The sequence below is a fragment of the Mycolicibacterium sp. ND9-15 genome, from assembly GCF_035918395.1.
Taxonomy (GTDB): Bacteria; Actinomycetota; Actinomycetes; order Mycobacteriales; family Mycobacteriaceae; genus Mycobacterium.
In genome coordinates this window covers 1,575,176-1,630,780 of the sequence record NZ_CP142362.1, presented here as the reverse complement: position 1 = coordinate 1,630,780, position 55,605 = coordinate 1,575,176, and the positions used below count along the sequence as shown (strand labels likewise).

52 protein-coding genes, 10 pseudogenes, 3 riboswitches and 1 other annotated feature (2 of these 66 only partly in view) are annotated in these 55,605 nt (G+C 65.0%); of the genes and pseudogenes, 29 read left to right on the top strand and 33 right to left on the bottom strand.

Annotation, left to right across the window (positions count from 1 at the left end; translation table 11 throughout):
- Positions 1-300, top strand: the 3' end of a protein-coding gene (locus QGN32_RS08000) for a DUF7159 family protein (protein WP_326548054.1). It extends 1,368 nt beyond the left edge of the window; the window shows 300 of its 1,668 coding nt (coding positions 1,369-1,668); its start codon lies beyond the left edge, outside the window; it ends in the stop codon at positions 298-300.
- A gap of 13 nt (positions 301-313) precedes the next feature.
- Here QGN32_RS08000 and QGN32_RS07995 read toward each other — a convergent pair whose 3' ends face one another.
- On the bottom strand, positions 314-1,762 hold the full coding sequence (locus QGN32_RS07995; RefSeq protein WP_326548053.1) for a wax ester/triacylglycerol synthase family O-acyltransferase: 1,449 nt from the start codon (positions 1,760-1,762) through the stop codon (positions 314-316).
- A 184-nt stretch (positions 1,763-1,946) separates the two neighbouring features.
- Between QGN32_RS07995 and QGN32_RS07990 the strand changes: the two genes are divergently transcribed.
- The gene (locus QGN32_RS07990) at positions 1,947-3,350 is read left to right on the top strand and encodes an alpha/beta hydrolase domain-containing protein (protein WP_326548052.1); all 1,404 of its coding nucleotides are present in this window, start codon (positions 1,947-1,949) and stop codon (positions 3,348-3,350) included.
- A 601-nt stretch (positions 3,351-3,951) separates the two neighbouring features.
- Here the strand turns inward: QGN32_RS07990 and QGN32_RS07985 are convergent.
- A pseudogene (locus QGN32_RS07985) lies at positions 3,952-4,042 on the bottom strand (hypothetical protein); the annotation flags it as partial.
- 263 nt (positions 4,043-4,305) lie between these two features.
- Between QGN32_RS07985 and QGN32_RS07980 the strand changes: the two are divergent.
- From QGN32_RS07980 to QGN32_RS07965, 4 genes are all read left to right on the top strand, one after another.
- On the top strand, positions 4,306-5,052 hold the full coding sequence (locus QGN32_RS07980; protein WP_326548051.1) for a Mut7-C RNAse domain-containing protein: 747 nt from the start codon (positions 4,306-4,308) through the stop codon (positions 5,050-5,052).
- A gap of 189 nt (positions 5,053-5,241) precedes the next feature.
- Positions 5,242-6,246 (top strand): PQQ-dependent sugar dehydrogenase, encoded by a 1,005-nt coding sequence (locus QGN32_RS07975; protein WP_326548050.1) that lies wholly within the window; start codon positions 5,242-5,244, stop codon positions 6,244-6,246.
- A complete protein-coding gene (locus QGN32_RS07970) occupies positions 6,243-7,256 on the top strand; it encodes a patatin-like phospholipase family protein (protein ID WP_326548049.1) in 1,014 nt (337 codons plus the stop codon). Before QGN32_RS07975 ends, QGN32_RS07970 begins: the two co-directional genes overlap by 4 nt.
- 608 nt (positions 7,257-7,864) lie before the next feature.
- Entirely contained in the window at positions 7,865-8,302 is a 438-nt protein-coding gene (locus QGN32_RS07965; protein WP_326548048.1) for a VldE C-terminal domain-containing protein, read from the top strand.
- A 252-nt stretch (positions 8,303-8,554) separates the two neighbouring features.
- Here QGN32_RS07965 and QGN32_RS07960 read toward each other — a convergent pair whose 3' ends face one another.
- A complete protein-coding gene (locus tag QGN32_RS07960) occupies positions 8,555-9,835 on the bottom strand; it encodes an HNH endonuclease signature motif containing protein (RefSeq protein WP_326548047.1) in 1,281 nt (426 codons plus the stop codon).
- 90 nt (positions 9,836-9,925) lie between these two features.
- Positions 9,926-11,488, bottom strand: coding sequence for a phytoene desaturase family protein (locus QGN32_RS07955; protein WP_326548046.1), 1,563 nt, complete (start codon positions 11,486-11,488; stop codon positions 9,926-9,928).
- 72 nt (positions 11,489-11,560) lie between these two features.
- On the opposite strand from QGN32_RS07955, the gene QGN32_RS07950 reads away from it, so the two are divergent.
- Positions 11,561-12,157 carry a TetR/AcrR family transcriptional regulator gene (locus QGN32_RS07950; RefSeq protein ID WP_326548045.1) on the top strand — a complete coding sequence of 199 codons (597 nt, stop codon included), beginning with the start codon at positions 11,561-11,563 and terminating at the stop codon, positions 12,155-12,157.
- Between the two features lie 65 nt (positions 12,158-12,222).
- Here the strand turns inward: QGN32_RS07950 and QGN32_RS07945 are convergent.
- Together QGN32_RS07945 and QGN32_RS07940 are read right to left on the bottom strand one after the other, a co-directional pair.
- A protein-coding gene (locus QGN32_RS07945) for an IS3 family transposase (RefSeq protein WP_326547813.1) occupies positions 12,223-13,361 on the bottom strand; the annotation gives its coding sequence in 2 pieces (ribosomal slippage) (positions 12,223-13,091 and positions 13,091-13,361; 1,140 coding nt in all).
- A 321-nt stretch (positions 13,362-13,682) separates the two neighbouring features.
- Complete coding sequence (locus QGN32_RS07940; protein WP_326548044.1) at positions 13,683-13,838, bottom strand: helix-turn-helix domain-containing protein; 156 nt, start codon at positions 13,836-13,838, stop codon at positions 13,683-13,685.
- A 716-nt stretch (positions 13,839-14,554) separates the two neighbouring features.
- Between QGN32_RS07940 and QGN32_RS07935 the strand changes: the two are divergent.
- Positions 14,555-16,762 (top strand): annotated as a pseudogene (locus QGN32_RS07935) (DEAD/DEAH box helicase); the annotation flags it as partial.
- A 53-nt stretch (positions 16,763-16,815) separates the two neighbouring features.
- Here the strand turns inward: QGN32_RS07935 and QGN32_RS07930 are convergent.
- Positions 16,816-18,010 (bottom strand): annotated as a pseudogene (locus tag QGN32_RS07930) (integrase core domain-containing protein).
- Positions 18,011-18,067: 57 nt separating this feature from the next.
- Between QGN32_RS07930 and QGN32_RS07925 the strand changes: the two are divergent.
- Positions 18,068-18,997, top strand: a pseudogene (locus QGN32_RS07925) (DUF3427 domain-containing protein); the annotation flags it as partial.
- A 4-nt stretch (positions 18,998-19,001) separates the two neighbouring features.
- On the opposite strand, the gene QGN32_RS07920 reads toward QGN32_RS07925, so the two are convergent.
- Both QGN32_RS07920 and QGN32_RS07915 read right to left on the bottom strand, forming a co-directional pair.
- The gene (locus QGN32_RS07920) at positions 19,002-19,502 is read right to left on the bottom strand and encodes a GNAT family N-acetyltransferase (RefSeq protein WP_326548043.1); all 501 of its coding nucleotides are present in this window, start codon (positions 19,500-19,502) and stop codon (positions 19,002-19,004) included.
- 17 nt (positions 19,503-19,519) lie between these two features.
- Positions 19,520-19,807, bottom strand: a complete 288-nt coding sequence (locus QGN32_RS07915) for a type II toxin-antitoxin system TacA family antitoxin (RefSeq protein WP_326548042.1) — start codon at positions 19,805-19,807, stop codon at positions 19,520-19,522.
- Between the two features lie 136 nt (positions 19,808-19,943).
- Here QGN32_RS07915 and QGN32_RS24270 point away from each other — a divergent pair, with 136 nt between their 5' ends.
- Together QGN32_RS24270 and QGN32_RS24265 are read left to right on the top strand one after the other, a co-directional pair.
- On the top strand, positions 19,944-20,339 hold the full coding sequence (locus QGN32_RS24270; protein WP_442791796.1) for a transposase: 396 nt from the start codon (positions 19,944-19,946) through the stop codon (positions 20,337-20,339).
- A 219-nt stretch (positions 20,340-20,558) separates the two neighbouring features.
- Positions 20,559-20,840: a transposase gene (locus tag QGN32_RS24265; protein WP_442791795.1), complete on the top strand. Its 282-nt coding sequence runs from the start codon at positions 20,559-20,561 to the stop codon at positions 20,838-20,840.
- Between the two features lie 163 nt (positions 20,841-21,003).
- Here the strand turns inward: QGN32_RS24265 and QGN32_RS07905 are convergent.
- The 9 genes and pseudogenes from QGN32_RS07905 to QGN32_RS07865 all read right to left on the bottom strand — a co-directional run.
- Positions 21,004-21,252 (bottom strand): annotated as a pseudogene (locus QGN32_RS07905) (integrase core domain-containing protein); the annotation flags it as partial.
- A 43-nt stretch (positions 21,253-21,295) separates the two neighbouring features.
- A complete protein-coding gene (locus tag QGN32_RS07900) occupies positions 21,296-21,598 on the bottom strand; it encodes a hypothetical protein (RefSeq protein ID WP_326548041.1) in 303 nt (100 codons plus the stop codon).
- A complete protein-coding gene (locus tag QGN32_RS07895) occupies positions 21,595-22,008 on the bottom strand; it encodes a hypothetical protein (RefSeq protein ID WP_326549250.1) in 414 nt (137 codons plus the stop codon). The genes QGN32_RS07900 and QGN32_RS07895 overlap by 4 nt, the downstream gene beginning before the upstream one ends.
- A 58-nt stretch (positions 22,009-22,066) precedes the next feature.
- Positions 22,067-22,138: pseudogene (locus QGN32_RS07890) on the bottom strand (hypothetical protein); the annotation flags it as partial.
- Positions 22,135-23,154: a tyrosine-type recombinase/integrase gene (locus QGN32_RS07885; protein WP_326548040.1), complete on the bottom strand. Its 1,020-nt coding sequence runs from the start codon at positions 23,152-23,154 to the stop codon at positions 22,135-22,137. The pseudogene QGN32_RS07890 and the gene QGN32_RS07885, both read right to left, overlap by 4 nt.
- 309 nt (positions 23,155-23,463) lie before the next feature.
- On the bottom strand, positions 23,464-24,336 hold the full coding sequence (locus QGN32_RS07880; RefSeq protein ID WP_326548039.1) for a tyrosine-type recombinase/integrase: 873 nt from the start codon (positions 24,334-24,336) through the stop codon (positions 23,464-23,466).
- A complete protein-coding gene (locus tag QGN32_RS07875; protein WP_326548038.1) occupies positions 24,333-24,527 on the bottom strand; it encodes a site-specific integrase in 195 nt (64 codons plus the stop codon). The genes QGN32_RS07880 and QGN32_RS07875 overlap by 4 nt, the downstream gene beginning before the upstream one ends.
- 109 nt (positions 24,528-24,636) lie before the next feature.
- A pseudogene (locus QGN32_RS07870) lies at positions 24,637-25,637 on the bottom strand (IS3 family transposase); the annotation flags it as partial.
- Positions 25,207-25,338, bottom strand: a sequence feature (AL1L pseudoknot). It overlaps the preceding pseudogene by 132 nt.
- A 136-nt stretch (positions 25,638-25,773) precedes the next feature.
- Positions 25,774-26,604: an ARPP-1 family domain-containing protein gene (locus tag QGN32_RS07865; protein ID WP_326548037.1), complete on the bottom strand. Its 831-nt coding sequence runs from the start codon at positions 26,602-26,604 to the stop codon at positions 25,774-25,776.
- 149 nt (positions 26,605-26,753) lie between these two features.
- Here QGN32_RS07865 and QGN32_RS07860 point away from each other — a divergent pair, with 149 nt between their 5' ends.
- Positions 26,754-27,407: an NUDIX hydrolase gene (locus tag QGN32_RS07860; RefSeq protein WP_326548036.1), complete on the top strand. Its 654-nt coding sequence runs from the start codon at positions 26,754-26,756 to the stop codon at positions 27,405-27,407.
- 217 nt (positions 27,408-27,624) lie between these two features.
- Positions 27,625-28,155, top strand: a complete 531-nt coding sequence (locus QGN32_RS07855; protein WP_326548035.1) for a hypothetical protein — start codon at positions 27,625-27,627, stop codon at positions 28,153-28,155.
- Positions 28,156-28,470: 315 nt separating this feature from the next.
- Here the strand turns inward: QGN32_RS07855 and QGN32_RS07850 are convergent, their stop codons facing one another.
- Positions 28,471-30,228, bottom strand: coding sequence for a serine/threonine-protein kinase (locus QGN32_RS07850; RefSeq protein WP_326548034.1), 1,758 nt, complete (start codon positions 30,226-30,228; stop codon positions 28,471-28,473).
- A gap of 226 nt (positions 30,229-30,454) precedes the next feature.
- Here QGN32_RS07850 and QGN32_RS07845 point away from each other — a divergent pair, with 226 nt between their 5' ends.
- Entirely contained in the window at positions 30,455-31,111 is a 657-nt protein-coding gene (locus QGN32_RS07845; RefSeq protein ID WP_442791829.1) for a mycothiol-dependent nitroreductase Rv2466c family protein, read from the top strand.
- Between the two features lie 53 nt (positions 31,112-31,164).
- On the opposite strand, the gene QGN32_RS07840 is transcribed toward QGN32_RS07845, so the two are convergent.
- Positions 31,165-31,920: an esterase gene (locus tag QGN32_RS07840; RefSeq protein ID WP_326548033.1), complete on the bottom strand. Its 756-nt coding sequence runs from the start codon at positions 31,918-31,920 to the stop codon at positions 31,165-31,167.
- A gap of 116 nt (positions 31,921-32,036) precedes the next feature.
- Between QGN32_RS07840 and QGN32_RS07835 the strand changes: the two genes are divergently transcribed.
- A complete protein-coding gene (locus QGN32_RS07835; RefSeq protein ID WP_326548032.1) occupies positions 32,037-33,188 on the top strand; it encodes a serine hydrolase domain-containing protein in 1,152 nt (383 codons plus the stop codon).
- Positions 33,189-33,230: 42 nt separating this feature from the next.
- Here the strand turns inward: QGN32_RS07835 and QGN32_RS07830 are convergent, their stop codons facing one another.
- Positions 33,231-33,644 carry a type II toxin-antitoxin system VapC family toxin gene (locus tag QGN32_RS07830; protein WP_326548031.1) on the bottom strand — a complete coding sequence of 138 codons (414 nt, stop codon included), beginning with the start codon at positions 33,642-33,644 and terminating at the stop codon, positions 33,231-33,233.
- Complete coding sequence (locus QGN32_RS07825) at positions 33,637-33,891, bottom strand: type II toxin-antitoxin system Phd/YefM family antitoxin (protein ID WP_326548030.1); 255 nt, start codon at positions 33,889-33,891, stop codon at positions 33,637-33,639. Before QGN32_RS07825 ends, QGN32_RS07830 begins: the two co-directional genes overlap by 8 nt.
- A gap of 128 nt (positions 33,892-34,019) precedes the next feature.
- Between QGN32_RS07825 and QGN32_RS07820 the strand changes: the two genes are divergently transcribed.
- The 4 genes from QGN32_RS07820 to QGN32_RS07805 are packed head-to-tail and all read left to right on the top strand — an operon-like array spanning position 34,020 to position 40,619.
- Entirely contained in the window at positions 34,020-35,453 is a 1,434-nt protein-coding gene (locus tag QGN32_RS07820; protein ID WP_326548029.1) for a DUF3375 domain-containing protein, read from the top strand.
- 28 nt (positions 35,454-35,481) lie between these two features.
- Positions 35,482-36,060 carry a DUF4194 domain-containing protein gene (locus QGN32_RS07815; protein WP_326548028.1) on the top strand — a complete coding sequence of 193 codons (579 nt, stop codon included), beginning with the start codon at positions 35,482-35,484 and terminating at the stop codon, positions 36,058-36,060.
- 6 nt (positions 36,061-36,066) lie between these two features.
- Positions 36,067-39,450 (top strand): ATP-binding protein, encoded by a 3,384-nt coding sequence (locus tag QGN32_RS07810; RefSeq protein ID WP_326548027.1) that lies wholly within the window; start codon positions 36,067-36,069, stop codon positions 39,448-39,450.
- The gene (locus QGN32_RS07805; protein ID WP_326548026.1) at positions 39,447-40,619 is read left to right on the top strand and encodes a Wadjet anti-phage system protein JetD domain-containing protein; all 1,173 of its coding nucleotides are present in this window, start codon (positions 39,447-39,449) and stop codon (positions 40,617-40,619) included. Before QGN32_RS07810 ends, QGN32_RS07805 begins: the two co-directional genes overlap by 4 nt.
- Before the next feature lie 140 nt (positions 40,620-40,759).
- On the opposite strand, the gene QGN32_RS07800 is transcribed toward QGN32_RS07805, so the two are convergent.
- Positions 40,760-41,332, bottom strand: a complete 573-nt coding sequence (locus QGN32_RS07800) for a Uma2 family endonuclease (RefSeq protein WP_326548025.1) — start codon at positions 41,330-41,332, stop codon at positions 40,760-40,762.
- A gap of 271 nt (positions 41,333-41,603) precedes the next feature.
- A riboswitch (SAM riboswitch) is annotated at positions 41,604-41,715 on the top strand.
- Between QGN32_RS07800 and QGN32_RS07795 the strand changes: the two genes are divergently transcribed.
- The 4 genes from QGN32_RS07795 (at position 41,672) to QGN32_RS07780 (ending at position 43,464) form a co-directional block, all read left to right on the top strand.
- Positions 41,672-41,863 (top strand): hypothetical protein, encoded by a 192-nt coding sequence (locus QGN32_RS07795; RefSeq protein WP_326548024.1) that lies wholly within the window; start codon positions 41,672-41,674, stop codon positions 41,861-41,863. Its footprint overlaps the riboswitch before it by 44 nt.
- A gap of 174 nt (positions 41,864-42,037) precedes the next feature.
- On the top strand, positions 42,038-42,724 hold the full coding sequence (locus tag QGN32_RS07790) for a hypothetical protein (RefSeq protein ID WP_326548023.1): 687 nt from the start codon (positions 42,038-42,040) through the stop codon (positions 42,722-42,724).
- Positions 42,725-42,799: 75 nt separating this feature from the next.
- On the top strand, positions 42,800-43,057 hold the full coding sequence (locus QGN32_RS07785) for a type II toxin-antitoxin system Phd/YefM family antitoxin (protein WP_326548022.1): 258 nt from the start codon (positions 42,800-42,802) through the stop codon (positions 43,055-43,057).
- Complete coding sequence (locus QGN32_RS07780) at positions 43,054-43,464, top strand: type II toxin-antitoxin system VapC family toxin (RefSeq protein WP_326548021.1); 411 nt, start codon at positions 43,054-43,056, stop codon at positions 43,462-43,464. Before QGN32_RS07785 ends, QGN32_RS07780 begins: the two co-directional genes overlap by 4 nt.
- Positions 43,465-43,583: 119 nt before the next feature.
- On the opposite strand, the pseudogene QGN32_RS07775 reads toward QGN32_RS07780, so the two are convergent.
- Positions 43,584-43,991 (bottom strand): annotated as a pseudogene (locus tag QGN32_RS07775) (plasmid pRiA4b ORF-3 family protein); the annotation flags it as partial.
- Between the two features lie 92 nt (positions 43,992-44,083).
- Positions 44,084-44,196, top strand: a riboswitch (SAM riboswitch).
- Positions 44,197-44,229: 33 nt separating this feature from the next.
- On the opposite strand from QGN32_RS07775, the gene QGN32_RS07770 reads away from it, so the two are divergent.
- The gene (locus QGN32_RS07770) at positions 44,230-44,856 is read left to right on the top strand and encodes a hypothetical protein (RefSeq protein WP_326548020.1); all 627 of its coding nucleotides are present in this window, start codon (positions 44,230-44,232) and stop codon (positions 44,854-44,856) included.
- A 20-nt stretch (positions 44,857-44,876) separates the two neighbouring features.
- Here the strand turns inward: QGN32_RS07770 and QGN32_RS24260 are convergent.
- Positions 44,877-45,060: pseudogene (locus tag QGN32_RS24260) on the bottom strand (peptide chain release factor 3); the annotation flags it as partial.
- A 139-nt stretch (positions 45,061-45,199) separates the two neighbouring features.
- Positions 45,200-45,311: riboswitch (SAM riboswitch) on the top strand.
- Between QGN32_RS24260 and QGN32_RS07765 the strand changes: the two are divergent.
- Positions 45,268-45,930 carry a hypothetical protein gene (locus QGN32_RS07765; protein ID WP_326548019.1) on the top strand — a complete coding sequence of 221 codons (663 nt, stop codon included), beginning with the start codon at positions 45,268-45,270 and terminating at the stop codon, positions 45,928-45,930. It overlaps the preceding riboswitch by 44 nt.
- A gap of 408 nt (positions 45,931-46,338) precedes the next feature.
- Positions 46,339-46,770, top strand: a complete 432-nt coding sequence (locus QGN32_RS07760; protein WP_326548018.1) for a hypothetical protein — start codon at positions 46,339-46,341, stop codon at positions 46,768-46,770.
- 141 nt (positions 46,771-46,911) lie between these two features.
- On the opposite strand, the pseudogene QGN32_RS07755 reads toward QGN32_RS07760, so the two are convergent.
- The 5 genes and pseudogenes from QGN32_RS07755 to QGN32_RS07740 form a co-directional block, all read right to left on the bottom strand.
- Positions 46,912-47,312 (bottom strand): annotated as a pseudogene (locus tag QGN32_RS07755) (PIN domain-containing protein).
- Positions 47,303-47,524, bottom strand: coding sequence for a type II toxin-antitoxin system VapB family antitoxin (vapB, locus tag QGN32_RS24255; protein ID WP_442791794.1), 222 nt, complete (start codon positions 47,522-47,524; stop codon positions 47,303-47,305). The pseudogene QGN32_RS07755 and the gene vapB overlap by 10 nt, the downstream one beginning before the upstream one ends.
- Before the next feature lie 190 nt (positions 47,525-47,714).
- A complete protein-coding gene (locus QGN32_RS07750; RefSeq protein ID WP_326548017.1) occupies positions 47,715-49,334 on the bottom strand; it encodes a peptide chain release factor 3 in 1,620 nt (539 codons plus the stop codon).
- A 147-nt stretch (positions 49,335-49,481) separates the two neighbouring features.
- The gene (locus QGN32_RS07745) at positions 49,482-50,561 is read right to left on the bottom strand and encodes an HNH endonuclease (RefSeq protein WP_326548016.1); all 1,080 of its coding nucleotides are present in this window, start codon (positions 50,559-50,561) and stop codon (positions 49,482-49,484) included.
- Positions 50,562-50,604: 43 nt separating this feature from the next.
- On the bottom strand, positions 50,605-51,177 hold the full coding sequence (locus QGN32_RS07740) for a Uma2 family endonuclease (RefSeq protein ID WP_326548015.1): 573 nt from the start codon (positions 51,175-51,177) through the stop codon (positions 50,605-50,607).
- Between the two features lie 176 nt (positions 51,178-51,353).
- Here QGN32_RS07740 and QGN32_RS07735 point away from each other — a divergent pair, with 176 nt between their 5' ends.
- Positions 51,354-51,602 (top strand): hypothetical protein, encoded by a 249-nt coding sequence (locus QGN32_RS07735; RefSeq protein WP_326548014.1) that lies wholly within the window; start codon positions 51,354-51,356, stop codon positions 51,600-51,602.
- 54 nt (positions 51,603-51,656) lie between these two features.
- On the opposite strand, the gene QGN32_RS07730 is transcribed toward QGN32_RS07735, so the two are convergent.
- The 3 genes from QGN32_RS07730 to QGN32_RS07720 all read right to left on the bottom strand — a co-directional run bounded on the left by QGN32_RS07730 (position 51,657) and on the right by QGN32_RS07720 (position 55,088).
- Entirely contained in the window at positions 51,657-52,952 is a 1,296-nt protein-coding gene (locus QGN32_RS07730; protein WP_326548013.1) for an alpha/beta hydrolase fold domain-containing protein, read from the bottom strand.
- Between the two features lie 147 nt (positions 52,953-53,099).
- Entirely contained in the window at positions 53,100-53,516 is a 417-nt protein-coding gene (locus QGN32_RS07725) for a hypothetical protein (RefSeq protein WP_326548012.1), read from the bottom strand.
- A gap of 96 nt (positions 53,517-53,612) precedes the next feature.
- Entirely contained in the window at positions 53,613-55,088 is a 1,476-nt protein-coding gene (locus tag QGN32_RS07720; protein ID WP_326548011.1) for a glutamate-cysteine ligase family protein, read from the bottom strand.
- 152 nt (positions 55,089-55,240) lie between these two features.
- Here QGN32_RS07720 and QGN32_RS07715 point away from each other — a divergent pair, with 152 nt between their 5' ends.
- Both QGN32_RS07715 and QGN32_RS07710 read left to right on the top strand, forming a co-directional pair.
- Positions 55,241-55,513, top strand: a complete 273-nt coding sequence (locus tag QGN32_RS07715; protein ID WP_326548010.1) for a type II toxin-antitoxin system Phd/YefM family antitoxin — start codon at positions 55,241-55,243, stop codon at positions 55,511-55,513.
- Positions 55,514-55,605, top strand: partial view of a type II toxin-antitoxin system VapC family toxin gene (locus QGN32_RS07710; protein ID WP_326548009.1) — the beginning only. 319 nt of this gene lie beyond the right edge of the window; 92 of the gene's 411 nt are visible here — the first part of the coding sequence; the start codon lies at positions 55,514-55,516; its stop codon lies off the right edge, out of view.

Sequence of the window (55,605 nt, the reverse complement as noted above, 5' to 3'; positions counted from 1 at the left end):
ACGACGACTCCTACGACGACGACCTCAACGACACCGCCGACAACGACGACAACTTCGACGACAACGACATCGCCGACGACAACCTCTTCTGAAACGACTACGTCGACCTCGCAGCCCACCACGATTCCGGCGGCGCCATCGTCGGTCGAGCCGGTGACGCCCTCGGAGCCGGTCTACTCGCCGCCCGCCGTCGCGTCGGCATCCGCTCCCGAACCTGTGAGTCCGGAACCGCCCGCGAGCGGAAGCGGTGACGGAGGCGCTGTCGAGTTGCCCGCGACGACGGTGCTCGAGTCGCCCTAGTGTGGTGAGCGGTTCAACTGACGCTTGGCTCAGGCGTCCGCGTACCGAGCAGTTCGGCGAACGCGGCGTCCACGCAGTCCGCGTAGTGCTCGATGTCGGGCAGCACGGCCGGGCAGCCGTTGATGCTCACCAGCACCCGTCCGCAGTAACTGACCACGCTGTGCATCAACCCGTTTCCCTGCGTGAAGGGCGAGAGTCCATAGCCGGCAATCATTTTCGCGCCGAGTAGGTAGATCGGGAAATCGGGGCCACGCATGGTGGTGACGTAGGTGTTGCCGAACCGTGCGCTGGGGTAGTACTTCCCGAGGTGCATCGCCATCATCAGACGGATCATCCCGACCACGAGTGTGCCCGGCAGAAACTCGGCGTACTCGACGGCCGCGTGCGGACCCACGGCCTCGGTGAAGGCCTTCGACCCGGCGCTGGACTCGTGCACCGCCCGCAGCCGTGCGATCGGGTCGGCGATGTCCGTTCCGAGCGGAACCCGCGCCACTGCAATCTGATTCGCCCCGTGCTCGTGGTCGGGGTCGGTGTGCTCGGCGATCGCGATGAACGTCACCAGCGAGGAGTCCGGCAGCTCACCCTTGTCCAGCAGGTAGCGGCGTAGCGCGCCGCCGATGCCCGCGAGGACGACGTCGTTGACGGTTGCCCCCGCGACTCGTTTGCGTGCCGCCGCCACGGCCGACAGGTCAAAGGACCGTGCGTCGAAGTTGCGACGGCTGTCGGTGGGCTGGTTGAACCGGGTGTGCGGCGCGCCGGTGAGTATCCCGCGTTCGGCGCGGTGACCGATCGGCAATGCCCGGAGCACCGACGCGGAAATCCCGCTCAGCAGTGGAAGGCTGTGCCGTGCCGTGGCGACGAACCGTGCCGGCCGGCGGACGTAGGTGACCGCGGTGCGGGCCAGCAGGTTCAGCGACGACGGCCGCCGCTCCGGTGTCCAGTCGTCGGCCGGCGGCGGGGCGGTGTCGACGCTCAGGTCGTGCAGCGCGGTGGCGATGCCCAGGCCGGTCACCCCGTCGACCGCCGAATGGTGCATCTTGAAGCACAGCGCGAACGCGCCGTCCGGTACCCCGCGGATGTGGCCCAGCCCGTCGATGAAGTAGCCGTCCCACGGCGGCCGGTGCAGATCCATCCGCTGTTCGTGCAGGCGCGATACCTGCTCGCACAGCTGCTGCCAGCCGCCGGGGCTGGGCAGCGTCAGGTGGTGGAGGTGGCGGCTCAGGTCGAAGTCGGGGTCGCGGACCCAGTACGGGTGATCCAGGTCGAGCGGTACGCGAGCCAGCACGGAGCGGAAAAGGCGGTCGGCGCCGAGCCGGGAGCCGACGTGCGTGACGACGTCGTCGAAGGTGACGGTCTTGTTCTCCGCGGTCGACGGGTCGTAGATCGCCAGGAAGGTCACGTGTGCCGCGCCGGCGGTCTCGGCGTAGACGAATGCGGCGTCAAGACCGCTCAACTGCTCCACGATGACCTCCGATGGGCGCGCAGCTTCGTTGGGCCCACTCTCTTTGTAGCGCTGTTTGCGTTCGCTGTGTCGGGCTTTTCACCGAGAAGAAGGCTGTCGCAGGCTGTGGCGCCCGGGGGGTGGCTAAGGTGGCCGACATGGTTTCGGGCATTGCGATGCGGTGGTCTACGGCGGGTGTGGTGCGATGACCGACACGGTGATCACGCACGCCCCGGGCGAGCCGAAGTTGCTGCTCGGTTCCTACGACATTGCCGACCTCGGCTATACCGATGACGAGTACTTCGTCTCGGGATCGGCAACCTCCTACGCTCCAGCCGGCGAGCATGGGGCCGACGGGCGGTGGGACGCGGCGCCCTCGGTGGTAACGGACTACACCACTCGGATCGTCGTCTTGAAGCCATCGGACGCCACGAAGTTCAACGGGACGGTAATCGTCGAGTGGCTCAACGTCAGCGGTGGCATCGACGCTCCGGCCGTCTGGTTCATGGCGCATCGCGAGCTGATTCGCGAGGGCTACGCCTACGTCGCGGTCTCGGCGCAACAGGTCGGGGTCGAGGGCGGTGCCAGCCTCGGGTTCGACATGTCGTTGAAAAAACAGGATCCCGAGCGGTACTGGCGGCTGAGCCACCCAGCAGACGCCTTCTCGTACGACATCTTCTCCCAGGTCGGTCGGCTGATCAGGGAGCCGGCGGGGACCGATGTGCTCGGTGGGCTGAAGCCCGAATTCGTTGTCGCCGTAGGCGAGTCACAGTCGGCTATGTTCCTGACCACCTACGTCAACGCCGTCGATCCGTTGGTGGGACGCTACGACGGCTTTCTGATTCATTCCCGGTTCGGGCCCGCCGCGCCGCTGGACGGCGGCTCCATATTCGCGGAGCCGGCCGGATCCGCGCCGCAAGCGGTCAAGTTCCGTCCCGATCTGCGCGTCCCGCTGCTGACCGTGCTCACCGAAACCGACGTTGTCGGCGGCGTGCGGCCGGGCTATCACCTGGCCAGGCAGCCCGACACCGATCTGCTGCGGGCGTGGGAGATCCCGGGCAGCGCGCATGCCGACAACTACACGATTCAGGTCGCTCGCATCGACACCGGTTTCGCACCGCTGGAAGAACTAGCCGCGGCGTATGCACCGACCAACACGCTGATGGGCCAACAGTTGCCGCATTACATCAACTTCGGCCCTCAGCACCATTACGTCCTGCAGGCCGCGATCGCTGGTCTGCACTCTTGGATACGCACCGGCGCGGCCCCGTCGAAAGCTGCGCCCATGGAATTGGATGAAGGCGACCCGCCTCGGCTGGTGCTCGATGAAAAGGGGATCGCCACGGGCGGGGTGCGCACTCCGTGGGTGGACGTGCCGATCGCACGGACATCGGGCGTCGGCTCGGGCGAGAGTCCGTTATCGCATCTGTTCGGGTCCGGCGAGCCGTTCGATGCCGCGACCGTGACCCGGCTCTATCCCGGCGGGGCGGCGGAGTACCTCGACCGCTTCACCGAATCGCTGGACGCGGCAACGGAATCGGGCTTCCTCCTGCCGGCGGATCGTCGGGAGATCCTCGACCTCGCCGCGGCGACTTACCCTCGCGATTAGTTCACAGCAGTCGGGTTCAACCTTGAAACGGCTGAGTGGCCACGCGGTTAGTGGCCGCGAAGTCCATTGAAGCGCTCCACGATAAGGTCCCTGATTTCGGCGAGCTGTTCGTCGACTGCTCGAAAGTTTGCGCGCGTTTCCTGACGGTGGTCGTTGAGGTCTTTGCGAAGCGCCGTGAACTCCGTGCGCGTCTCCGTCTGGTGAGAGGCAAGCTTCTCACCGAGCGCGTTGATGGCCTCACGGTTGGCGTTGGCCGTGACCGCGACGTCGCCGAGTCGCTCATCGATGCCGTCGATCCGCGTGTCGAGCGTGTCAAAGCGTGTGCCCACCCCGTCCAAGCGTTTGTCCATCGCATCCAAGCGTGTGTCCACCCCGTCAAAGCGTCTGTCCATCGCCTCGAACCGTGTGTCGACCGCCTCGAACCGTGTGTCGACGGCGTCGAAGCGTGTGTCCATCGTGTCGAAGCGTGTGTCCATCGTGTCGAAGCGCGTGGTGAGACCGTCGACCTGCGTGGTGAGACCGTCGACCTGCATGGTGAGACCGTCGACTTGAGTCGTAAGGCGGTCGACCTGGGTGCCGAAACCATCGACGCGTTGACCCAGTGCTCCAACCGCGGCCAGTACCGCGCGGTAGTCCGCTCGGTCGGCTTCCAGGGCCGCGACCCGTGCTTCAAGATCAGCAAGCGAAGTCACGAGCCGAGTCTATCGGCGCCTGCGGACCCATTGGAGCGGGAAATTCTGGTTAAGGTTGCCCAGGTCGTCGATGACGGACCGGATCTGCTTTTCGTCCCCGCCGCGACCTTTTCGGGCAACATCCTGTGGGACGACCCCACCGTCGCGCACCCTCTCACTCAGCGATCCGAAAGAAGGCGGGGGAGGCGGTCCGGTTCTGCCAGACTTTCGCTCGCAGTGAGAGAAGCGGTTGCGGCCGGCGGTTCTGCGGGACACGATGAGGAATGCCGGAGCACGTGGACGTGCGGGTGTACGCAGAGCTCAACGACTTCCTGCCGCGCGAGTCACGTGGTCTCACCCTGCGCCGTCCCTTCCGGCCGCATCAGACGGTCAAGGACGTTCTCGAGGCGACGGGCATTCCGCACACCGAAGTCGACCTGATCGTGGTGAACGGCGCGGCGAAGGATTTCAGCCACCGCCCAGCCCCCGGCGACCGCATCGCCGCGTACCCGATGTTCGAAACGCTCGACATCGGCTCGACGGCCCGACTGCGTCCGGTGCCGCTGCGCGACACGCGTTTCGCCGTCGACGTCAACCTGGGTCGGCTGGCGCGGCTCTTGCGTCTACTCGGGTTCGATGTGTGGTGGTCGGCCGATGCCGACGACGAGACGCTGGTCGATATCAGCCTCGCTCAACGGCGCATTGTGCTGACCCGAGACCGCGGTCTATTGAAACGCCGCATCATCACCCATGGCTTGTTCGTCCACTCCGATGACCCGGAGGCGCAGACGCTCGAGGTGATACGGCGCCTGGACCTGAGCGAGAGTCTCGCACCGTTCACCCGGTGCATGCGGTGCAACGGCGAACTGGTCAAGGTCAGGAAGGACGAGGTGATCGACCGCCTGCAGCCGCTGACCCGCCGCTACTACAGCGATTTCGTTCGCTGTGCCGACTGCAGCCAGATTTACTGGCCCGGTTCGCATCACGAAAAGCTGCTGAATCTCGTTGAACGGCTGCGCGAGCAGCTGTGAGCGACAAGTTCAGCTGAAAACACCTTCGCACAAGTTGAGTCGCGAGACACTCAAGATATGGCGAATACAACCGCAGATGGCACAAGTTGTATGCGCTTCCAACGGCATACGCCCGCCAACTCCCGGTGCCCGCTTTGGATGGTCACCGCACCAAGGATCATCGTGTTGCGCGCCGCCATAGGGCTCGCCATGGCCGTTTCGTTGGCCATCGCGTCAGACAACCCCGCGGCTGTCGGGCAGCCGAGCAGTGGTGGGCCGGACGTCGTCGCCACCAATCTGGCTGTGCCGTGGGGGATCGCGTTCCTGCCCGACGGCAGCGCGCTGATCGCCGAACGCGATAGCGGGGCGATTCAGCACTTGGCGCAACCGGACGTGATCGACAACGTCGGGACGGTGGCCGGCGTCGCGGCGCGCGGTGAGGGCGGCCTGCTCGGCCTGGCCACCGCGGGTCAAACCGTGTTCGCCTACATCACGACCGCACAGGACAACCGCGTGGTGACGATGCGCTTCGACGGGACGTCGCTCACTGCGCCGTCGCCGATTTTCACCGGCATTCCCGCGGGTTCAGTCCACGACGGCGGGCGCATTGCGTTCGGCCCGGACACCAAGCTCTACATCACGACGGGCGAAACTGGTAACCCGGGACTGGCGCAGGATCGATCGTCGTGGGGCGGCAAGATTCTCCGCATCAATCTCGACGGCTCGATTCCGTCGGACAACCCCGATCCCGCGTCGCCGGTCTGGTCCTTCGGGCACCGCAATATCCAAGGGCTGGCATGGGATTCGGCCGGACGGCTGTGGGCCACCGAGTACGGTGCCAACCGGTTCGACGAGATCAACTTGATCCAGCGCGGCGGCAACTATGGGTGGCCGATGGCCGAAGGGCGCGCGAACACCCCGGGGTTGATCGATCCGGTGATCCAGTGGCCCGTCGATCAAGCGTCACCGTCCGGGTTGGCGTACTTCGGCGGCTCGCTGTGGGTGGCGTGTCTGCGCGGTCACCGTCTGTACCAAATCCCGATTGGTGCGGACGGCTCATTGGCCGATCCGGCTGCACTGTTTGTCGGACAGTACGGGCGACTGCGCACCGTTGTCGCCGCACCGGATGGTGCGCTGTGGTTCACCACCAGCAACCGCGACGGACGGGGCAGCCCGCGCGACGGCGACGACCGAATCTTGCAGTTCTGGCCATGACTTCGAGCCAGAGCCGCACGGCGCGGGCAGATTTGGTGTGTGAGGGCGGTGGTGTCCGAGGCATCGGACTGGTCGGTGCGGTGCATGCGCTCGCCGCTGCCGGATATGGGTTTCCTCGGGTCGCGGGGTCCAGCGCCGGCGCCGTCGTCGCGTCAATGATCGCGGCGCTGCAGGCGGCCGGAGAACCAGTGTCACGCCTCGATGAGCTCGCACACAGTATCGACTATTCGAAGTTCGCCGACCCGACGCTGGTGGCACGGATACCGATCGTCGGCCCGGCGCTGTCGCTGGCCCTTAAGGACGGGCTGTACAAGGGTGACTACCTGGAGAATCTGCTGACCGGCTTGCTGGGCGATCTCGGCGTGCGGACGTTCGGTGATCTGCGCACCGGCGAAGCGCCGACCCGGTATGCGTGGTCGCTGGTGGTGACCGCGAGTGACCTGTCGCGGCGCAGGCTGGTCCGCATCCCGTGGGATCTGCCGAATTACGGTGTGGATCCTGACGAGTTCTCGGTCGCCCGGGCCGTGCGCGCGTCGTCGGCGGTGCCCTTCGCGTTCGAACCGGTACGAGTCAGTGGTGCGACGTGGGTAGACGGGGGTCTGCTGTCGAATTTCCCGGTTGAGCTGTTCGACAGGGGCGGCCGGCCGCAGTGGCCGACATTCGGTATTCGGCTCTCGGCACCGCCCGGTAGGCCGCCCACCCACGAGATTCGGGGTCCGCTGTCCTTGGCGTTCGGCGCGCTGGAAACGCTGATCAGCGATCAGGACGCCGCCTATATCGACGACCCGTGTACGGTTCGGCGCACCATCTTCGTCCCGTCCGATGCTGTCGGCACATTGGATTTCGACATTTCCGCCGTGGAGCGCGATGCGCTGTATCAACGCGGCCTGCATGCCGCGGAAGAGTTCCTGGCGTCCTGGGACTATTCCGAGTATCTGCGAGTGTGCCGGGGTGAGCCGGCGTCAGCCGATCCCAGCGCGCGGCACGTGCCGCCGCCTTCCTCCGCTTGACCCACAGCCGAGATCGCGATACCTATCGCGCCGGCAGTGAAGAGTGCCGCACCCACCACGACGGCCAAAGGTTGATCATGATTTACTCCCGTGGCATGACCTTGACCGCGGGATGAGACGCTGATTCGCGGATGCGTCGGACCGCAACCGCCCATAGGCCGCATGACCTCTGAGTAATGCCGATGGCGAACGCGGTCCCTCGACCGCGGCGATTTCCGCCTGCGTCACATCCTTCCGTGGTTCATGACATAGGCCACGATCGATACGCGGCGCAGATTTGCTGTAGCTCGCCGACGTTTGCGAGTCAATCCATGTGAAAGGTTGTTTTTCGGCACGAGGGGCGAGCGAGTGCGATTGCTGGCTAACGCCCAACCGATTGGTCAAGGCGTGGGGGTGGCGGATATGGTGCGCCCGCCATGGGAAGACACTCATTAGCCAAGAGGGGGCAGTCGCCGCGCTTGGCAGTAGTTGCAGGCGTAGTTTCGGCGGCCACACTGTTTGTTGTCGGCGCAGACAGTTACCCGCACGGCAGTGACGCAGTCGCGTGCTGCGAAGCCGCAACGGCACCTGCACAGCCGCCGAGCCCGCAGCCGGTAGCGGTGAACCTGATGGCCGCCCAACCGCCCGTCCCGAGCGTCCCGCCCACGTTGCCGCACGGCGTGGCGCCGGAAAACGGACTGCAGGTCGACACCGTCTTGGCGGCGCGTGCCGTCAGTGCGGAGTTTCCCGAGATCCTCACTATCGGGGGCGTCCGCTCCGATTCCTTGAAGTGGCATCCGCATGGGTTGGCGATCGACGTGATGATCCCGGACGCCCGCTCGGCAGCAGGGAAGGAGCTCGGAGACGAAGTCCTCGCCTACGTCATAGCGAATGGGGAACGCTTCGGCCTCGAGCACGCCATCTGGCGGCAGACCATCTACCGTCCCGACGGCTCGAAGAAAGCCATGTCGGACCGCGGCTCAGACACCGCCAACCATTACGACCACGTGCACATCGCCACGGCGGGCGGCGGATATCCGCAAGAGGGCCAGGTCTACCTCCGTTGATACGCGCCGCTACCGGTTGACTCTCGTTTCGCCCCTGAGGTCGCGGAAGCTCGCGAGTCGGTCACCGGCGCTCTGATGAGGACGGTATCGGCGTGGGTCATCCTTAGTGACAACCTCAGCGTGAATAGGCATCGGTGCCTGGCGCTTTCGGCCTGCGAGAGCCGAAACTTCCCACGGCGGACTCAAGTACAGGCGGGGACTTCCAATGCCGCAGTTCTTTTGAGCATCAATACGGCGTCGATCGGTTCCAGCTCAGTTGAGTGACGGTGGGGGTTCGGGTTCGAAGGGGTCGTACCACCACCAGTCGGCGCGTTCGCCCAACGGTCCGCGCCAGGGCGGGACCGCCGGTGCGGGCTCGGTGGGTGGGCGGGCCAGTGATCCGGGGTGCAGGGGTTCTCCGTCGCGGCCGGTGACGACGAGTTGGTCCGCCGGCCCGGTGATGGTGATCTCACCGCGGTGATGCATGCGGTGGTGATACGGGCACACCAGCACCAGGTTGTGCAGCTCGGTCGGCCCTCCGTCTTCCCAATGTCGAATGTGATGAGCGTGCAGTCCGCGAGTAGCCCCGCATCCGGGCACCACGCACGTCGAATCGCGGAATTCCAGCGCCCGTCGCAACCGGCGGCTGATCACCCGTGTCGCGCGACCCGCCCCGATGACCTGCCCGTGGCGCTCGAACCACACTTCACAATCGGTGTCGCACAACAACAATTGCCGATCGGCATCCGACAGGACCGGGCCCAGATGCGGCCACGCCGCGCGCTTATCCAGGTCCAGATGCACGATCACCGTGGTGTGCTGGCCATGCGGGCGCCGTGCCACCTCGGCGTCCCACGCGGCCTCCACCATCCGCATGAACGCATCGGTCAGCGTCGGAAACGGCGGCCGACACTCCGAGCCGCCTCTCGCATCGCGTTCGTGGTCATCGCCGGACGCGTCGGGGCCGTGGTCGCGGGTGTGTTCGTTGATCGATGCATCGCGGTGTGACTGCAGCGCGGCGTCGATCTTGGCCGCCTCGAGGTTAGGCACCGTAATCCGGTAGGTGGTGTACTCATCGCCGGTGGTCTTGGTGAACGACCGCTGCGGTTCGGGCTTTGAGGGCTTGGGGCGCGGCTCGAGGCTGATCGCTTTGCGCAGCTGGCTGACGGTGGCTACTGAGGCCAACTCTGCGTAGTGGTCATCGGAGCCCGCGCTGGCGTGTTGGGCGATGATCCCGACCTGGTCCAACGACAGCTGCCCCTCACGCATCTCCGATGTGCAACGCGGGAACTCCTCTAATCGGTTTGCGATCGCGGCGACCGTCCTGGCGGTCGTATCCGACATTCCGAGTTTCCAGGCCACCATCGCCCTGACCGACCGCGCTCCCGTCATCGACCACAGGTTGTCCCGATCGAGCTCGGCGACGATTTCCACAATGCGCCCATCGATGGCGTTGCGCTGGCCCGAAAGCTCCTCCAACCGCCCGAACAACTCACTCAGACGCTCATGGCGGCTCAAGTCCACCTCTACGCCGGAAGGAGCGATCGAAACCATGACTGCATCATGCCAACACCCTCTGACAAGACCGGGCCGCGCGGGCGGACGGCTGCTGTGGGTGCCGGCAGCTTCGCGCGGTGGTCGGCTTCAGCTGAGGTCGTCGAGCACTTGATACCCGGCGTTGTATCCGGGGATGAACGTGATGCCCGGCCCGCCATGGCAGCCGGCGCCGCCGAGGTAGAGGCCGTCGATGCCGATCGGCAGATCGCGAAAACCCTTCGGGCCGGGCCTGTTCGGGCCCATGAGGTCGGGGTGCAGCAGGCCGTGGCAGAAGTCGCCGGCGGGGGCGCCGAACATGGTGTTCATGTGGTACGGCGCGAAGGTGATGTGCCGGATCTGAATGTCTTTGAAGTTCGGCGCGTAGCGGGTGATCTTGTCGATGACGCGTTGGGCCATCTCGGCCTTCAGGTGGCCGTGCTGATCGCGGGGAGTCTCGACGGGAAACGCGTAGGCGTAGGCGCTGGCGGCGTGCATGCCGGGCGGGGCCATGTTCGCGTCGTGTACGGAAGGGATCTGGATGCCGAGCGACGGGTTGTCGGGAACGATGCCGCGGCAGGCGTTCTCCCATTGACGCTGCTGTTCTTCGGGTGAGCCGAAGATGCCGACCGACGGTTGCATGCCGGGCTCGTTGAGCAGGTCGTACGGCGGGGCGAACTCGGGCAGCCCGTCGAGGGCGAAGTGCATCTGGACGAAGGAGGCGCGATGGTCGCGGCCCTGAAGTCTTTCGAGCAGCTGAGCCGGGAGGTGCTCAGGCTCAACGAGTTCGGTGAGCGTGGTGTCGGGGGAAACGTTGGAGACGACAACGGGTGCGGTAATGGTGTGGCCGTCCTTGCAACGGACACCTGTGACTCTGCCGTCGTCGACGAGGATCTGCTCGACCTTGGTGCGGTAGCGGATCTCGCCGCCGCGGCTTTCGAACATCTCGCGCAGGTGTTCGGTGAGCGCGCCGATGCCGCCTTCGAGTTTGGTCATCATGGCGGTGCGCTCGTCGGGGGTGGCGAGGGCGAAAGCGAGGCAGGTGGCGCTACCGGGGGTGTAGGGCCCGCGGTAGGTGGAGTTGATGGCGAGGAACGCGAGCATGCCGCGCATGACGGAGTGGCGCTTCTTGTCGGGCAGGTAGCGGTCGATGACATCCATGGCCGAGCCGAACAGGGTTTCGTGGATTGCGCGGCGTTCGGATTCGTTTGTGGCGCAGACGTACATTTCGTCGATCGTCTTGGGTGGTTGGCGGACATCGAAGCGGCCGAGTGCTCTTGCGGGGCCTTGGCTCCAGGCGATGAGTTCAGCCATGCCGGTGACGGCGTCGGTGCCGTGCTTGTCGGCGAGGTGGGTCATCAGTTGCATGGGTTCGCGGTAGAAGACCATGGCTTCTTCGCCCGCCTCGCCGATGTTGACCGACATGACATCGGAGTCGACGGTGGGCAGGGTGTCGAGGCCGAGGTCCTTGGTGATCTCGCTGGGGGTGGGGAACTGGACGGACCCGGCGATCTCGTAGCGGAAGCCGTCGATGAGTTCGACGGTGGCGGCCATGCCGCCTGCGTAGGTGTTGGCCTCGAGGCAGAGGGTGCGCAGGCCGGCGCGTTGGAGGACGGCGGCGGCGGTCAGCCCGTTGTGGCCGGCGCCGACGACGATCGCGTCAAAGTCGTTCATACGGGCAGGCTATGTCAGTACTGACGTAATTGTGGCGGTACTGATAAAAATGTGGGATAGGATCGCTGGACTATGGCGATGCCCGTGAACCTGCATCAGCAGCGCAGTCAGGCGACCAAGGAGGCGCTGCGGCGGGTGGCGTTGGCGCGGTTCGTGAAGGACGGGTTCGCGAACGTGACGGTGTCGCAGCTGGCCGAGGAGGCCGGTGTCACGGAGCGGACGTTCTTCCGACATTTCCCGACGAAGGAAGCGGTCCTGTTCGCGGATTACGAGACGCACCTGGAGTGGCTGGCCGAGGCGCTGGCGCGGCGGCCGGCGTCGGAGTCATTGTTCGATGCGGTGATGGCGAGTGTCGGGAGCTTCCCGCACGATCTGGAGGTGGTGCGGCAGGCGGCGCTGCTGCGGGCGAGCCTGATCGGTGAGCGGGCGGCCGGACACCTGCGGGTGGTGCAGGCGTCGTTCGCGGCGGTGATCACGGACTTCGTGCGGACGCGCTACGCCGATGTGGCAGGCCTCGAACTGAAGGCCGAGGTGGCGGGGGCGGTGCTGGCGGCGGCACTGGTCGTCGCCGTGGAGAGCTGGGGGCGGGGCGGGTGTGTTGACGATCTTGGGCGGATCGTCCTGGAGAGTGTGGAGTTGGTGCGGTCGGGGCTCGCGCCGCTGAGGTGAACACGCGCAGATCCGGCGGGAATGTCTTGTTCGGGTTGAGGGGGACCCGTTTGGTGGTCCAGTCGTTATGCGACTTTCGGTTGATGGGTCGTGGCCCACTGTAGGGCAAACTCGGCCGGGGTGAGGTCGCCGTGGGCGGTGTGGGGCCGATTGGCGTTGTAGTCACGACGCCAGTCCTCGATGATCACCCTGGCTTCCAGTAGGGAGTCGAACCGCCACGAGTTGAGCAGTTCATCACGAAGCCGGCCGTTGAACGACTCGATGAAAGCGTTCTGCCACGGCGAGCCGGGATCGATGAAAAGCGAACCAGCACTGTTGAATCGGCACCAATCGCTCACGGCGTGCGCCACGAACTCGGGCCCGTTGTCGAAACGCACGTAGTGCGGTGCACCGTGTACCAGGGCGAGGCGGTCCAGCACGGCGACCACGCCGTCGGCGTCGATGCTGCGGTCGACTTCGATCGCCAGGGCCTCGCGGGTGAACTCGTCGATGACGTTGAGCATCTTGAGGGTGCGGCCATCGGCGGTGGTGTCGAACTGAAAGTCCATCGCCCAGATGACATTCGGACGGATAGGCGACATCGCGCCCACGGCCACGCCGATACCATTCAGCCGCTTCTTGCGGCGCCGCTGCGGCACCCGAAGCCCCTCCTCGCGCCACAGCCGGCGGATCCGCTTGTTGTTGACCTGCCAACCCGCGCGGCGGGCCATCTTGGCAGCGCGACGCCACCCCCAACGCGGCCGGTCGGTGGAGAACCGACGCAGCCACGCCCGCAGCTGGGCCTCCTCGGTGCTGATCGACGGCGGGGCCAGGCGCATCGTGGAGCGGTGCAGACCCACCACGGTGCACGCGCGGCGCTCAGAGACCCCGAACCGCTCACGCAGCATCGCTGCTGCGCGGCGCTTGCGGTTCGGGGTCAGAAGTTTCCCGCCGAAATCTCCCTGAGCATGTCGATGTCGAGGGCCTGGTTGGCGACCAGTTTCTTGAGCCGGGCGTTCTCGGCCTCGAGTTCCTTGAGCCGCTTGGCGTCGTTGGCCTTCATGCCGCCGTACTGGGCCACCCAGCGATGCCACGTCGATTCCGCGATCTCCAGATGCCGGCACACCTCGGCCAGCTCTTGGCCCGATGCGAGCAGCTTGTTGCCCTCGGCGAGCTTGCGGATGATCTGATCCGGGGTATGCCGCCGGCGCTTGTTCGATGCCATGTCGTCGTCGATTCTTCCTGCCCAAACACTCGGGCAACAGAGTCCCACAACGACTGGACCACTACAGTGGGCTCACCTCACAGACGCCAACTTGACGACGCTTCACGTGCCCGATTAGCCGGGCATCGGAGTGCGCTGAAACTTGCCGACTATTACGGCCGTGTCCACTCGCTACGGACGGCGGCGGATGTCCGCGAAGCGGAAAACCACCCTCGCTGAACGGATCCGGTGCAAGCGGTCTGGTGCATCTCGCGGCGCAATGCGGTGAAACTTCGAGTCGCGGGCGTGGCGCCGGCAAAGACCCCTGACGTCTCGACCAAGTCACCCTTCCCTGACTACCTTGAGCTCCAGGTCCGCTCCTACCGCATGGGCATAACGCAGAAGCGTCGACAATTTCGGGTCGCCGGTTTGGTTCTCGAACTTCGAGATCACGCTGCGGTGGACGCCGATGAGGTCAGCGACGTGAGTCGCGGACATGCCCCGTGCTTCGCGAGCCTCTCTCAGTTCTCGGACCACGCGACGAAGATCGCGGGTCAGCTTGGTTGCTCGCCGTGACGCGTCCGACGACACCGGGGTGGTTGCGCTTGCCATAAGTACTCCCGTCTGCTTGTTGCATTTTAATGCAACAAGCAGGTCACTGTTAGAGCTCTTCGAAGGGTCGGACGGCATAGCCACTCATCCGAAACCAATACTTGGTGTACTCCATGGCCTTGCGTATCTGGTCGCGCTGCTTTATCGAGGCACGCAAGTCGAGTGGGTCCTTATATCCGTAACCCACAGCCACCACCTTGTTCGTGAGGTCGTCTGGTTCCGAGAAATACAGTCTGTGTTCGACTCCGCGTTTGCCCTTGACCTTCAATTCGCCGAGCCACGGAGAATCCTTCAGTCGCATTGGTAGACGCGGTAGTGGCGCTCGATAATCGTGACCGTCGTCGCGGCCAATTGTGGCACCGAGTCCACCGGGTTCCTGGGAGTCCTCGATCAAACCTACTAACTCGCCGTGGGGGAACACATCGGAAGCCTGCAGATGATCGACTGCCCCGACTGCCGCAGTGCGTACTCCCAGACGCATTCACCACGGACGATGCGAGAAACGTATGCAGTCACTTAACCCCCGATGTTGGACGCACCGTATGGGGAGGGGCCGACAAGGTCGAGCTCGGTGTGTCACGACCACGCGCTAACCTGCCGGCGTGGAAGCCGGACTGTATGAATCATTGCTCACCGAGCGGCTGAGCGCCGCCCTTACTCAGCGGCCTGACCTCCTCACTGACGTCAGTACAGTGGACGAGGCCGAGCAGGCACTGACCATCGCGCGGCACCTCGCCCCGATCATTGAGCGTCAGTTGCGGGCCGCCGGCAACGCCGAAGCACGCGCACAACTGCTAGGGAAGATCCTCAACGTATTGGGGGACGACGCGGTACTCAGCGAGAGCCTACGCCAGGACGACCCGGCCAAGATCCACCGCCTCGACGAGGTCCGATTGAAAACCCTGGGCGCTCTGCCGCTTCCGCGGCCGGCCACACCGTTGTCGGATGCCGCGTTAATGACCAATGCACGCAACGAACCGACGTTGGCCGCTGAGCTTCGCGCCGAACTCGCCAGCGCCGATCACGTCGACCTGCTGTGTGCCTTCGTCAAATGGCATGGGCTGCGGCTGCTGGAAAACGAACTTACCGAGCTACGCGAACGTGGGGTGCCGCTGCGGGTCATCACCACTACCTACCTGGGCGCCACCGACGCACGTGCCCTGGACGCGCTCGTCAGCGAGTTCGGTGCCGAGGTGCGGGTCAACTACGAGACCGACCGCACCCGGTTACACGCCAAGGCCTGGCTGCTGCGACGCAACACCGAGTTCCACACCGCTTACGTGGGGTCGTCGAACCTGTCGCACGCCGCACTGGTGGACGGGCTGGAGTGGAATGTGCGGCTCTCGGCGATTTCCACTCCGCACCTGCTGGAGAAATTTCGCGCTACCTTCGACTCATACTGGGAGAACCGCGAGTTCGAACCGTATCGGCCTGCCGATGACGGCGATAGGTTGCGGGGCGCGTTGGAGATCGCCTCCGGTAAGAAACAGCGTGACCCGATGTCCGTCACTCTTTCTGGGCTGGAGGTAACGGCCAAGCCGTATCAGGCCGAGCTGCTCGAGCAACTCGACGCTGAACGCGTTCTGCATGACCGGCACCGCAACTTGATCGTCGCCGCCACCGGCACGGGCAAAACAGTGATCGCTGCGCTGGACTATCGCCGACTGGTCCGCGAGGTCTACGGCCGCGACCTGACCCTGCTGTTCGTCGCGCATCGCAAGGAGATTCTGCAGCAAGCTCAGAGGATGTACCGCGAGGTGCTCACCGACCCGGTGTTCGGGGAGCTGCTGGTCGATGGGCAGCAACCCACCCGCTGGCGGCACGTCTTCGCCAGCATCCAATCCCTCACCGCGGACCGCCTTTCCACCGTTGAACCCGCGCATTTCGACATCGTCGTGATCGACGAATTCCACCACGCGCAAGCTGCGTCCTACCGGCGGCTGCTTGAGCACATTGCGCCGATGGAGCTAGTCGGACTTACCGCAACCCCGGAACGCGGCGATGGTGTCGACGTGCGGGAATTCTTCGGCGGACGCGTCGCCGCGGAGCTGCGACTGTGGGATGCGCTCGAACAGAACTTGCTGTGCCCCTTCCACTATTTCGGTATTCACGACGGCACCGACCTGGAGACGCTGCAGTGGAAGCGCGGTGGCTACGACCTAGCCGAATTGAGTGGCGTCTACACCGGCAACGATGCCCGCACCCGCATCGTGCTCAAGGAACTGCGCGACAAGGTGGCAGACGTCGGAGCGATGCGAGCGCTGGGATTTTGCGTGGGCGTGGAGCATGCCCGGTACATGGCCGAACAATTTGTTGCCGCGGGGATCCCGGCTCGAGCTGTGTCGGGGGAGACGCCGACGTTCGACCGGCACACCGCGCTGACCGCGCTGCGCAACCGGGAAATCAACGTGCTCTTCGCGGTCGACCTGTTCAACGAGGGCCTCGACATCCCTGAGGTGGACACGGTTCTGTTCCTGCGACCCACCGAGAGCGCGACGGTGTTCTTGCAGCAGTTAGGCCGCGGGCTGCGCCTCACCCACGGGAAAACGGTGCTGACGGCGCTGGACTTCGTAGGGCATCAGCGCCGCGAGTTTCGGTTCGACCAACGGTTCCGAGCGATGACTGGGCTCGGCCGCAAACAGCTGGAAAGGCAAGTCAAGGAAGGGTTTCCGTTCCTACCGTCGGGCAGCCAAATTGTGCTCGACAAGGTAGCAAAGGAGCTGGTGCTCGAGAACGTTCGTCAGCAGGTATCGCCGAAGAAGTCGGCGCTGGTGTCAGAAATTCGGGAGCATCCCAACGATCGTCTTGCCTTGTGGTGTCTCGGGACATCGCTGACACTTATGTCTCGGGACATCGCTGACACTCATGATGCCGGTTTGGGCTCGCGGGTGCGATAGGTGCGGGTGGTCTTGTCGATGGACTGGTAGTTGCGTGTGGGATCGGCAGTGAGAGTGCGCACGAGTCGGTTGCCGCTGAAGATGGTGATGTGCTCGCCGTCGCGGATGACATCGCAGTCGTGGCCGGCCCAGCGCAGCCCGACGTTGACCTTGTAGGGCGCGACGAACACCTGTCCCGACTTCTCTCCGACGGTGCGGCGGCTGACGAACACCGGTGCGGGCAGTGGACGCTCGGCGGGGCGGGCCATGACGGTGGCGCTGAATGCCTCGGCCGGGGTGGCGCCACGTAGCGCGCGGTGCGGGCCGTTGGTGGTTGTAATAGGTGCGGAACTGCTCGAGCAGGGCGTTGAGTTCCTCGACAGTAGCCGCCGGATCGCGGGCAGACAGCCACTTCTTCAGCGTCTGCCAGAACCGCTCGATCTTGCCGCAGGTCTGCGGGTGAAACGGCGTCGAGTTGATGGTCCGCACCCCGAGAGCGCGCAGATTGACCTCGAAAGCTGATTCATGCGCGTGGAAGCGGCCAGTGTAGACGATTCCGTTGTCCGACAACGACATCGATGGTATCCCGCACTCGTCGATGCCTGCCAGCATCACCTCCCAGACAAGCTCGGCGTCCGCGTCACCGGCACCCGCGCGCAAACCCACCACATACCGGGAGTGGTCGTCGAGACTGCCCGCGATGCCCACCGCGCTGCCGTCGGCCAGCGTCCATCCGGTCCAATCGGACTGCCAACACTCGTTGGGCCGATCGAAGCAAAACCGTTTGGTCGCCGACTTCGGCCGCTTCTGTGGCTGCGGGACGATCGCCCCGCGACGGGTCAAGATCTGCCACACCGTCGACACTGACGGCACCGCGATACCCTCGCGCTGCAACGACCACACGATCGACTGTGCACCGTGATCGCGGCCATCCTCGATCAACTGCTTACGCCGCAACACGATCAGGTCTTCCACCTCGACCGGGGTCTGCCCCGGCGAAGTCAGCGGACGCCGCGACCGATCCTGCAGACCCTCGATCCCACCGTCACGGAAACGCTTGCGGAACTTGTAATACGTCTGTCGACTGATCGCGCTGTCCCGGCAGAACTGCGCCACGTTGTCGACCTGGCCGGCCAACGCCGAAGCCATCCGAATGTCCATCGCCGTCACCTTCTGAGCCATGAGCCATCCTGGCCCAGGCCCTACTCAAGTGTCAGCGATGTCCCGAGACATACAACTGTCAGCGATGTCCCCGAACAGAACAACGATCGTCTTGCCTCCTATCTGGAGGAATTTGGCCGCGTGTTGGAAGACATTCTGCGCAGCGACCGGTCCTGGACCACGCTGTGCCGCGAGGCCGGCAAGCTCAGTTCCGAGCGTGGGCCGCGGGAGACCGAGCTGGTGAAGCGGATCAAGGCTCTCGCGCACGTGGATGACCGGCTACGGTCGGATGCCTATCGGGCGTTGTTGGCCGGCGGCGGTGTGAATGCGAGCGTCGCGGAGCAGCGGCTGGCGGCGATGTTGCACTATTCGTTGTTTCCCAACGGCGGTGGATTCGACAGTGCCGCAGCAGCGCTCGATGTTCTGAAGGGCGAGGCGGTCGGGGAGGAGATGCGGCAGGTCATCGATATTTCTTTCGATGCGGCGGACCGCAACACGTACGCCTTGGGTGGCTCCGTTCCGGAGCTCGCCGATGTGCCGATGGCGCTCCATGCCACCTACTCGCGTGAGGAGATCCTTGCCGCGCTTGGGTGGGTGTCAGACAAGCGGACGCCGGCCACGATGAGGGAAGGGGTGGCTTGGTGCGAGGCCGCCAATGCAGACGCCTTCCTGATCACGCTCAAGAAGTCCGACACGGACTACTCGCCAACGACCATGTACCGCGACTTTGCACTGAGTCCGGAGCTATTCCACTGGGAGTCGCAGTCGACCACGTCGTCGGCGTCACCGACCGGGCAGCGGTACATCCACCATCGCGAGCGTGGGTCACACATCCTGTTGTTCGTCCGGGAGGCCAAGACGAACTCGCTTGGTGCCGCGCCGTACATCTTCCTGGGTGCCGCCGACTACGTCTCCCATGAGGGTGATCGGCCGATGGCGATCACCTGGCGGCTGCACAAGCAGATGCCGACAGAGGTGTACTTGGGAGCTCGGGCTGCGGTGGCGTGAGGGTTCACTCGCCGGCAGACGAATCGAGGCTCGCGCGAACGTCTTTCATCCTGCGGTAGAGACGGAGCGAATTCTCGGGTGCTGGTATGAAACCGTGCCGCTGGTAGAAGGCAGCCGCATCTTCGTCGACAGCATCCACCACGATGAGACGTGCGGCAGCTACTTCACCGGCAGCGACCGCCTTCCGCAACGCCTCGGCCAGAAGTAACGCGCCAATGCCTCGTCCCTGCTGCGACTGGTCGACGGCCAGCCGAGCCAGCAGCACCATGCCGACCGGATACCCCGGCATGCCGCGAACGAGCTTCGAGGGCGGCTCGGCTCGGTACACAGATCCCATCGTCAGGCTGAAGTAGCCGACGATACGGCCACTTCGTGTGGCAACGAACGTCCGCGCGGAGTCCATGTCCTGCGATGCGAGCGCATGGCGGCGAAGCCACGTGGCGAGTGCCGCGTTTCCCGAGTCGAAGTTCCTGAGGTCATGATGCGCGCTCAGCCGTTCGAGCACGAGGCGCGGGGCAGGGCTCACGCCTCCCGAAGCTTCGGGTTGTTCTTGAACAGGTCAACCAGCTGCGGTACCCGCTTAGCGGGCTTATCGAGTTCGGTGATGAATCGGTCGAACGCCTGGTTCGAGAGAACCAAATCCTGATGCTGCTTCACCACGCGCTTCGCCCGCGATGTGACGGTCTCGAGCACAAATGCGGTCACCGTAGTGTCCTCTAGGTCCGCCGCCTGACGGATGAGCTCGTCTTGCTCGGGGGTCACCCGAACCTCCAGCCGATGGCGCCGGGGCCTGATTGCACGATCGCTCATCAGCTAAGTGTAGCTTCGTCCGGACATTGTCCGGACGAAGCTACTTGTAGGGCTCGCCCTGCTGGGATGCCTTCGGCGGAAGTTGGCTAGGGCGTGTCTGACAAAGGTTTTGGGTGCTGTGCCTGAAGCTTGAGGGATGTCGCGATTCGAGTTGTTGTCCGATGCCCAGTGGGCGTTGATCGAGGATCTGTTGCCAGTGCGGACGGGCAAGCGGGGCAGGCCTTTCCAGAATGCCCGCTCGATGGTGGAGGGGATCATCTATCGGTATCGGTGTGGAATCGCCTGGCGTGATGTTCCCGAGGCGTTTGGGCCGTGGCAGTCGATCTGGACCTGGCATCGACGGATGAGTGCCGATGGCACCTGGGACAGCGTGTTGGCGCGGTTGCTAGCCGCCGCCGAGGAGGCCGGGATCATCGATTGGGCGGTGGCCGTGGATTCCACGATTGCGCGCGCCCATCAGCACGCCACGAACGTCACCCGCCACACAGGGGGCTGGGTCGAATTACACGAATCCGGGCGTCGAGCCGCCTGACCACGGTATCGGTCGCTCACGCGGCGGGCTGACCAGCAAGATCCATCACCTCGTCGACGGCCGAGGACGACCCATGGTGGTGCTTGTGGGCCCTGGCCAAGCCCACGACGGGCCGGTGTTCGAGCATTTGCTCGCGCACTTGAAAGTGGACCGCCGCCGCGGTGGCCGAGCGCGTACTCGTCTGATCGCGTCCGCGGGGATCGGGCCTATTCCAGCCGCGTGACCCGCACTCGACTCCGCCGGCGCGGGATCGGCGCAGTGATTCCCGAACCGTCCGATCAGATCGCCCACCGCAAGCGGCGAGGATCGCGCGGCGGACGACCACCGGCTTTCGACGCCGAGGATTACAAGGGCCGCAACGTCGTTGAACGCAACTTCAACGTCGTTAAGCAATGGCGCGGATTGGCCACCCGCTACGACAAACTCGCCATCGTCTACCGCGGCGCAGCAGTCCTACGCGCCATCACCCTCTGGCTACCCCATTTATCAGACACGCCCTAGTTCGGTACAGCCTGTCGGCAACGTGTTCTATGGTGCATTTCGCCTCGACCCCTGGGCTTCACATAGGCCAAGGCGCGCACCTCAGGGCCGTAGCTGTCGGCAACTTGTTCTAGAGTGCTCGGAAGTTCGCAGTGAATCGCCCTGGTTCTCCCGGAGGCTCTGGCTATTGGATTTCGACCAGGTGTTGGTCGCTCCGTTGGGCATCGTAGAACGCGGCTTCGAACTCGACCGGCGGTAGGTCATCGAGGTAGCCGTGCAGGCGGTTGGTGTTGTGCCAGTGCACCCAGCCCAGGGTGGCCAGTTCGACGTCCTCGACTGTCTTCCATGGACCGCTGCGGGCGGGTCCGTAGATCAGCTCGGCCTTGTAGTAGCCGTTGACGGTCTCTGCGAGGGCGTTGTCGTAGCTTTGACCGGCTAATCGGGTCCGATGAATCGCCGCTGCCGGGTGGAATGGTTCATCGTCGGTGTGGTGATTTGGTGATCTTGCGGAGTTGTTCTTCGTGGCGTTTGACGACGTCGGCGAGGGCTTCGACAGCGGTGCGAAGGTGAGCGAGTTCGGTGGCCAGGCCGCTCAAGGTCCGGGCGTCTGTTTGTCGGGTCCGGTGTTCGTCGACGATGGCGCGTAGTTGTGGATCGCGGTAGAGCGTTGCGCGGCCGATCTGTGCCTGTTCGGCGATGGCGGTGAAGGTGATCGAATGCCCCTTGGTGACGAACTCGGCACAGACCCGTTCGACCCTGGCCAGGGTGCCTTCGTTCATGCGGTGTCCGTTTGGGCGATGAGTGCATCGAGTCGGGAGACGAGTTTGCGATGCCGGTCTGCTTCGTCGATCCAGCCGCGTCGTTCTGCGTCTGCGGCCAAATCCTGTGCGTCGATGCGTTGGGCTGCAAGGACTCCCAGATCGGTGGAGTCAGTGTGATAACTTGGGCAGTGCTCGCAGATGTTGGCATACGGGCATGAACCTTGCGCGGGTGCGCGCAGGCAGTAGCCACCGGCGAGCCGTGATTTGATCGCCGGCGCGTCCTTCCATCGGGTGCCGGTGACATCGGTGATCGGCAGCTGGGGCCCGGTGGTGGGCAACGGTCCGATGTGGCTTTTCGCCAGGTCCAGGGCGCGTTCGTATTCGGTGCGCACGGTGCGGTCGAAGAGGTGGGCGTAGCGCAGGCTCATCTGGGTGTCCGAGCAGGGCCATCAACGCCTGTAGGGACACTCCGGCGTTGATCAGGGCGGTGGCATAAGTGTGCCGGAGTTGGTGCGGTGTGATGTGCCCTAGCCCGGCGGTCTGCGCTGCCCGGTTCAACTCCTGGCGTACCGCGTTCTGGGTCGTTTTCCGTGATAGGTGAACAGGAAATCGGCCGGCGCGCCGGTGCGGGGATGGACCATGGGGCGGCCAGGTGAGCGGGTCGCGGTGATGCGGTCGACGAGGGTGAGGACTTCCTCATCGAGAGGCACCATGCGTTCGGAGTTGAGCTTGCCCAGTGGGACCTTAAGCCAGGATCCTTGCCCGGGAATCTCATGAACGCAGTCCAGTTCGAGGTCGAGGAGTTCGCCGATGCGCAGCCCGCATGCCCGCTGCACCAACAGCGCATCGGCGGCGAGTCGATAGGGCGACTCTGCTAGTGCTGCAGTGAGTTTGCGGTCCGCGTCTACGGGCAGGTATCGGGGCAGCAAGCGTTGCGGGCGAGGGAGATCGGTGCGAAAGATCAGTCGCCGCGGTGGTGCGTCGTCCCATCCCCATTCGGTGATCTCGGCGAGGAAATTCCCGACTGCATGAATGCGTCGGATCCGGTCGGCGACGGTGATCGGCTCACCTGTGACGCTGTTGACCGCAGTGGCCAGCGAAGTGATGAACGGTTCGATGTGGCGACGTCGGTCCAGGTGCGACAAGGACGTCAGGGTGGGATCCGCGGCAGCGAGGTATCTGCCGAAATGCGCCAGTCGTGTGGCCAGGCTGCTGACCGTCTTGGGCACGCAGGTGGCGTGTTTACGTTTCAGATAGGCCACGAACGCGGGGCGCAGCGCTGCAGGAACATCGGCCATGCGCTCCTCGAGGGACACAGCGGCGGCGACAGCTGGTGGTGTCTGTTTGTCGAGTACGCCCAGGTGAAACAGAATCTGGCGGGCACTGTGAGTGGTGCTGCGATAGTGCCGCGCCGTTCGCCCGGTCCGCGCCTGACGCACATCGCAGGCATGCAACAGCTCCTGCAGATCATTCTCACGCAGATCGGTCAAGGGCCGGCCGGTCTGAATCAACAGTCGGGCGATGATTTGTGACCCGATCGCCGAGGCGACCCGCTGGGTGAATCCCAATTCCATTGCAGCGGAGAGGACTGATCGAGATCAGGTTGCAGACAACTGTCGGTCAGTTCGTGCCACAGGCTCGACAGTTTGCGGTATACGAGATAGTCGTAGCCCGATTGCAGTCGTCTGCTGACCATCAAGAAAGTGATGAACGGCCGGGTCGAGCAGTTCGCCGCCAACTGCTCATCGAGTGGGACATCGACCCACGCCTGGACCTGTGGCCAGCGTCGCAGGAACGACCGGGCGGCCTGGGAGTAGGCGGTATTGCCGCGGTCCCGTCGCTTCAGATGCACCAGGTAGGCGGCATAGATCGCCGCCGGCGTCTCAGGTGCGGGCGCGTAATCGTGTGCGGGCAGCATCGAATTCCGCCTTCACATGTGGGGGTGCCAAATGGATGTAGCGGGCCGTGGTGTCCACGTGGGCATGCCCGAGCAGCGCCTGCATCACCGCAAGGTCCACACCGGCTTCGGCCATCGCGGTGCCGAACGTGTGACGCAATGCGTGCGCGTGACCGACGAGCACACCTGATTTGCGCCGGTGGTAACGGAAGATGGTACGAAGCCCGGCCGCGGTCAACGGCTGGCCCCGGTGCGGGCCTTTGGCGACCAGGAACAGCCGGGTGCTCGTCGATTCGGGTCTTTCGGTGAGCAGATAGGTTTGGATCAGACCCGCGACCTCGATATCGAGGGGCACCCGGCGCTCCTTGGCGCCCTTGCCCATCACCCGAACCCAACGAGCACCCATATCGACGTCGGTGACATCGAGAGTAAGCAATTCCCCGGATCTCAACCCGGACAACAACATCAGACCAGCCAGGGACCGGTCGCGCCACGTCCGCAGGCTCGACGACAGATCCGCAGTCTCGCGGCGATCCAGCGACCTCGGCAGCCGTCGCGGCTCGCGTAAACGTAGCGCTGATCGCCGTTTCGGCCGAACCAAGTGTCCGAGGAGTCCGTTGCGTTCTTCGGCGCTGCCCCGCCGCGCTTCGCGGCCGCTGGGGATCGGGTTACCAAGGTCGGGTTCGCGCAGCGTACGGAAGGTGAACAGCCCCGTCAGCGCGGCCAGGCGGTGATTGATGGTGGTCGAGGAATAGCGGTCGAGCCGCTTGCCGGTCATCGACACCACATTGGCCGGCCGTCCCGCGATCGGTGTCTGGCGCCAATACCGCATGAAGTCGAGCACGGTCTCAGTGGTCACAAACCCAACTCGAGGTCCACGCTGCCCAGCCAACGGCAGAACGCAAGCAAGTCATAGCCATAGGCACGCAAGGTCCGGGGTGAATAGTTCCGGTCGGCGAGATAGCCGAGATACTCGTTGACCAACGCGTACTTTCCGGCACCCGACCCGGATAACACCCAGGCGACTTCGGGTTTCCAGATGCAGCTCATGCTGATCCGTCATGAGACAAGTGCAACCCCGCCGCCCACAACGGTCAAGCAATTCCCTTGTCGGCGTGTCATTTACGTGGCTCAACGGCTACTGATTGCCGGTCAACAGGCTGTCGCCAACCGATCCGATGGAGGGCACCGCGCCGATCTCGGCGAGTCGTTCGTCGTATCGGATCGAGGTGAACTGAGATCCGACATCCGAGTGACATGTTCAAGCCGGGCAACAGAATTCCGCGGGACCAGCGCGCCATCTCAATCGCGTCGAGGACCATGGTGGTGCGCATGTGCGCGGCGACGCGCCAGCCCCACGATCATCCTGCTGTACGCGTCGATGAGGAAGCACGCGTAGGCCACTCCGGCCCAGGTCGGTACGAATGTCAGGTCGGTCACCCAGAGCTGGTTGGGCGCCGACGCGGTGAAGTCACGCCCGACCAGATCGGGATGCCGATCAGCGGCCGGATCGGATCGGGTGGTCTTGACCCGTTTACCGCGGCGCGCACCTTCGATGCCGGCCGTGCGCATCAGGCGGGCCACCTGGTCACGGCCCACGTCGTGGCCGGCCCGACGTGCCGCTTTCCACAGCTTGCGGACCCCAGAGCGCCACCAACACCGGGCCCAGGACCGCATCGCGTGGGGCCCGCCGCGACGGTGGCCGGCTCATGGCGTCGTAGTAGGTGCTCGGGGCCATCGACACCCCTGCAGATCGCAGGACGGTGCAGATGGGCCCGACCCCGAATTCATCGCGATTGGCGTCGATGAAGGCGACTATTTGCGGTGTTGGCGGTCGAGCTCCGCCCCGAAGAAAATCGCTGCTCGTTTCAGAATCTCGTTGGCGCGCCTGAGTTCTCGGTTCTCTTGCTCGAGATCCTTGATGTGCTGAGACTCCGCGGTCGACACCCCCGGCGCGTGCCCGTCGTCGACGTCGGCCTGGCGCACCCAGGACCGCACCGACTCCACCCCGTAGCCGAGCTGCCGGGCTACCCGCGACACCGTGCCTTGCTCGGTACCCAACTCGGCGCGCAGGGTCCGCACCATCCGCACCGCGGCGGCCTTCTCCTCCGGGCTATAGCGGCGCGTGGTCGGCTTCCCCGGCGACTGCTCCTTCGGCATACCTGCATCCTCGTTTTCAAGGTCAGGAGCCTCCGGGATTTCCAGGGCGATTCAAGAGTGATAACGCGTCAAGGAGGTGTTTTATCTACGGTGGGATGTCGCGAAGCCGAGGTCGCAACGCCAGCGCCGTTTCGACTCATGTCGAGCATCCGACCAGTTCGTGCCGCAGGTTGAGCACGCTTGTGTGCACGTCACGACGCTGCCATCGCAGCAGGGAGACAGAGGAATCTTCCGTATCGCCGACGAAGGTGACCCCTGCACCGGCCGCCACAGTGCGGCGCAGCGGGATCTCGTTCGCATGATTGATGAAGCGCCGAACCCGTCGCGACGGCGTGACCTCACCAGGTCGGCCGACTGCATCCATTGCAGCCGCCGCGACTATCGGCTGATATTGTTCGGCCAAGGTCGTCGGGGAGTCGAAGAGTTCCGCGGACAGCGGGTAGCCGCTGATTGCGATCACTATCCCGATCTGTCCGGGGAACGGCCGCAGTCCATCCGTCAGACGGCTGATGTCGCCGGCCGCCCGATTGGCGTGCTCACTGAATGATGACGTGGCATTGGCTCCATAGCGAGACTCATACTCGGATACTCGTTTCCAGACTTCGTTCTGCCGATTGTCACCGGCGCGCAGGCCGGCTTGCAGTCGCGTGGAAGCACGTCGGCGCAAGCCCGCGTGGCGTCGTTGACCGCCCCAGCGGCCGGCCTCTACACATACGACATCGACCGCGACTTCGTCGTTCGGCGCGACGACTACCGACCGGGCGACCATCCGATTCTGCCAGCCGCCGTCGAGCACTTGGCCCTCTAATAGCAGCAGCGGACGGCTCCCGGTGTTCGCAACCATCAGCGTCGAGACATCGGGAGTGGCCTTTTCGCTGACGTATGCATCCGCGATTGCGGTGCTGTAGTCGCGCTCGATACCAATCTCCCCCCATACAGGAAATACCGTCAGCGCAACGCGGCTCACACCGTCACCTACGTGAACTCTCTGCATGCTGCCCCCAATTCAACTGCCCGGCGCCGACATGGATGTGTTCGTCAGTGGCGCGGTAATGTACCCCTAGGCGATTATGCGCAAAAATGCGCTAATTGTCAAGTGGAGAAGGCTGCTCCGTCATGAGCGACCAAACGTCCCGAGACGCCAGCGGAAAATCCCTTACGGATCACCCGTGGCCGTCGGTGCCCGTCGATACGGCCGTCCTCACGGTTGACCCCCGTCTCGGGCTTGCCGTGCTCGAAGTACGCCGGCCGCAGGGTGCGGACTGGGCGCTGCCCGGCACCTTCCTCCACGAGGGGGAGACGCTCACCGACGCCGTCGACCGGCCTCTTCGCGACAAGGCCAACGTGCGCGGCCTACACCCGCGACAGCTCCACGTCTTCGACAACCCGACGCGCGATGACCGCGGTTGGGTGTTATCCGTCGCCCACCTGCAAGTGGTTCGGCCGGAGCAGTTGGCCGATCGCTTCGCCGAGACAACACGACTCGTATCCACCGACGCGCCCGGACGGCTGCCCTTCGATCACGCAGACATCATCAAGCTTGCGGTTGACGATGTTCGGTCGCGCTATCGAGACAAGCCCGATCCGGACGGCCTTCTCGGCGACGAGTTCACGCTCCGCGAGTTGCGCATCGCACACGAGGTGATCGCTGCAGAGCCACTACAACGCGACACCTTCCGACGCGCCATGGAAAGCCAGCTCGTTGCAACCGGTGCCACCAGCATCAGCGGGCGCGGTAGACCTGCGGAGCTGTTCCGTCGCGCTGAGTGATCAATCGCCACGGATCACTCTCAGCCGCTTGAAGATCCGATCGAGAAATGGAGTCGCTCTCCATCTCGAGCAGCACTCGGTCCACCTCGACTGTGCCGCCCGCGTCGCCAAGCAGCTCCGGAGTCTCGCCCCACCCGCTCGACAAAGTCGTCGATGAACATTCGATACCTCCGCAGCGGAATCTCCGTGTACATCGTCAGGTCGTGCACCGCGAGCCATGGCCGCCGACAGCCCCTTCCGGTTCATCGTGCTCGACGACCCCATCCAGGCGATGGATCCCGCGAAGATCGACGGGTTCGTCCAGGTTCTCTCCGAAGTCGTCCAAACGCATCAGGTCATCGTGTTCTCCCACGACGACCGGTTGGCGTCGGTGATCCGCGACACCGGAGTCGACGCCCGGCTCGTCGAGGTCGTTCGCGGAACCGACTCCAAGGTGTCCATCCACGACAACGTCAACCCCGCCCTGCGGGCCGTCGACGACGTCTTCGCCCTCGTCAAGGACGAGCGCCTTCCCGACGACATCAGGGCGCGAGTCCTGCCCGGCCTGTTCCGCATCGCAGTGGATCCGCTGCCCGACAGGCGTTCTACACCAAGCAATGCCTGGCGGGGCGCGCCCGGACAGAGTCCGAACAGGCGTGGGCGTCGGCGAAGAAGACCTCCTCGCGGTTGGCGCTGGCGGTACACGGCCATCCGGGTGCAGACCTCACCGGCTGGCTCGACGCGAAGAAGGAACGCCGTCCCACACTAAAGCTGTTCAACGCCGGCACACCGAAGCGACTGGCATCGGCATGCCGGCCAGCACCGTCTCGACGGTACGCTCGAGTTCGCGCGCCTCACTCCGAAGTTGACGTGGGTTCGACACGGTAGGCGCTTCGCTAATGCCGATCGGCCGGCGACTTTCGCGGCGCCCTCTCGATCGCAGCACAGCCTATGCCGACTGGATGTCCCATTGTGGGATCGTGGGCATGCACTCATCGTATGACGACGGCCGTGGAAACAGACGATCGAAGCCGGGTGGTGCTACCCGGTTGTCCACCTGCGCATGGCAAGGCCTCGACGCAAATTACCCAGCGGCGTAGAGAGTGATGTCGGAGATTTCCATCCGGCTCTTGCCGTCGGTGGTGCCCAAGGTGCTGATCCACACCAGCACATTGGACGTCTTGGTCTCGTCATTCACCCGTATGCGGTTGTGTCCAGGCTGCAGCGATGTGGGAGGCGTCAGTTCGGTGGTGTCGGACAATGTGGCTGGTGTGGCGGTCGGCGACGCACGGATCTGCACCTGGGTTCCCGTGCTGGACACGTCGATCGCGACCGCGCTGAGCGCCGTCGGTTCGGCCAGCTGCAGCATCAGCCCCATGCCTTCAATGAAATTCGGGAAGGGGACCGCGTCGGTATAGGTGACCGTCGACCACGCTGTGGACGGATCGTCGTCGATCGCCAACTCGGCCGATTGTGGATTGTCGGGGGAGCCGCCGGGTGAAAACACCGTTGCGCGAATCGGTTCCACCACGGGGCCGGTGCGATCCCCCAACCCGAACCCGCCGGTGAGGTAGACGATCGCCCCGATCAAGGCGATGACACAGACGCCGGTTACGATCGCCACCACCCGGGCCTTGCCGCTTTTCCGGCCCTTGTCACTTCGCACCTTGGCGGGGCGCCGCGTCCGTCGTCGCTTCGGAGGAGGCTTGGCGGAAAAGTTGCCGATGGTGTCGGCGTCAAGGGCATTGCCATCCCAGACGCCGCTGACCTCGACCTCGTCGCCGTCTGTGAGTTGCCCGGCGGCCGCCTGCGTCGGCATTTCGACCCGTACGGGAGGAAGCTGGTTGCCTACTGAGTCGTACGGCTGCACCCAGAACGACAGGATCGCGACGGGATGTTGGCCCCCGACCGAGTGTTGACTCACCCCTCGCGCCGTGCCGTGAACCACCATGCGCTCGAGACGCTCGGTGCCCGGACGTTCGCCTGAGGCGGCCTCGCGGCGCGGACTTGGCGGCTGCGCAAGAGCCCGGGCGAAGTCGATGCACCGCGGGTACCGGTCGACCGGGTCCTTCGCCAGCGCCGTTGCCAGCACCGCGTCAAGATGCGCGAGATCTGGGCGGCGCTCAGACAACCGCGGCGGCGGCGAACTCAGGTGATGGCTGATGACGACGGCGCGGTTCTCGTCGTCAAAGGGTGGCGCTCCGGTCAGCAGGTGAAAGGTCGTGGCCGCCAACGCATATTGATCGGCCCGACCGTCAAGCGCCTTGCCCAAGAGCTGCTCAGGCGCCGCGTAATTGATGGTTCCCATCGCGACGTTGGCTTCGGTCAGGTTGCTGGCGTCATCGATTCTGCGGGCGATCCCGAAGTCGGTTAACAGCACCCGGCGCCGGTGACTGTCGGACATTGTCACAAGGATGTTCTCCGGCTTGACGTCGCGATGCAGCATGCGGCGCTCATGGGCGAAATCGAGCGCGTCGGCAACCGCCGTCACGATGTCGGCGACGTCGTCTTGCGGCATCCCGGCCGGGTAGCGATCCCGCAGCAACTGTCCGGCATCCGTGCCGTCCACGTAGTCCATGGAGATCCACAGCCGGCCGTTGAACTCGCCGCGATCGTGAACGCCCACGACATGCGGGTGCCAAAGCGTGGCTGCCAGGTCGGCCTCACGGTTGAACCTCGCGCGAAACTCCTCGTCGACCGTCGCGGAGGCGGTCAAGATCTTCAACGCATCGAGGCGAGGCAGCCGAGGATGCTGGGCGAGGTAGACCTCGCCCATGCCTCCAGAGCCGAGCAACCGTTGGATAACGTAGCCGGCGAAAACCTCACCGTCGTTCAACGGCATACCCGAAGCCTACAAACCGGCCGGGCCAGCCCGCGAACTCGTGCGCTCAGGCCAGGTGCCGCTTCCACCGTCGCGCACTGGACCTGCAGGTAGGGATCCATCGAGGTGGTCGATGGCCATCGACTCCGGCACGAGCAGCTGGCAGGATGACGACCAACGTTCGCCGCTCAACGGAGGTCCCGATGTGACCAATCAATCTGCCGCCGTTGACTTTCACTTCGACGTCATGTGCCCGTTCGCGTATCAGACGTCGCGATGGATCCGCGAGGTGCGCGATCTGACCGGCCTCGAGGTGAACTGGCGCTTCTTCAGCCTCGAGGAGATCAACCGCCAAGACGGCAAGAAGCACCCGTGGGAGCGGGAGTGGTCCTACGGGTGGTCGATGATGCGTATCGGCGCGCTCTTGCGCCGCCAGTCGATGGCCGACGTCGACGCGTGGTACGAACGCGCGGCACGCGCTCTACACGTCGAGGGTTTCAAGCCGCACGAAAAGAACGTCGCCCGAGCCCTTTTGGAAGAACTCGGCTTCGATCCCGGCCTCGTCGACCAAGCCATCGCCGACCCGACCACCAGCGACGAGGTGATGGCCGACCACCAGCGTGTCGTCGACGCGGGCGGCTACGGTGTGCCAACTTTGTTCTTCCCCGTCGGTCAGTGCTTGTTCGGGCCGGTCCTAATCGATCCACCGGTGGGCGAGGCGGCGGTGCGGTTGTGGGAGGCCGTCGTCGCGTGGACGGAGTTCCCGCATCTCTACGAGTTGCAGCGGCCCAAGACGGCCGCCGATCAGGAGGCGATCACCGAGACCTTCCGCCCGTACCTGGAGGCCAGGGACTGGGTGTCGATCAACCGGGGCAAGGTCGTTACCTTCGAGCCGCCGCGTTGAGGCGTCGCATCAGCGATTCGCCCCGGAGTCCAAACCAGTAGTCGAGCGATGCGTCAGGCCAGGATCGGTGCGAGTTCGGTGCGGGGGATCGAGACCGTCTGGGCTCCGGCGGCCGAGATGGTCCACTGGCCCTGGCTGATGAAGAAGAGCACCGCGTCATCGGTGAGGGCGAAGTCCTTGTACATCTCCGCGCCCACGGGATTGTCGCCGATGGGTGCGCCCGGTAACTGCTTCGTCAACTCGGCCGCGACGAGGGGATCGAGCACGGCGACCGCGTCGGCCCCCGGTTTGAACAACGTGTCGAACGTGATCGGCGCCTTCTTGCCGAGATCGAAAGTCAGGGCACGGTAGTTCGTAACCGGATGTGCGCCACCGAAGTTGCTATATAACTCGAAAACCAGGCTTTCGGTACCTGAGGTCGGAGTTCCCGACCGGAATGTCTGCGACTTGATATCGAGCGCCTTTGGCACCTCGCGGACCGGTGGCTCCTCGACCAGCGCGATGAACCCGTCGCGCTCGTTGGTCAGGGCGTCAGCCACCGCGCGTTGATCGGGGTAATCGATCGGGAAGCTCATGTCGATCGTGTAGTTGGGCGTCTCCGTGTGGACCGTGCAGAGGTTGGCGTCGCCGACCGTCCCTTCGAGTTCGGTACACGCGGAGAATGCGGCGGCCGTGGTGGTCGGAGTTGACGTCGATGTTGTCGGCGGCGTCGTGATGGCCTCCGACGATTCCGCCGACTCGGTGGAGCTGTCACACGCCGCCGCGGTGAGGATCACCGCGACCGCAACCACGAGATGGCGTTTCTGCATGTGCTGCTCCTGCCGTCGTGAACGAGAAGATAGGCGGCGAACATACGTGACCGCAGCATTTGGGTCGGCGTATCCCACCGCACGTGCGATGATCCCCGAGAACAGAGGAGCTGGACATGGGGTTCGAGAGAATCGACGACCTGCTGAGCGGCGTGACCGCCGACGGGTCGCTGCACGGCGTCGCCGCCACAGTGGTCGGCCGCGACGGCGTCCTCTACCAGGGTGCAGCAGGAGATGCCAAGCGAGACAGCATGTTCCGCAATGCATCGATGACGAAGGCGCTCGCGAGCACCGCGGCGCTGCAGCTCGTCGAGCAGGGGCGCGTTGAGCTCGACGCGTCGGTCGCGTCGATCGTGCCCGAGTTCGGCGAGCTCCAGGTCCTAGAGAGCTTCGATGGCGGCGAGCCGGTCCTGCGCCCGCCCAAGACACAGCCGACCGTCCGGCACCTGATGACCCACACGGCCGGCTGCGGCTACCACTTCCTCAACGAGAAGCTCTTCACCTACTGCAACGAGCAAGGCTTTCCCACCCCGCTCGAGGGAAAGAAACAGGGCATCAGCGCGCCGCTGGTCAACGACCCCGGCACGGTCTGGGAGTACGGCGTCAGCACCGACTGGCTCGGCATGGTCGTCGAGGCAGTGAGCGGCCAGACGCTTGCCGACTACCTTGCCGAGCACGTCTACGGCCCACTCGGAATGACGGACTCGACGTTCGCGCCGAGCGACGAGCAGCGCGCTCGCTTGCTACCCATCCGCTTCCGAGCGCCGGACGGCGGCCTCGTGACGACTGAACTCGACCTGCCGGCCGAGTCGGAGTGGGACGCCGCCGGCCACGGGTCCTACGGGACGATCGCCGACTACGGGCGCTTCGTACGCGCCTGGCTCAACGGCGGCGAGCTCGACGGCGCGCGCATCCTCAACGAGGAGACGATGGAACTCGCACTGCGCGACCACCTCGACGGAGCACCGCTACCGAAGACGATGGAACCGACTGTCCCCGAGCTGTCTAACCCGGTCGAGTCCCTCGACGTGCCGCAAGGATGGGGCCTCGGGTTCCATCTGTACCTGACCGACCTGCCCGGCATGCGCAACGCCGGCTCGGCCGACTGGTCGGGGCTGTTCAACAGCTTCTTCTGGATCGACCGCAAGGCGGGGATCGGCGCCGTGATCGCGACGCAGCTGCTGCCGTTCTTCGACGACAAGATGGTCAAGACGATCCTCGGCTTCGAAGCTGCGGTGTACGCCGAGTTGGGCACGTCGGTCTCCTGAGCAAGCGCGCCAGAGTGCTCGAGCGCTGCGACGCGCCGCGGTTCAGACACCGAAAATCGGCAGGATCTCTTCAAGCCCTCGAAAGTCGTCGACGTTGCGCGTGTAGAGCGGGAGGTTGGCGGCGAGGGCAGTGGCGGCGATCAACAGGTCGACGGCTCGGGGGCCACGTGCCTTGCGGCCCGTCGCGGCGACCGCGGCATATACGCGCCCATAGGCCCTCGCCGATTCGCCATCGAACGGCAGGGGATCAAAGTTGGCTTCGGCTCGTTGTAGGCGATCTTGGCGCCGTGCTCGCTCGCCGGCATCGACCGTCGCGTGCGGGCCGGCGGCGAGCTCTGCCATGGTCACTGCGCTGATGGCGAGTTCGACGGGGAGTCGCTCGGCGTCGATTTGATCCAGATCGATGACGACCGAGGTGTCGATGAGGCCGTGCAGTGGCCGCCGGGCCTCAGCCACGAGGGGCGATGTCCTGGCCGGCGACTCGGTCGAGATCTGCTCGGAATTGGTCGAAGTCCACCCGCGGAGCACCCCTGAACGCGGCGACGGCCGCCTCGGCGCTGACAAAGCGATGCCGGCGCACCGGGGAAAGCTCGCCGACCGGAACTCCGTTCCTGGTCACGACGAACGACTCGCCTAGGTCAAGCTGGCGCATGATCTCGCCGCTGTTATTGCGCAGCTCCCGCTGGGTAATCCGTTTGGTCACGCCCCAGCGTAGCACCCGTGCTACCAGGTACATTCGCGACTTTACAGCTATGTACGGGTTCGCCGACACCTTTCAGCCGGTCACCTGCCACGGCCCGATTTGTCGGGGCCATTGCCTACGCTTCGGTCGTGGACTACCAGGCGATCACCGCCGTGCGGGAACGGCACCCGGCATGGCGACTGCTGCGCGCCGGCAACTCCAGCCTGATCCTGTCGTTTCTGGGGGAGTTCTTCGTCGAGGGCAACCGTGGGGCCTGCCCCGCAAGCACGGTCGCGGACGCGTTGGACGACCATCTGTACGCGCTCGACACCGACGAGGACCGGTACCCGAAGGAGCCGCGTGCCTATCTGGAGGATTGGGCGGCCACCGACGCCGGGTATCTACGGCGGTTCTACCCGCCCGGCGACGACGAGGTCCACTATGAGGCGACCCCGGCGTTCGAGAAGGCCTACGCCTGGGTCCTCAGCCTGCAGGGCAGGGCCTTCGTTGGAACCGAGTCCCGGCTGCACACCGTGGTCGAGCTGCTGCGCCAGATCGTGCACGGAACCGAGGTCCAGCCCGAAGTCCGGCTGGCCGAATTGCACCGCCGCCGTGACGAACTCGACGCCGAGATCGCCGCCGTAGAGGCCGGCAACGTTCCCATGCTGGACGCCACCGGGGTGCGCGACCGCTATCAACAGCTGTCCACCACCGCGCGGGAACTGCTGTCGGACTTCCGCGAGGTCGAAGAAAATTTCCGGCTGCTGGACCGGGCAGCGCGCGAGAAGATCGCCTCCTGGGAGGGCTCCAAGGGCGAACTGCTCGCCGAACTGGTCGGCAGCCGCTCCGAGATCGCCGGTTCCGACCAGGGCCGCAGCTTCCAGGCGTTCTACGATTTCCTGCTCTCCGAGCAGCGCCAGACCGAGCTCGCCGATCTGCTCGCCAAGGTCTGCGCCCTCGACACCATCGAAGGCGATCCGCGGAGTCAAAGCGTCCGTGGCATCCACCATGACTGGTCCGAGGCCGCCGACCGGACGCAGCGCACCGTCCGGCAGATCTCCGAGCAGCTGCGCCGTTTCCTCGACGACCAGGTCTGGTTGGAGAACCGGCGTGTCCTGGACTTGGTCCGGGCGGTGGAGGCCGCCGCACTCGACGTCCGCGACAGGCCGCCGTCATTCGGGCTCGAGGTCGACGAACCGGGCATCGAGATCGCGTTGCCGTTCGAGCGCCCGCTGTACCAGGCGCCGGTGGCGGTCGCGGTCGAGAGCCACATCTCGGAAGGCACCGAAGAGGTCGACACCGGATTACTGTTCACCCAGACCTACATCGACCAGGCGCGGCTGGCCGAGACCATCCGGGCCGTGCTGCCGGAGAACTCCTCGGCGCTGCTGTCCGACGTCGTCGCGTTGCACCCCATCGAGCAAGGTGCGGCCGAGATCGTCGGCTATCTGGCGCTCAACGACGAGGACGTAAGCATCGACATGGACGAAACCGACGAGACCGTCCTGCACTACCCCGATCCGGAAGACCCGGACATAACCAAGCGGGCGCGGCTGCCGAAAGTGACGGTGCGACGCCTATGAGCGCTCGCGCGAAGAGGAGAGTGCCGCGATGAGCAATGAGCGAGCCGTTGCGGCAGCCATCATTCGATTGATGCAGGGCGTCGTGTACCGCACCTCCGACGAGGACACCTGGCTGACGCTGGAACGCCTGGGCGCCGGCGTGCGAGACCACTTCGCCACGATCGGCGTCGATGTGGTGGTCGATGACGCCGAGGGGTACGCCTACCTGCGCTCCCGGCCGGAAGAGGACGGCGAGGAGGCGCTGCCACGACTGGTGCGCCGACGTGCGCTCACCTACAACGTCAGCCTGCTGCTCGTGCTGCTGCGCAAGCGACTCGTCGAGTTCGAGACCAGCGGCGGTGAAGGCCGCCTCGTGCTGAGCACCGACCAGATCGTCGAGATGCTGCGTCTATTTCAGGTTGAGTCCACCAACGACGCGCGCGTCGTCGACCAGGCGGAAACGACTATCAAGAAGGCCGCCGAGCTCGGCTTCCTGCGCCAGCTGCGCGGTCAGCGCGACCATTGGGAGGTGCGGCGCGTCCTCAAGGCCTACGTCGATGCCCAGACCCTGTCCGACTTCGCCGCGAAGCTGCGCGAATATGCGGGCGTGCCCGCCGGGGATGAGTGACCGACGATGAGCGAAACCCTCTTCAGCACAGCAAAATTCGGCGACGACCACCGGGCCGGGTACCGGCTGCAATACGCCGAGGTCTACAACTGGGGCACGTTCGACGGCCAGATCTGGCGATTCACGCCCGGCACCGATACCGCGCTGTTGACCGGCGACATCGGGTCGGGCAAGTCCACGATCGTCGACGCGCTCACAACCTTGCTGGTGCCGTCGCACCGGGCCGCCTACAACAAGGCCGCCGGTGCTGACGCCAAGGAACGCACCCTGCGTTCCTACGTCGAAGGCCACTACAAGTCCGAGCGCAGCGAAGCCACCGGCAAGTCGCGCCCCAAAGGTCTTCGCGAGAACAAGCGCACCTACTCGGTGATCCTCGGCGTCTTCCGCAACCACGGCTACGACGAGACGGTCACGCTGGCGCAGGTGTTTCAGCAGCGCGAGAGCACCGGACAGCCCTACCGGTTCTTCCTCACCGCCACCAAGGAACTCATGATCGCGTCGGACTTCGCCGACTTCGGCACCGACTTGCGCGAACTGCGCAAGAGGCTGCGCGCTGCTGGGGCGGAGATCTTCGATGAGTTCCCCACGTACGCCACCTCGCTGCGGCGCCTGCTCGGCATCCGTTCGGAGCAGGCGCTCGAGCTGTTCCACCAGACCGTCTCGATGAAATCCGTTGGGAACCTGAACGATTTCGTGCGCGATCACATGCTCGAGCCGAGCGACGCCGGTGTCCGCATCAGTCACATTATCGGCCACTTCGATGACTTGACCAAGGCGCACGACGCTGTCAAACGAGCCCGCGAGCAACTCGAAGCGCTTCAACCCATCGCGGACACCGCCGCCAAGTACGACGCCGCACTCGCCGAACGCGACGGCTTGGAGCGCGAGCGTTCGGCGGTCCGGCTGTTCATCGCCGAACTTCGTTCCGAGATGCTCACGGACGAGATCGCCCGGCTCGAAGCCGACGGTGCGGCCCTGTGGCAGCAGCAGGACACCGCCGAGTCCGAACAGCGCAAGCTCAACCACGAACGTGAATCCCTGATCGAGGAGCGCGCCAAGGCCGGCGGGGATCGCATCGGCGAATTGGAGCGGCTCGCCGACGAGGCTCGAACCCAGGCCGAAACACGGCGTGCAGCAAGGACGTTGTTCGACGCTGCCGTGGGCGACGCCGGACTAGAGCCCGTCGTCGACTACGAGGCATTCGCCGCCGTGGCCACGCTGGTGTCGACCGAGCGTCCCGTGTTGACCGCCGAGAAACGCGACCTCGATACCGCGACCGTCGACGCGATCGGAAGCGCCCGGGAATGCCAACGCAAGTGCAGCGTCATCACCGAGGAGATCGCCAGCCTGGAGCAACGCACCGACAACCTGCCGCACGAGCAGGTCGCGGTACGCGCCGAGATGTGTGCGGCGCTGGGGCTCACGGCCGACGATCTGCCCTACGCCGGTGAGCTTCTCGACGTGCACGACGAACACGCCGATTGGCGGGGCGCGGCGGAACGCGTGCTGCGTGGCTTCGCGCTCTCGCTGCTGGTGCCCCAGCGGCACTACGACGCCGTCACCGCGTGGGTCAACGCACGACGACTCACCGTGGCCGGCCGCGGCGCCAAGCTGGTGTACGAACGGGTTCCGCAGCACCGGGTTCGGCTGCAGCCGACAGCGCAGGACGGGCTGCTGCTGGCCGACTGCATCGACGTGCGGGAGGGTCCGTTCGACGAGTACCTCCGCAACGAGCTGATGAAGCGGGCCGACTTCCGTTGCGCGGCAACCCTCGACGAGTTCCGCAGCCAGCGCCGCGCGGTCACCCGCGAGGGTCAGGTGCGCTCCGGCGACCGGCACGAAAAGGACGACCGGCACCGGGTCGACGACCCGCGGCGCTGGGTCCTGGGCTGGGTCAACGAACGAAAGATCGCCGCGCTGCGCACCGAACTCGCCGAGCTCGAGCAAGAACGTGCGGAGGCGGACGCCGCGGCGGCCAGGCTTGGCAAGCAGCGGGAAGTGCTGCAGCATCGGCTGGATGCGTTTCTTCGGGTCGAGGGATTCCGCTCGTGGGCCGACCTTGACGTCGACGAGGCCGTGTCGCGCGCCGAAAGCCATGACGCCGAACGGATCCGGCTGCAGGCCGGTTCGTCCCGCCTGGAGGAGATCACCCGGGCGCTGGAGCGCAACGCCGAGGAAGCGACCGCCGTAGCGGCACTGATCAAAAAGCTCACCGGCGCGCTGGCCACCACCCAGGCCGCGGTGCTGCGCGCGCAGCAGGACCGCACCCGGGACGACGAGTTCGTCGTCGCGCATACGCAGGAGCAAATGGAAGCGGCCCGCGCGTCGTACCCTGCCCTCGACGAACGCCTCGGGGCGAGCCGGCCCCAGCGCGCTTCGGACTGCGCGGAGGTCGAGACGGCGCTTTCGGCCGAGCTGCACCGGCGCATCGAGCGCCTCACCCGCGAACTCAACGGCCATGGGCTGAACCTGGGCCAGCACATGGCCGCGGTGTTGAACCGGTGGCCTGAGCTGCGCGCAGACATGGATGCCAATGTCGAGGCTCGTGGCGACTTCCTGGCGTTCCGCGACCGGGTCGCCACCGATGATCTGCCGCGGTTCGAAAGCGAGTTCAAGGACCAGCTCAATACGAACGCCATCCAGGAGTTGGCGGGGTTCAACAACTGGCTGAACCGGCAGGCGTCGGCGATCGACGAGCGCGTGGACCGGATCAACGACGCGCTTGGCGCGGTGCCCTACAACCCCGGCCGGTTCATTCGGTTGGAGAAGGAACCCACCACCAATCAGGATGTCGCGCAGTTTCGTTCGGACTTGCGCAATTTGACCAATGACACCCTGGCCGTCGACGGCGACCAGTACTCCGAGCAGCGGTTCCTCGACGTGAAGCGGATCATCGAGCGCTTCCGCGGTCGCGACGGCTACGCCGAATCGGACAAGAGCTGGACCCGGCGGGTCACCGATGTGCGCAACTGGTTCGTGTTTTCGGCTTCCGAACGCGACTTCGACACGGACGTCGAGTGGGAGCACTACAGCGATTCAGACGGAAAGTCCGGCGGCCAGAAGGAGAAGCTGGCCTACACGATCTTGGCCGCGTCGCTGGCCTACCAGTTCGGGCTCGAATGGGGTGCCGAGCGGTCACGCGACTTTCGCGTCGCCGTCATCGACGAGGCATTCGGGCGCGGCTCGGATATCTCGACGCGGTACGCGCTGGATCTCTTCGCGGCACTCGGACTGCAGCTGCTGATCGTCACGCCGCTGCAGAAGGTTCACGTCATCGAGCCGTACGTGAAGGCGATTGGCATCGTGGACAATCCGACCGGCACATACTCACGGCTGCAGACCATGACCATCGAGGAATACCGGAACCGACGTGACGGGACCCGAACGTGAGCGTCGTCAGCCACGGGTGGACCACGCCGCAGGACATCGCCGCGAAGGTCAGACGCCGGTGGGATGACGGATCCTTGCTGCGGGGCTACGCCGACGGTGAATCCCTCAATTCCATTGAAGTGCCGCTGCGCGGCCCAAGACCGGTGCAGATCGGCGACGACGTCGCTACGGTCCGTGACTGGGTGGCGGCCCTCGACGCCGGTCGTCGTGACGACGCCCGATATGGGTTGGAATGGAAGTTCGTCGGCGGCAGGCAGATTGGACGCAATCGACTGCCAGTCCGCGCCATGGTTTCCTCGTACGAACAGGCGTGGGCGCTGCTGGGAGTGGCGGCGATCGTCCGTCGTTTCGATGAACTGTTGGCTCTGACGCAGCGGCATCCACGCCTTCGGGAGTGGATCGTCGCACACCCGCATCGCGCGCTGGCGTTGTCGCCGCAGATGCCGCAGCTGATCGCGGCCTACGAGTGGCTCGACGGCCATCGGCAGTCGCAGCGGTACCTGCGTCAGATCAGCGCGCTCGGGGTCGACACCAAGTTCGCCGAGCGACACCGATCGGATCTTGCAGGCATGCTGGGAGTTTCGGCGTCAGCCTCGGGATTTCTGGCCGATCTGGGCTTGCGGTCAAAGCCTGCTCTGGTTCGGCTGCGGCCCGCACGGTCGCTGGGTCTGCCCGCCCCACTCACGGAGCTTGCGGTGCGTGCAGAAGAACTAGCGGAGCTTTCCGTGCAACCACGCGTTGCGGTGATCATCGAGAACGAGATCAGCTATCTGAGCGCCGACGTGCCCGAAGAGGGTGTGGTGTTCTGGGGTAGGGGATTTGAGGTGGACAGCGTGGGTCGGCTGGGTTGGCTATCCGGCGCAGACATCGTCTACTGGGGAGACATCGACACCCACGGATTCGCCATTCTCGATCGCTTGCGGGCATGGTTACCCGGGGCGCGCTCGGTGCTGATGGACCGTGACACCCTGCTTTCCCATCGCGACCGTTGGGTGACCGAAGAACGCCCGGCGACATCGGTTCTCACCCGACTGATGCTCGACGAGCAGAATCTCTACACCGACTTGGTGGAGGACCGCCTGGGACATCGCGTTCGTCTCGAACAGGAACGGATAGATTGGTGCTGGGCCGAGCAGCGGCTAGGAGCTGCCACTCGTGTTCAGATGTGAAGTGGTCACCGCGGCTGAGATTCTTGAATCCGATCACCGGCGCGCGAGCCGCGACTTCGGCGACACGGTGGTCCAGGAACGGCACGCGCCCTTCGACGGATTGGGTGCGTCCAGGCGAGCTGCGCTGGCGAGCAGTGCGCTCAGGGCTTGGTCAGCTCGCCGAGCGCGAAGTTCAGGAACAGCGGTTCTTTGGTTTGCACCTGGTCACCGATGAGCGCCCCGACGCGTTCATACGTCTCCTCGCGGAGCGCCTGCGCGAGGAATCGCTCGTCCGCGTCGGCGTCGAGATCGACGATCCAGTAGTGGCCGATGCCGGCCTTCGCGTACTCGTATGCCTTCATCACCCGGTCGGTTCGACGTGAACCAGGTGACACGATCTCGATGACGAGTACGACATCCGACGGGTCCACTCGCACTGGATTGCGATCCACCACACTGCGGTTCACCACAATCAGGTCGGGGTCGCGCACCGTGGGCGGGAAGCGCGCCTCGACGGTGACCTCCACCTCCTGTAGCACGACGAGTGAGGCGGGCAAGTTCTCTCGGATCAGCTGCGCAAGGTTCCTTGACACGACCTGGTGAAGCGGACGCGGCCGCGGTGTCATGACGATGCCCCCCTCGACGAGTTCCCAGCGACGCGCCTCGTCGAGCTCAAGCGCATCCCACTCTTCGAGCGTCACCAGGTCACGCGGAAGTTCGGCCAATCCCGCCATCGTGCACCTCCAGTACCTCTTGCAGCAGGCTACGCCTGCTCGCGGCTGCGCTCGGGTCGAAGCATCCCGGTAGTGACCGACATGCCGTCGGTCATGACCGGTCTGCGGGCGACGGTGCGGCCGAAGGAGGACACGACGAAATGCTCACGTGACCGAGCGAGCCGTCGTCCGCCGCGCCGCTGCCTGATCGCTGACAGTCGCCAAAAGGGCCGGCACATCCTCGGCCGAACCGATGCTGGGATGTGTCGGTAGGCCGCGGTATTCAACACAGCTTCACGAGATGTCGTCGCCAAACTTCGACTGGACGACACGCCAACCCCACGGTCGTGGGTGGCTCGGATGACGAAGCGGCTGACACCAACCGGTGTCGGCAAGAGCGCCTCCCGTCCGGAGGCCCGACGTTCGGGAGTCTCCATGTCCGGCTATGCCTGGGATCTTTCCCCGATCGACGACGAGTGCGCGGCGTACGCACCTGGTCATCTCATCTGCGACGCCGGACAAGTGGCTGGAGTGCCGCATCTGGGGGTCTAGTCATCCCGATGACGTCGCCGCGACTGCGCAGCCGACGAGCAGAATTGTCGGCAGCTCCCGATACCGTCGAATCAACTGCAAACATGCCGGCGTATCAGCGAGGCCCGGCGTCTCGCCTGCCGAGAGGAGCTGACCATGATTCGACCCGACAACACGACCGCCACAGCGGTTCTCGTGCTCGGCGACGACGAAACCGTCCGCCGCTGTGAACGATCGACCGCCCACGGCGAACCGCGTTCGGCCACCATCGCCGCGATGTTCGCGTTCCCGGCCGGCGAGCCCGCCTCGCACGATGACTTAGCCGAGGTTGAAGCGGTCGTCGCAGCGGTGGCGCGGGCGGTCTCGACCCGCTTGCCAATATGGATGCCCGATCCCCTGGCGGATCTCGGACGCGAGCAGCACTACCGTCGGCTGAGCCTGGTACTGCAACGGCACGGACTCCACCTGCTGGTGGGTCGGGATTTCTGGGCCGTCCCAGACACGGGCGGCATAAGCGAAATCGACCACGCGTTGCGGCGCGAGGTGCAGGTCGTCGATGCTCTCGATCGCGCGGCGCTGGCCTCTGCCGGGGTGGAAAGTCTCGAGCGGGTGGTCGAGCAGGCCGCAACTACTGTGCCGGTGGCCCCGCATGAAAATGATTGGCCACCAACGCTTCCCCAGGCGGGGCTGCCGTGGGCCGAGCGCCGCAAGGCCGTCATCGGCTATGTGTCTTGGCTGGTCGATGGGTGCGGCGTGACTCGCGCAGCGACCGCGCGTGTGCTGAATTCGTCGGGTCAACGCACTTCTGACGGCCGGGCGTGGCAGTCGAGAAGCGTGACGGCGCTGCTCGACGGCCGTTACGACTGGGAAACAGCCGCATGACCACTATGGATTACCTGTCGGCGCCTCCGCCACAGTCTGGATCTTGATGTGCTACATAAATGCTACGCTCGTAGCATGTCTAGGGTGGCGTCCCGCGAACTGCGAAACGACACGGCCGGCGTACTCCGTCGGGTCCAAGCAGGCGAAGAGGTGACGATCACGGTAAATGGACGAGCCGTCGCGGTGATCTCCGCTGTCGAGCCGAAACGTCGGCGGTGGGTGTCGAGCGCGGAATTGGTCAAGCGGCTCCAGACCAGCCAGGCGGACCCCGGTCTGCGTGATGACCTCGCGGAGCTCGTCGGTGAAACCACCGACGACCTCGACGAGTTGTGACCACCGATCGGCCCGCGGCCGGCATCCTCGACACCTCGGTCTTCATCGCCAACGAGAACGGGCGCCAACTGGAGATGTCGCTGATTCCGGAGGAGCTAGCCACGACGGTGGTGACCCTCGCCGAACTGAATGCAGGTGTGCTCGCGGCGCGGAACTCCGAGGTCCGGGCGCGTCGCCTTCGTACGTTGGATGCAGTCGCAGATATGACCGCGTTACCGGTCGACGAAGATGCGGCTCAACTCTCGGCGTTGCTACGCGTCCACTTGGCCGAGGCGGGGCGGCGGGTGCGCATCAACGACCTGTGGATCGCTGCAATCGCAGCCGCCAAGCAGCTGCCGGTAGTGACGCAGGATGGGGACTTCGATGTCCTGGAAGGTGTTGCGGGTCTCGCGATAGTCCATGTCTGAGGCCACGGCCCGCTCAGGTGTGGCGTCGCAACGCGGCCCGCGCCAGCGCGCATGCCGCCGGGCTGATCCGCACGGCGGCCATCCACCAGGACCGCCGTGGGGTAGCCGTCGAGTGCCGTCATCACCTGCTCGAGATGTAGTGTCAGCTCCCAGTTGTCGCCGTAGTCGTAGAGGTAGTGCAGTTTGTCCCCGAGGTCGTGCAATGTCTGGTCCAGGCGCACCTGCGAGGCCTCCGGACCGTCGCCGTCTTCGAATTCGGGATTGTCTGCGTCGTATGGACACAGGAACACTTGGCTGTCGCGATCGAACGGTCTGCCGCCCAACGAGAATCGGTGAAGGTGGTAGTCGTCCCAGCTGAAGGCCGCCTGCAGAACTTGATGCAGGACGTCCAACGTCACTTCGGAACGCAGGTCGAGCCGACGCCAGATGGACGGCCGGGCATCATCGAGGTCGACCCGGACGCAGAAGATCGCCAACTCGGCTCGCGGTCGCCGACGCAAGTCGGGTCGCGGGCCTGCACCGAACACGTGGCCACGGTAACTCACGCGCGACCGAGGGCGTATGCCCCTTACCCGTAATCACCGCCGAGTGTCGGTAGTACGTGTTAGCGTGCGAAAAGCGTCATGAGATGCCGTCGCCAAGCTCCGACTTGACGGCACGCCAACCCCATGCTCGTGGGTGGCTCGGATGACGACGCGGCCGAGTGCCGAACGGTGCTGGCAAGAGCGCCTCTGTAAGCAGGGGCCCGATTCATCGGAGAGTCCCGTGACTGAGTTCGAATCAGACGCCCAGTGGCGGTCTTTCAAGACCTTCGTCGCCGCGTATGTCGCGGGGATGCTGCATCCTCGCGACGTCTTCACTATCTCGCGGAAATCTGCCGTGGCCCCTCCGCTCGTCGAGTTTCGGTGCGATGCGGCAGGTCGGCTATGGCTCAGTATCGGTGCGCATTCGTGGAGTGACGAGGAAGGCGCCGCCGTCGAAGTCCCGCGGAAGGAACCGAATGAGGTTGCCGCGCATACGCTGCGCATGCTTCGCGACTATGCGAAACTCGACGACCCGAGCGAACTGCGTCTCAGTGGCAGCGGCCCCGCCAGCGCCGTGGCAGTCTTGGCTAAAGGCGGGTTCATGAGCGGTGATGGTGGCGACCCCGTCAGGGAAGCGGTCCTACACGCGAGGAGGTCGGCTGACATCGATGTCGAGGGTGACGCCATCGAGGTGGCAGCGCGAGAGGCCGGTGACCGTGCCTTCGCCGGAACAAGAAGTGGCTCGATTGCTGCGATCGTGTCTGCGCGCGAGTTAGCGAGTCTTCGGAGTTGGATAGACCCATTCAGCCCGACGCCGACGACGGGATACTTGGTCGGCGGCGCTTCGCCAAAGCAGCGCGAGGAGTGAAGAAGGAATGCGATACCGGCTTAGGCGGCCACGAACGACCCGAGCTCGATGTCGGATTGTCGCGTTGGAAGCCCCCCAGCGGCCACGGGGTGTAGAACAGCACCAGTATGACTCCGTCGCTGCGGGGCAGCACCTCGGCCGACACCTGCTTGTCCATGAACTCGACGTCGGCGGGTCGACGATCCGGGCGACCTGATACGGCGGCGACCGCGGAAGTCGAAAGCTTGTGTGACGCCGTTGCCGGGAGTGCTGCCTGATCGCTGACAGTCGCCAAAAGGGCCGGCACATTTTCGGCCGAACCGATGCTGGGATGTGTCGGTAGGCCGCGGTATATTGGACACAGCTTCACGAGATGTCGTCGCCAAGCTCCGACTGGACGACACGCCAACCCCACGCTCGTGGGTGGCTCGGATGACGAAGCGGCTGACACCGACCGGTGCCGGCAAGAGCGCCTCCCATCCGGAGGCCCGACGTTCGGGAGTCTCCATGTCCGGGTATGCCTGGGATCTTTCCCCTATCGATGACGCGTGCGGCGCCTATGCGCCTGGCCATCTCATCCATTGGGTTCAGTTCAACGTCTCCATGCGGAATCCGTGCGCCGTCATCCCCGTCACCGCAGAGGTCGACGATGATGGGTTGGTCCACATCGAGGGTGACGACCTGAGCCTGGTCCGGCGGCATCATCGCCCAGCCGTGTTGCGGGAGGCGCTGCGCGGGTTCGGCGGCAGGGCAGCGTGGAAACCACGGTGGTCCCTCTTGATGGTCCCCGAGGAAGCCTTCTTCGGCGGTGCCCGCAGCGTTTTCAGTTTGGCGACGCCGGACAAGTGGCTGGAGTGCCGCGTCTGGGGGTCAAGTCATCCCGATGACGTCGCTGCACGTGGAGTCAAATTGGGCTATGAGGCCGCCAACCAGAAGGTTTGGGCCGAGCAGGAGATCCGCAACGCAGAGCTACGCAATATCGACTACAGCCACATCCCGCCGTTGCGAATCGCCGATCGATATGCGGACGGGAGACGACGGAAGGGCCTTACCGGAAGTGGCGATGAGCGGCAGACAGGAGATGGCAAGCCATGAGGTTGGACATGGAGAAGTTGCGGGCTGCGGGCGCCGAGCCTGGGTGTCGGCCTGCGACAACCGATGACGAGCATCTTGACAAGTTGCGGGCCGACAGCGCGGGCTTCGACCTTATGAACGCCCATGACCCTCCAGGGCCTCGAGCGCCAGAAGATGTGTCGCCGCGCATCGGAAAAGCCAAAGGATACCGTGGGTTGTCTTTGAGGCGTCGAGTCCAATCGCAACATTCTCGAGTGCGGGCCTAAAGAGGCGTCGATGGATACCGGTGTCGGAACCAGCTACGTCACGGGATGACTCATGAACGAAAGAGGTCACGGTTCGGTCCCGTTGGCGCGCCCGCCGTCTTCTGCGGCGACCACCTGGGGCCCGTACTACGATACTTTGCATCCGCCTGGCACAGTCCACATCATGACCGCCTGGAAGGTGGTGCCGAAGTGGATGAAGAGTGCCGAGATGCGATGGGAATGCCGTCAATTACGTCGCCGTGAATACGAGGCGATCCACGGCAGCGATCCGGCCACCTGGCCGTGCCGACATCCCGGTGTTGTTCTGAACGATGCACTCTCGGCGTGCCTTGGGTGCCATTGGCTATACGCCGGAACCTATTACAACCTGGACCACGTATTCCAATATGCGGTCGATATCGCACGTCGTCATGAGGAGTCCAATGGGCAATTTCGCGGCGGGGAGGACCGATTGAAGCCAACCGCACGTTGGACACCCAGCCCGGATCCGGTGGTAACCCCGCCCATCCCACGTCGCATCCCGATCGTGCCGTTGCGCATCGCCGATCGGTATTCGAGTGGCAGACGGCTCTTCCCACGTCATAAACCGAACTAGGTCGTGGGTAGAGTACCTGTCGCGAGACCCGATTTCGGCTTCGAGCTCGACCCAGGAACGACACCACTGCGCCGACGTCATTGCCCGACAGGCAGTCTCACCAAGCTGACCGCAGCGCCGCGAAGTGCGTCACACCCGATATCAGAGACGCGGTCGTTCGATAGGCTGCCCTGTGATCTCGGCGATCAGCTCGAAGTCCTTGTCTGGGGCCAACACTGTGAGGTTGGCGATTTCTGCCACCAACAGGTCGGGAATGGACGGCGCGCGGTGCTTGCCGCGGTCAGCGAGAAGAAGTTGGACCTCAACCGCGCGATCCTCGGCCGCGGGGGTTAGGTATTCCAACGGCATCAGGGAGATTGGTGGAGACGCGGACTCTTCGCGTGCATCCTCGGCGCTCCGAAACGAAAAGCCGATTTCTAATCGGGTGATGGTGCTGATCCAAACCAGGCCGCGTTCGATTCGATCACCCACTGTGCCGCGTCGACGGTGGCCCCGAGTCGGGTGTATGCCGACCTGTCGATCAGCCATGACGTCACCGCCACGCGGACGCCATGACCTGTGCATCGTCAAGGTCCTGCGCCACGTCAGCCGCCCTACGCAAATCCGCGACAGTAAGCTTCCCCTCGGTCCTCGATCGTTCGGATTCGAACCTGCGCCGCAAGTACTCGTTGCGCGACAACCCAAGCGATGCAGCCTCCTCGTCGATGCGGGTGACCGCGGCCTCTGATAACCCTCGAATCAGCACATCGGGCATTCTGACCTCCTGATATCGACGATATCAACCGAACCGCCAACCAGGCCGCCTGCGTGTGAGCCTCTTGGCGACGGCTACTCGCCGAGCGCACAACTTCCGTCGCGCAGCGCGCTCGCGACGATCTCGACGCTTCCGGGGCCCGCTGAAAGCTATCCAGAACGGGCGGTGTCGAGGCCTTCCCGACCTACCCCTACGCCGCCACCAGCGAGCCGAGCTTGACGTCGGGATTGTCCCGTTGGAAGCCCTCCAGCCGCCACGGGGTGGAGAACAGCACGAGCATGACTCCGTCGCTGCGCGTCAACACCTCCGCTGACACCTGCTTGTCCATGAACTCCGCGTCGGCCGGGTCGACGACGCGCGCCACCTGATATGGCAGCGACTCCAACGCAATCGGCGTGCTGAACTCGGCGGCCATCCGGTGCACCGCCACCTCGAACTGCATCGGCCCGACCGCGGCGAGAACCGGCGCCTGGTCGCCGCGCCGGTCTGAACGCAGCACCTGCACCACGCCTTCCTGTTCGAGCTGCTCGATCCCGCGCCGAAACTGCTTGTGCTTGCTGGGATCAGTGCCGCGCGCCACCGCGAAATGCTCGGGAGAGAAGCTCGGTATCGGCGGAAACTGCACAGGCAAAACGCGATACAACGTGTCACCCGGGCGCAGCGCCGCGGCGTTGGCCAGCCCGATGACATCACCCGGCCAAGCGGTATCCAACGTGGCGCGCTGCTGGCCGAACACCGACTGCGCGTACTTGGTGACGAACGGCTTGCCGGTCGAGGCGTGGGTGAGAACCTCGCCGCGCTCGAACGTGCCCGAGACCACCCGCGCGTAGGCGATCCGATCACGATGCGCGGAGTCCATCCCGGCCTGCACCTTGAAAACCATAGCGCTGAAGGGTGATTCGACGGCACGGCGAGTCCCGTCGACGTCGAGGGCTCCGCTTGGCGCCGGCGCGAGGTCGACGAGCACATCGAGGAGCTGGTTCACGCCGAAGTTCAATGCCGCCGAGGTGAACAGCACCGGCGAGGCGTCGCCGCTGAGGAACTGCTCGCGGTCGTAATCAGCGCCGTCCGCGGACAGCAACTCAGATTCTTCGACGGCGGTATCCCAGTCGGCGCCGGCAGCGTCGTGCGCGTCGGACGCCGCGATGTACTCCTCGGGGGCTGCGGTGGCGCCGCCAGCGGTGCGGGTGAACCGGATGAAGTTCCCCGTCCGCCGGTCGAGCACCCCCTTGAAATCGCCGGCGATGCCGACGGGCCACGTCAACGGCGTGGGGCGCAAGCCGATTCGCGCCTTGATCTCGTCCATCAGTTCCAGCGCGTGGCGGCCCGGGCGGTCCCACTTGTTGACCACCGTGATGATCGGGATCCGACGGTGCTTGCACACCTGAAAAAGTTTCAGCGTCTGGGGCTCAAGGCCTTTGGCGGCGTCGATGAGCATTACCGCGGAATCGACGGCCGTCAGCACCCGGTAGGTGTCTTCGGAGAAGTCGGCGTGACCGGGGGTGTCGAGCAGGTTGATGACGCACGTGCGGTACGGGAACTGCAGCACCGTCGAGGTGATCGAGATGCCTCTCGCCTTCTCCATCTCCATCCAGTCCGACACCGTCGCCCGCCGGCCCGCTTTGCCGTGAACCGCGCCGGCCTCGGTGATGGCCCGGGCGTGCAACGCCAGCGCCTCGGTCAACGTCGATTTACCGGCGTCGGGATGGCTGATGACGGCAAAGGTCCTGCGGCGGCCCGCCTCTGCGGAGATACGGCCAGGTGGCGACGGGTCGGCGCTCGGCGAAGCCGTCAATGCAATGTCGGTCATAGCGTCAGCGATGGTATTGGCCCACGGTGCAAACCGGTAATCGGCCGCTCTGCGAGCCATGCCTTCGTTGCGCCCGAGGTCTCTATCATGGTTCCTGTCAAGCGACCGCGGCGGCGAACTGCTGATACAAGTAACCCAATAAGGACGTCAATCCGTCGCTATCCACCATGGCGGGAAGCTGATATCGAGCCGCTCGCTCTGTTTGTAGCCAGCCCATGTTGGGACACCTTCGGGCTGACCGCGATAGATGCCTCGCGCAGCCGCCACCACACGGTCGTGTTGGGTAGGCCACTGCAGCTCCGCCGCGAGCTGTTCAAGCTTGTTGCGTTCACGCCGCAGCACCCGATCAACGATCTGCACTGCTGGCAGCGCACCGCTCTTGTCGCCGTTACACCGGGCGCAGGCAAGTACTAGGTTTGACAGGCCGTCGATGCCGACGAGCGACCATGGCAGCACGTGGTCTATCGGATTGTTCGCCGGCAGGTGCGTCCCGCAGTAGAAGCAGTGCGGACCGAACACCTCTTTGTACGGCGCTCTGATCGCTGCCAATGCGGTACGTTCCCGGCCGAAAAGGTGCCCCGCAACGTCCGGCACGTCCTCGTCGAGGAACTTGTTCATCCGACGCACATCCTCAACCCACATGATCTCCAGCGCCGGTTTCAGTAAGCCGGCAAGGCGTGCCAGTCCGTTGGCCACACCGGCTTTGAGCTCGATGGCGTCCCCGTGAGCACGCACGCTGGACCGCGACACGTTCTCGCCGAGAAATGAATCGTCGTAGAGCAATGGGTCGCTCATCGGCGCGCCAGGCAGCTTCTGCAGTCGCGGAAGTGGTTGCTTGATCAGCGCGAGAGCGATTCGGTCGACGGCTACTTCATAGGCAGCCGGTGCGCGTAGCATCGCCGTCTCGAGTGACATCCGACTGTTGTTCGCCTTTGACGCCTCCCGCAAGGCCTTGGCCGCGTCGATGATCCGTGTCTTGCTTCCGGTTCGGCGTTGGGCAAGGTCGTGGCCCTGGAATGGGCGGACCTGATGCCAGTAGAGCGACAGAACGCGGTGGGCGAGTTCGGGGATCGGGACGGTCAGCGGGTCGTCCGGATGCGGTGGCAGGTTCTCGATGGAGTGCTCGATCAACGACATCAGTGTGGCCAATTTGTAAGTGGCGTCCCGCTGACCCTGCTCGAGGATCGCGACGACCCGCTGGCCGAGCAGTAGCGGATCATCCGGCATCGCCAACCCCGTCCATAACCGCGCGGCCCCCCGTCAGCGGACCTTAGCGGCCAGTCAACTGGTCGAGCACGAATTCCATGATTGCCGGCTCGTTCACCCGGATCCTGTCTCCATCGAGCGCTGAAACTCGTCGATAAATTTCGCCGTCGAGGCGGTAGGCAAGAAATCGGTCCTCGGTCAGTGCGTCGGGATCGACGATCCAATAGTTGGTGATCCCCGCGTTTGCATACTCGTGCACCTTCATGACGTGATCTGTTCCACGCGAGCCCGGCGATACGATCTCGACGACGAGCACGACATCTGTCGCCGCGACGCGCGCAGGGCGCTGCTCGAACACGCGATCCGGGACCACGACGATGTCGGGGTCACGCACACTCGGCGGAAACGAGGTTCTCGTTATCACCTCGATCTCAGGAACCGCCTCGAGTCCATCGGGCAGGTGATCCTCGAGGAGGCGGGTGAGCCTTCTGGAGATGCGTTGGTGCCACAGCTGCGGGCGCGGCGACATGATGAGGTTCCCCTCACTGAGTTCCCACCGTCGCGTCGGGTCGAGTTCAAGGGCATCCCACTGCTCGAGGGTGAGCAAACCGGGTGGCAAGTGTGCAAGGTCAGGCACCGCGCACCTCCTCTCGCATCGAACTCGAATAAGTGCAGATTACGCGCAACGGCGATCACATCGGACTCTGGCGGACGCCACCGACAAGCGGGAATGACGACTGTCCTACCCCATGGGTGTTGGTTTCGGCACTACGTTGAGTCCGGTAATGCCGTCGGCGGAGAGGAACCCCAGCGATGATCACGACACGCGCCGAAGCCGCGCAGTACCTCAAGGATGCCGGCGGGATAAAGCTCGTCGTCTTCGGAGCGGATGGGCGCGAGGTCGCGGCGATGTTCGTGCGAGGGAAGGTGAACTACGACCAGGAGGAATCCCGCTTCCTCGCGGTCGGCGAGGACGGCCGCACGGTCGGCGAGCTATTCGTGAACGATACGGTCCACTACGACGAGAACATCGACGCATTCATCATCCGCGCCGCGCAATAGTCCACGCACTGACGAGCGCGTCGTCGCGGGCTGAACCGCAACGTCTTTCGGAGCTCACGACGTCGAGGCCGCTCTCTCCGCTTGCGTCGCCTCCTGCCGGTTCGCGTAGATCTCGGCCAGGAACTGCTCGACGGCGACCGCCGCGTGCGCGGCGCGCGCCGAGCCCAGCATGTCGAAAGCGTGTTGGGCGAACGGCAATTCGGCGTACACCACCGGCTGGGTGCTGACGTCCCGCAGCTTGGCGACGAATGCCCGCGCCTGCTCGACGGGAACCAGCGAGTCGTTGGTTCCGTGCAGGACGAAGAACGGCGGATCATCCGCGGTCACGTGATTCACCGGCGACGCGTCAGCATACGTCTCGAAGCTCGTCGAATGCCGTTGCTTGATCACCATCTGCTCGAGCAGCTCCGGCATCGACGGATGCATGGCGTCCTCGAACCGGGTGAAGTCGTAGACGCCGTAGAACGGTACGGCGGCTTGAACCCGGGTGTCGACGTCTTCGAAACCCGGCTGGTACCGCGGGTCGTTCGGTGTCAGCGCCGCCAGCGACGACAGATGCCCGCCGGCCGAGCCGCCGGTGATCGCGATGAAGTCGGGGTCACCGCCGTAGTCGGCGATGTGCGTCTTGACCCATGCCAGTGCACGCTTGACGTCGACGATGTGGTCGGGCCACGTGTTGCGCGGGCTGTGCCGGTAGTTGGCCGCCACGCAGATCCAGCCCAGCTCGGCGAGGTGGCTCATCAACGGATGTGCCTGTCCGCGTTTGTTTCCGGTGACCCAGGCCCCACCGGGGATCTGGAAGAGCACCGGCGCCTTCCCGCTCGGGTCGAGATCGGGGCGCCGCCAGATGTCGAGCTGGTTGGCGCTGCTGTATTCGCCGTAGCTGATGTTCCCGTCGTGCGTGTAGTCGCGGTAGATCCGCAGCATTCGCAAAGCACCCGGGCTCTTGGCGGTGCCGGCACCGGCGGGCCGGCGCCACAGCCCCGTCGAGTCGGTGCGGCGATCAGGACCCAGCCCGCTGTCCAACGCCTCGCGCAATGGAATGGCGGCCTTGTGGCCCGCGCGGTTGAAGTTCAGCAGACCGACCGCCGAGATCGCGGCGACCACCCATGAGAGGACGCGCACCGGGCGCGTCAGCCGACGAGCCGTCAGCGCCAGCCCGCCGAGCTGGCTCGCGAGCGTCTGCAGCGGGAACTCGCTGACCACGAGACCGAACCCGAACGAGAAAATCGACGGGTAGCCCTTACGCGCCAGCGGCCGGTAGCCGTTGAGGGTGGAGGCGGCGGTCACCGCGGTGACGATTATCGCTCCGACCTGCCGGGCGATGTGGATGGCTCGATCCTTGCGCATTCGGCCACCATACGAGGCGATGCTCGACTTCATGGTGCGGGCAACTCGTGCGCCGGGGCGCCGATGTAAGGCAAGTGACAAACTGTTGACACCCAGGCTGCCGGTCACACGCAGGCCAAGGCGTATATCTGGTCTGGGTCGTGGGTCTTAGCCCTGATCGGCGATGAGCCTTTCCAAGAGGTCGACGATGTGCTGTTGGCCCGCGGCCGCGGCATCGAGTTTCCCGCGGATTTCGATGAACCCGTTATCCACCTGGTCGAAGCGCACGTCGACACCGCGAAAGCGCTCATCGACACCGCGAAAGCGCTCGTCGACGCGTGTGAAACGGGCGCTCATCTCGCTGCCTAGATCGGTCATGTCTTCGCGCAAGGCGTTGAAGCCGGCGACGGTGGCGCGACGAAAGTCGCGGAGCTCGCCTCGGAACTCAGTGACGTCGCGGTCGGCCGCCCCAGCGAGCACCCGAGCAGCTGCGGCGTCCTGTTCACTTGCCTGTACTCGCTTCGAAAGCCCGCGCACCTGTGCTTCTAGTGCCTCCACGCGGACCTCGAGACCTTCAGGCTCCATGATCGGGAGCCTACCGCCGGGGCGAATCCGGTTCGATGCATGAATTGTGGCGTTCGCCCGACGGTAGCCGAACCATCTGAGCCGACGCCCGTGCGGTCATGCCACCGGCCAGTCGTGCACCGGCGCGCCGGTGTGCGCGTGCTCGACATACCGCCGGGTCATCTCGTGCAGCGCCGCGATGCGCTCGAGCCCGCGCTCCTGCAGACGGCGCACCACGTCGACCTGCCAGGCCGCACCGGTACGGCCACCTCGAACCCGCGCTTCGATGACACCGAGATAGCGGTCACGGTCGTCGGGATCTACACCCCAGGCGTCGAGACCGGCTGCGGCGGCTGGTAGCAGGACCTCACGCGTGAGTCTATCTACCGGGTAATCGACGCCCCGCCAAGACAATTGCGCGGCCAGTCCGTCGCGCGCTGCGCGGTGCAGATTCCGCTCGGCCACCGCGAACGGCACCTGGTCCCACGGGGCGGGGTCGCTATCGCTGACCGCGCGCAGCAGCCCGTAGTAGTACGCGGCGTTGGCGAGCATGTCGACCGCGGTCGGTCCGCTGGGCAGTACCCGGTTTTCGATGCGCAGCTGCGGCCGCCCGGCCTGCACGTCGTACACCGGACGGTTCCAGCGCCACACCGTGCCGTTGTGCAGCCTCAGCTCACGCAGGTTAGGAGCACGCCCCTCGTCCAAGGCTGCATCGGGATCCTGGGCCTCCATCGTTGGAAGCAGCGGAGGAAAGTCTCGAACGATGTCGTCGAACAGCTCCACCGGATCGTCGACCCAGCGGTCACCGAGGCGAACCCGCGGCGGAGCGCCCGCGCGGACGTCCTTGAGACGGCGGCTGTCAAGAAGCTGCTCCAACAACGGGATTCGGGTCTCCTGCCAGGCCTGGTAGCCGAGCAGATAGGGCGCGTTCGCGGCGACTGCCACCTGAGCGCCCGCGATCATCTGCGCGGCGTTGTAGTAGGCGGCGAACCGGTCTGGTGGCACCCGCAGGTGCAGCTGCAGGCTGGTGGTGGCGGCATCGGGGGCCACGGAGTCGGTGCTGAACTCCACCGGCTCGCACCCGTCGGCGATGCGTACCGCGAACGGGCGGTGGCGCGCTGCGCGCATGCGCCGCGCCAGCAGCTCGTAGCGCGGGTTGTGCGAGATGCGCTCGACGGTCAGCTGCTCGGCGCTCACGGTGGGCAGCATCCCGACGGCGACCAGCCGAACTCCAAGCCCTTCGATCGCGGCCCTGCTCCGGTCGAACACGTCGGCGAGGTCGGCTTCGCACTCGCGCAGTACCTGGCCCTCTAACCGGCGAGGAGCCAGGTTCAGCTCCACGTTGAACTGGCCGAGCTCGTGCTGCATGTCCGCCCGCCCCAGGCGCGTCAGGACGGCGTCGTTGATCAGCCGCGGCCGGCCCAACGGGTCGACGAGATCGAACTCCACCTCCATCCCGATGGTGTCCTCATGCCCGTCGAACCAGCCGTCGTCCACCATGCGTCGCAACGCGGCGACACACCGCTCGAGCCTGCGCTGCACGACGTGGCCGGTGTCGCCGACAAGGGCGGACGGTTCGACCCGTTCACCCATGCTGCACCTCCTCAGCGCTATTGGATCTCAACCAACACCGCCGTAGTGACGGTTTCGCCGACGGGTGTCGGCCGGAAGACGCGATCAACGAGGGGCCGGACGGCCGGTCGCATCGTCGCGACGGTAGTACATATAAGTAGTACCCTCTGACTATGGCTGAGGTCGGGGTCCGAGAACTGAATCAGAACACCGCCGGTGTGCTGGCGCGGGTCAAACGGGGTGAAGAAATCGACATCACCGAACGGGGCGCCGTGGTCGCGCGGTTGTTGCCTGCACGCGGTCATCCGCTGTCGGATTTGATCGGCTCAGGCAAGCTCCATCCGGCCACGCTCAGGGGTTCGGTGCCACGTCCGGGCGGTCCCGTTCACACCGATCACGAAGGGGGACGACTCCTTCAGGAGCTCCGCGACGCCGAACGGTACTAGATGCTCTATCTGGACACGTCGGCTGTGGTGAAGCTGATTCGGCGCGAACCCGAAACCGACTCCCTTGCCGACTGGCTCGACGAACGACAGGC

Bases quoted from the DNA above. Each gene is read 5' to 3' on its own strand.
- QGN32_RS07955 (WP_326548046.1), bottom strand. From the start codon at position 11,488: ATGAACGACTTTGACGCGATCGTCGTCGGCGCCGGCCACAACGGGCTG.
- QGN32_RS07855 (WP_326548035.1), top strand. From the start codon at position 27,625: ATGGCCGCCGACAGCCCCTTCCGGTTCATCGTGCTCGACGACCCCATC.
- vapB (WP_442791794.1), bottom strand. From the start codon at position 47,524: ATGCCCGATGTGCTGATTCGAGGGTTATCAGAGGCCGCGGTCACCCGC.
- QGN32_RS07975 (WP_326548050.1), top strand. From the start codon at position 5,242: ATGGCCGTTTCGTTGGCCATCGCGTCAGACAACCCCGCGGCTGTCGGG.
- QGN32_RS07810 (WP_326548027.1), top strand. From the start codon at position 36,067: ATGAGCGAAACCCTCTTCAGCACAGCAAAATTCGGCGACGACCACCGG.
- QGN32_RS07980 (WP_326548051.1), top strand. From the start codon at position 4,306: ATGCCGGAGCACGTGGACGTGCGGGTGTACGCAGAGCTCAACGACTTC.
- QGN32_RS07815 (WP_326548028.1), top strand. From the start codon at position 35,482: ATGAGCAATGAGCGAGCCGTTGCGGCAGCCATCATTCGATTGATGCAG.
- QGN32_RS07850 (WP_326548034.1), bottom strand. From the start codon at position 30,228: ATGCCGTTGAACGACGGTGAGGTTTTCGCCGGCTACGTTATCCAACGG.
- QGN32_RS07895 (WP_326549250.1), bottom strand. From the start codon at position 22,008: ATGAGCCTGCGCTACGCCCACCTCTTCGACCGCACCGTGCGCACCGAA.
- QGN32_RS07990 (WP_326548052.1), top strand. From the start codon at position 1,947: ATGACCGACACGGTGATCACGCACGCCCCGGGCGAGCCGAAGTTGCTG.
- QGN32_RS07845 (WP_442791829.1), top strand. From the start codon at position 30,455: ATGTGCCCGTTCGCGTATCAGACGTCGCGATGGATCCGCGAGGTGCGC.
- QGN32_RS07875 (WP_326548038.1), bottom strand. From the start codon at position 24,527: ATGAGCTGCATCTGGAAACCCGAAGTCGCCTGGGTGTTATCCGGGTCG.
- QGN32_RS07965 (WP_326548048.1), top strand. From the start codon at position 7,865: ATGGCCGCCCAACCGCCCGTCCCGAGCGTCCCGCCCACGTTGCCGCAC.
- QGN32_RS07860 (WP_326548036.1), top strand. From the start codon at position 26,754: ATGAGCGACCAAACGTCCCGAGACGCCAGCGGAAAATCCCTTACGGAT.
- QGN32_RS07715 (WP_326548010.1), top strand. From the start codon at position 55,241: ATGGCTGAGGTCGGGGTCCGAGAACTGAATCAGAACACCGCCGGTGTG.
- QGN32_RS07835 (WP_326548032.1), top strand. From the start codon at position 32,037: ATGGGGTTCGAGAGAATCGACGACCTGCTGAGCGGCGTGACCGCCGAC.
- QGN32_RS07950 (WP_326548045.1), top strand. From the start codon at position 11,561: ATGGCGATGCCCGTGAACCTGCATCAGCAGCGCAGTCAGGCGACCAAG.
- QGN32_RS07760 (WP_326548018.1), top strand. From the start codon at position 46,339: ATGACCGCCTGGAAGGTGGTGCCGAAGTGGATGAAGAGTGCCGAGATG.
- QGN32_RS07745 (WP_326548016.1), bottom strand. From the start codon at position 50,561: ATGCCGGATGATCCGCTACTGCTCGGCCAGCGGGTCGTCGCGATCCTC.
- QGN32_RS07720 (WP_326548011.1), bottom strand. From the start codon at position 55,088: ATGGGTGAACGGGTCGAACCGTCCGCCCTTGTCGGCGACACCGGCCAC.
- QGN32_RS24270 (WP_442791796.1), top strand. From the start codon at position 19,944: ATGTCGCGATTCGAGTTGTTGTCCGATGCCCAGTGGGCGTTGATCGAG.
- QGN32_RS07940 (WP_326548044.1), bottom strand. From the start codon at position 13,838: ATGTCCGCGACTCACGTCGCTGACCTCATCGGCGTCCACCGCAGCGTG.
- QGN32_RS07765 (WP_326548019.1), top strand. From the start codon at position 45,268: ATGACGAAGCGGCTGACACCGACCGGTGCCGGCAAGAGCGCCTCCCAT.
- QGN32_RS07750 (WP_326548017.1), bottom strand. From the start codon at position 49,334: ATGACCGACATTGCATTGACGGCTTCGCCGAGCGCCGACCCGTCGCCA.
- QGN32_RS07785 (WP_326548022.1), top strand. From the start codon at position 42,800: ATGTCTAGGGTGGCGTCCCGCGAACTGCGAAACGACACGGCCGGCGTA.
- QGN32_RS07960 (WP_326548047.1), bottom strand. From the start codon at position 9,835: ATGGTTTCGATCGCTCCTTCCGGCGTAGAGGTGGACTTGAGCCGCCAT.
- QGN32_RS07970 (WP_326548049.1), top strand. From the start codon at position 6,243: ATGACTTCGAGCCAGAGCCGCACGGCGCGGGCAGATTTGGTGTGTGAG.
- QGN32_RS07795 (WP_326548024.1), top strand. From the start codon at position 41,672: ATGACGAAGCGGCTGACACCAACCGGTGTCGGCAAGAGCGCCTCCCGT.
- QGN32_RS07800 (WP_326548025.1), bottom strand. From the start codon at position 41,332: ATGGCGGGATTGGCCGAACTTCCGCGTGACCTGGTGACGCTCGAAGAG.
- QGN32_RS07730 (WP_326548013.1), bottom strand. From the start codon at position 52,952: ATGCGCAAGGATCGAGCCATCCACATCGCCCGGCAGGTCGGAGCGATA.
- QGN32_RS07915 (WP_326548042.1), bottom strand. From the start codon at position 19,807: ATGAGCGATCGTGCAATCAGGCCCCGGCGCCATCGGCTGGAGGTTCGG.
- QGN32_RS07900 (WP_326548041.1), bottom strand. From the start codon at position 21,598: ATGAACGAAGGCACCCTGGCCAGGGTCGAACGGGTCTGTGCCGAGTTC.
- QGN32_RS07885 (WP_326548040.1), bottom strand. From the start codon at position 23,154: ATGGAATTGGGATTCACCCAGCGGGTCGCCTCGGCGATCGGGTCACAA.
- QGN32_RS07725 (WP_326548012.1), bottom strand. From the start codon at position 53,516: ATGGAGCCTGAAGGTCTCGAGGTCCGCGTGGAGGCACTAGAAGCACAG.
- QGN32_RS07735 (WP_326548014.1), top strand. From the start codon at position 51,354: ATGATCACGACACGCGCCGAAGCCGCGCAGTACCTCAAGGATGCCGGC.
- QGN32_RS07840 (WP_326548033.1), bottom strand. From the start codon at position 31,920: ATGCAGAAACGCCATCTCGTGGTTGCGGTCGCGGTGATCCTCACCGCG.